The 42,320-nt window shown below is 64.4% G+C and carries 40 protein-coding genes and 1 pseudogene; 18 read left to right on the top strand and 23 right to left on the bottom strand.

What is annotated here, in order from left to right; genetic code table 11:
- Positions 1-206 (bottom strand): annotated as a pseudogene (locus tag CYD53_RS28610) (GTP 3',8-cyclase MoaA); the annotation flags it as partial.
- 187 nt (positions 207-393) lie between these two features.
- Here CYD53_RS28610 and CYD53_RS28605 point away from each other — a divergent pair.
- The 3 genes from CYD53_RS28605 (at position 394) to CYD53_RS28590 (ending at position 3,538) form a co-directional block, all read left to right on the top strand.
- Positions 394-762 (top strand): gamma-butyrobetaine hydroxylase family protein, encoded by a 369-nt coding sequence (locus CYD53_RS28605; RefSeq protein ID WP_103721476.1) that lies wholly within the window; start codon positions 394-396, stop codon positions 760-762.
- Between the two features lie 845 nt (positions 763-1,607).
- Complete coding sequence (locus CYD53_RS28595) at positions 1,608-2,030, top strand: tripartite tricarboxylate transporter TctB family protein (RefSeq protein WP_103721474.1); 423 nt, start codon at positions 1,608-1,610, stop codon at positions 2,028-2,030.
- The gene (locus CYD53_RS28590; RefSeq protein ID WP_103721473.1) at positions 2,030-3,538 is read left to right on the top strand and encodes a tripartite tricarboxylate transporter permease; all 1,509 of its coding nucleotides are present in this window, start codon (positions 2,030-2,032) and stop codon (positions 3,536-3,538) included. Before CYD53_RS28595 ends, CYD53_RS28590 begins: the two co-directional genes overlap by 1 nt.
- 343 nt (positions 3,539-3,881) lie before the next feature.
- Here the strand turns inward: CYD53_RS28590 and CYD53_RS28585 are convergent, their stop codons facing one another.
- From CYD53_RS28585 to CYD53_RS28575, 3 genes are all read right to left on the bottom strand, one after another.
- Positions 3,882-4,463 (bottom strand): L,D-transpeptidase, encoded by a 582-nt coding sequence (locus tag CYD53_RS28585; protein WP_103721472.1) that lies wholly within the window; start codon positions 4,461-4,463, stop codon positions 3,882-3,884.
- A 343-nt stretch (positions 4,464-4,806) separates the two neighbouring features.
- Positions 4,807-5,706: a lytic transglycosylase domain-containing protein gene (locus CYD53_RS28580; RefSeq protein WP_103721471.1), complete on the bottom strand. Its 900-nt coding sequence runs from the start codon at positions 5,704-5,706 to the stop codon at positions 4,807-4,809.
- A 23-nt stretch (positions 5,707-5,729) separates the two neighbouring features.
- Complete coding sequence (locus CYD53_RS28575; RefSeq protein ID WP_103721470.1) at positions 5,730-6,089, bottom strand: RidA family protein; 360 nt, start codon at positions 6,087-6,089, stop codon at positions 5,730-5,732.
- 155 nt (positions 6,090-6,244) lie between these two features.
- On the opposite strand from CYD53_RS28575, the gene CYD53_RS28570 reads away from it, so the two are divergent.
- Positions 6,245-7,705 (top strand): cryptochrome/photolyase family protein, encoded by a 1,461-nt coding sequence (locus CYD53_RS28570; RefSeq protein ID WP_103721469.1) that lies wholly within the window; start codon positions 6,245-6,247, stop codon positions 7,703-7,705.
- 26 nt (positions 7,706-7,731) lie between these two features.
- Here CYD53_RS28570 and CYD53_RS28565 read toward each other — a convergent pair whose 3' ends face one another.
- Positions 7,732-8,052, bottom strand: a complete 321-nt coding sequence (locus tag CYD53_RS28565) for a hypothetical protein (RefSeq protein WP_103721468.1) — start codon at positions 8,050-8,052, stop codon at positions 7,732-7,734.
- Between the two features lie 167 nt (positions 8,053-8,219).
- On the opposite strand from CYD53_RS28565, the gene CYD53_RS28560 reads away from it, so the two are divergent.
- Positions 8,220-8,576 carry a type II toxin-antitoxin system RelE/ParE family toxin gene (locus tag CYD53_RS28560; protein WP_103721467.1) on the top strand — a complete coding sequence of 119 codons (357 nt, stop codon included), beginning with the start codon at positions 8,220-8,222 and terminating at the stop codon, positions 8,574-8,576.
- A gap of 1 nt (position 8,577) precedes the next feature.
- The gene (locus tag CYD53_RS28555) at positions 8,578-8,868 is read left to right on the top strand and encodes a helix-turn-helix domain-containing protein (protein ID WP_103721466.1); all 291 of its coding nucleotides are present in this window, start codon (positions 8,578-8,580) and stop codon (positions 8,866-8,868) included.
- Between the two features lie 28 nt (positions 8,869-8,896).
- On the opposite strand, the gene CYD53_RS28550 is transcribed toward CYD53_RS28555, so the two are convergent.
- Positions 8,897-9,226 carry a hypothetical protein gene (locus tag CYD53_RS28550; protein ID WP_103721465.1) on the bottom strand — a complete coding sequence of 110 codons (330 nt, stop codon included), beginning with the start codon at positions 9,224-9,226 and terminating at the stop codon, positions 8,897-8,899.
- Between the two features lie 172 nt (positions 9,227-9,398).
- On the opposite strand from CYD53_RS28550, the gene CYD53_RS28545 reads away from it, so the two are divergent.
- Positions 9,399-9,644 (top strand): hypothetical protein, encoded by a 246-nt coding sequence (locus CYD53_RS28545; RefSeq protein ID WP_146056032.1) that lies wholly within the window; start codon positions 9,399-9,401, stop codon positions 9,642-9,644.
- 614 nt (positions 9,645-10,258) lie between these two features.
- Here CYD53_RS28545 and CYD53_RS30455 read toward each other — a convergent pair.
- On the bottom strand, positions 10,259-10,996 hold the full coding sequence (locus tag CYD53_RS30455) for a S24 family peptidase (protein WP_181012069.1): 738 nt from the start codon (positions 10,994-10,996) through the stop codon (positions 10,259-10,261).
- A gap of 575 nt (positions 10,997-11,571) precedes the next feature.
- On the opposite strand from CYD53_RS30455, the gene CYD53_RS28535 reads away from it, so the two are divergent.
- From CYD53_RS28535 to CYD53_RS28525, 3 genes are all read left to right on the top strand, one after another.
- Complete coding sequence (locus tag CYD53_RS28535; protein ID WP_146056031.1) at positions 11,572-11,784, top strand: hypothetical protein; 213 nt, start codon at positions 11,572-11,574, stop codon at positions 11,782-11,784.
- 250 nt (positions 11,785-12,034) lie between these two features.
- Positions 12,035-12,913 carry a hypothetical protein gene (locus CYD53_RS28530; RefSeq protein WP_103721462.1) on the top strand — a complete coding sequence of 293 codons (879 nt, stop codon included), beginning with the start codon at positions 12,035-12,037 and terminating at the stop codon, positions 12,911-12,913.
- Positions 12,910-13,449 carry a hypothetical protein gene (locus CYD53_RS28525; protein ID WP_103721461.1) on the top strand — a complete coding sequence of 180 codons (540 nt, stop codon included), beginning with the start codon at positions 12,910-12,912 and terminating at the stop codon, positions 13,447-13,449. The genes CYD53_RS28530 and CYD53_RS28525 overlap by 4 nt, the downstream gene beginning before the upstream one ends.
- A gap of 66 nt (positions 13,450-13,515) precedes the next feature.
- Here CYD53_RS28525 and CYD53_RS28520 read toward each other — a convergent pair whose 3' ends face one another.
- The 7 genes from CYD53_RS28520 to CYD53_RS28490 form a co-directional block, all read right to left on the bottom strand.
- Entirely contained in the window at positions 13,516-15,069 is a 1,554-nt protein-coding gene (locus tag CYD53_RS28520; protein WP_103721480.1) for a type II and III secretion system protein family protein, read from the bottom strand.
- Between the two features lie 240 nt (positions 15,070-15,309).
- Positions 15,310-16,485, bottom strand: coding sequence for a patatin-like phospholipase family protein (locus CYD53_RS28515; RefSeq protein WP_245928474.1), 1,176 nt, complete (start codon positions 16,483-16,485; stop codon positions 15,310-15,312).
- A 72-nt stretch (positions 16,486-16,557) separates the two neighbouring features.
- The gene (locus CYD53_RS28510; RefSeq protein WP_103721460.1) at positions 16,558-17,901 is read right to left on the bottom strand and encodes a sensor histidine kinase; all 1,344 of its coding nucleotides are present in this window, start codon (positions 17,899-17,901) and stop codon (positions 16,558-16,560) included.
- A complete protein-coding gene (locus CYD53_RS28505) occupies positions 17,901-18,737 on the bottom strand; it encodes a DUF3313 domain-containing protein (RefSeq protein WP_181012068.1) in 837 nt (278 codons plus the stop codon). The genes CYD53_RS28510 and CYD53_RS28505 overlap by 1 nt, the downstream gene beginning before the upstream one ends.
- 11 nt (positions 18,738-18,748) lie before the next feature.
- Complete coding sequence (locus CYD53_RS28500; RefSeq protein ID WP_103721458.1) at positions 18,749-19,156, bottom strand: hypothetical protein; 408 nt, start codon at positions 19,154-19,156, stop codon at positions 18,749-18,751.
- Positions 19,157-19,445: 289 nt separating this feature from the next.
- The gene (locus CYD53_RS28495; RefSeq protein WP_103721457.1) at positions 19,446-20,735 is read right to left on the bottom strand and encodes a HAMP domain-containing sensor histidine kinase; all 1,290 of its coding nucleotides are present in this window, start codon (positions 20,733-20,735) and stop codon (positions 19,446-19,448) included.
- 2 nt (positions 20,736-20,737) lie between these two features.
- Positions 20,738-21,424: a response regulator gene (locus CYD53_RS28490; protein WP_103721456.1), complete on the bottom strand. Its 687-nt coding sequence runs from the start codon at positions 21,422-21,424 to the stop codon at positions 20,738-20,740.
- 243 nt (positions 21,425-21,667) lie between these two features.
- On the opposite strand from CYD53_RS28490, the gene CYD53_RS28485 reads away from it, so the two are divergent.
- Positions 21,668-22,735: an efflux RND transporter periplasmic adaptor subunit gene (locus CYD53_RS28485; RefSeq protein WP_103721455.1), complete on the top strand. Its 1,068-nt coding sequence runs from the start codon at positions 21,668-21,670 to the stop codon at positions 22,733-22,735.
- Positions 22,735-25,944, top strand: coding sequence for an efflux RND transporter permease subunit (locus CYD53_RS28480; RefSeq protein ID WP_103721478.1), 3,210 nt, complete (start codon positions 22,735-22,737; stop codon positions 25,942-25,944). Before CYD53_RS28485 ends, CYD53_RS28480 begins: the two co-directional genes overlap by 1 nt.
- A gap of 647 nt (positions 25,945-26,591) precedes the next feature.
- On the opposite strand, the gene CYD53_RS28470 is transcribed toward CYD53_RS28480, so the two are convergent.
- On the bottom strand, positions 26,592-28,316 hold the full coding sequence (locus CYD53_RS28470; RefSeq protein WP_146056030.1) for a hypothetical protein: 1,725 nt from the start codon (positions 28,314-28,316) through the stop codon (positions 26,592-26,594).
- A gap of 240 nt (positions 28,317-28,556) precedes the next feature.
- Between CYD53_RS28470 and CYD53_RS28465 the strand changes: the two genes are divergently transcribed.
- Positions 28,557-30,887, top strand: a complete 2,331-nt coding sequence (locus tag CYD53_RS28465) for a Z1 domain-containing protein (RefSeq protein WP_146056029.1) — start codon at positions 28,557-28,559, stop codon at positions 30,885-30,887.
- Positions 30,888-30,935: 48 nt separating this feature from the next.
- On the opposite strand, the gene CYD53_RS28460 is transcribed toward CYD53_RS28465, so the two are convergent.
- The 5 genes from CYD53_RS28460 to CYD53_RS28440 form a co-directional block, all read right to left on the bottom strand.
- Positions 30,936-31,361 (bottom strand): very short patch repair endonuclease, encoded by a 426-nt coding sequence (locus tag CYD53_RS28460; RefSeq protein WP_103721451.1) that lies wholly within the window; start codon positions 31,359-31,361, stop codon positions 30,936-30,938.
- Entirely contained in the window at positions 31,336-32,085 is a 750-nt protein-coding gene (locus tag CYD53_RS28455; protein ID WP_103721450.1) for a GIY-YIG nuclease family protein, read from the bottom strand. Before CYD53_RS28455 ends, CYD53_RS28460 begins: the two co-directional genes overlap by 26 nt.
- Entirely contained in the window at positions 32,085-32,942 is an 858-nt protein-coding gene (locus tag CYD53_RS28450) for a hypothetical protein (RefSeq protein ID WP_103721449.1), read from the bottom strand. The genes CYD53_RS28455 and CYD53_RS28450 overlap by 1 nt, the downstream gene beginning before the upstream one ends.
- Positions 32,939-34,129, bottom strand: a complete 1,191-nt coding sequence (locus tag CYD53_RS28445) for a DNA cytosine methyltransferase (RefSeq protein ID WP_245928473.1) — start codon at positions 34,127-34,129, stop codon at positions 32,939-32,941. Before CYD53_RS28445 ends, CYD53_RS28450 begins: the two co-directional genes overlap by 4 nt.
- Before the next feature lie 336 nt (positions 34,130-34,465).
- On the bottom strand, positions 34,466-35,215 hold the full coding sequence (locus tag CYD53_RS28440) for a Crp/Fnr family transcriptional regulator (RefSeq protein ID WP_103721448.1): 750 nt from the start codon (positions 35,213-35,215) through the stop codon (positions 34,466-34,468).
- Positions 35,216-35,957: 742 nt separating this feature from the next.
- On the opposite strand from CYD53_RS28440, the gene CYD53_RS28435 reads away from it, so the two are divergent.
- The gene (locus CYD53_RS28435) at positions 35,958-36,206 is read left to right on the top strand and encodes a hypothetical protein (RefSeq protein ID WP_103721447.1); all 249 of its coding nucleotides are present in this window, start codon (positions 35,958-35,960) and stop codon (positions 36,204-36,206) included.
- Positions 36,207-36,657: 451 nt separating this feature from the next.
- On the opposite strand, the gene CYD53_RS28425 is transcribed toward CYD53_RS28435, so the two are convergent.
- The gene (locus tag CYD53_RS28425; RefSeq protein ID WP_103721445.1) at positions 36,658-38,097 is read right to left on the bottom strand and encodes an FAD-binding oxidoreductase; all 1,440 of its coding nucleotides are present in this window, start codon (positions 38,095-38,097) and stop codon (positions 36,658-36,660) included.
- Positions 38,098-38,573: 476 nt separating this feature from the next.
- The gene (locus CYD53_RS28420) at positions 38,574-39,041 is read right to left on the bottom strand and encodes a Ros/MucR family transcriptional regulator (protein ID WP_342751749.1); all 468 of its coding nucleotides are present in this window, start codon (positions 39,039-39,041) and stop codon (positions 38,574-38,576) included.
- Positions 39,042-39,351: 310 nt separating this feature from the next.
- On the opposite strand from CYD53_RS28420, the gene CYD53_RS28415 reads away from it, so the two are divergent.
- Genes CYD53_RS28415 through CYD53_RS28405 form a run of 3 tightly spaced genes read left to right on the top strand, consistent with a single transcriptional unit; the run spans position 39,352 to position 40,816 of the window.
- Positions 39,352-39,696 carry an ArsR/SmtB family transcription factor gene (locus tag CYD53_RS28415; protein WP_103721443.1) on the top strand — a complete coding sequence of 115 codons (345 nt, stop codon included), beginning with the start codon at positions 39,352-39,354 and terminating at the stop codon, positions 39,694-39,696.
- Complete coding sequence (locus CYD53_RS28410; RefSeq protein ID WP_103721442.1) at positions 39,693-40,166, top strand: SRPBCC domain-containing protein; 474 nt, start codon at positions 39,693-39,695, stop codon at positions 40,164-40,166. Before CYD53_RS28415 ends, CYD53_RS28410 begins: the two co-directional genes overlap by 4 nt.
- Positions 40,163-40,816, top strand: a complete 654-nt coding sequence (locus tag CYD53_RS28405) for a glutathione S-transferase family protein (RefSeq protein WP_103721441.1) — start codon at positions 40,163-40,165, stop codon at positions 40,814-40,816. The genes CYD53_RS28410 and CYD53_RS28405 overlap by 4 nt, the downstream gene beginning before the upstream one ends.
- Positions 40,817-40,914: 98 nt before the next feature.
- On the opposite strand, the gene CYD53_RS28400 is transcribed toward CYD53_RS28405, so the two are convergent.
- Entirely contained in the window at positions 40,915-41,871 is a 957-nt protein-coding gene (locus CYD53_RS28400; RefSeq protein ID WP_245928472.1) for a LysR family transcriptional regulator, read from the bottom strand.
- Positions 41,872-42,075: 204 nt separating this feature from the next.
- Between CYD53_RS28400 and CYD53_RS28395 the strand changes: the two genes are divergently transcribed.
- On the top strand, positions 42,076-42,320 hold a 245-nt coding region (locus CYD53_RS28395), incomplete at its 3' end, for an ATP-binding cassette domain-containing protein (RefSeq protein ID WP_146056033.1).

Below are 42,320 nucleotides of genomic sequence, written 5' to 3'. Positions count from 1 at the left end.
ACGAAGGCGGTGGCGAGGCGGTCGATCTCCTCCAGCGTCAGCAGGTCGCGCTTGGGCAGGAAGGTCATGTCCTCGGACATGCAGTAGACGCAGCGGAAATCGCAGCGATCCGTCACCGAGATGCGCAGGTATGAGATGTCGCGGCCGAACGGATCGACCAGCGGCGCACGCGCGAGCGGTTCGATCGCATCGGGCCTGGCGATCACATCGGGCTTGATGTCGTCGAGGAGCACTGCTTCATCCCTGAAGACGGCCAAATTCTGAAAACCACCTTGCTGCACGCGGGCAGGTGCATGGCAGTGGCCGCATCGCTATATCCGGTGAGACATTGGCATTGCGGCTGCCAAGGTCAAGCGCGGCCATCGTCGCAGTCGCCCTGGAGCAAACACAACCATGTCAACATGGCCGACCGAAATCCGCCTCGCCAAGGATCGCCGCACCCTCCATGTCGCCTTCGAGGATGGCGCAGCCTTCGCGCTGCCGGCCGAATTGCTGCGGGTGGAAAGCCCCTCGGCCGAGGTCCAGGGCCATGGCCCCACGCAGAAGAAGACCGTGCCGGGCAAGGCCGAGGTCGAGATCATCGGCGTCGAGCCCGTCGGCCATTACGCCGTCAAGCTCTCCTTCGACGACATGCACGACACCGGCATCTACGCCTGGGACTATCTGCGCGAGCTCGGCGAGCATGGCGAGGCGAAGATGCAGGCCTATCTCGACGCGCTGGCGGAGCAGGGGCTGTCGCGGGAGCGGGTGAAGCGAGGGTAGCGCGCCAGGGAGCCGCTCAGAGTCCGTTTGGAAATCGACTGAGCCCTCATCCTGAGGAGCCGCGAAGCGGCGTCTCGAAGGATGCTCCAGGAGGCTCCTGTGCAAGCTGGAGCATCCTTCGAGACGCGCCTGCGGCGCTCCTCAGGATGAGGGCTGGAGTTTCCAAACGGGCGCTGCGCAATATCTCAAGGTAACGAGCGCAAAGGCAGCACGGCGATGAGGTCGTTCGTGGCGCGCAGCGCCGGATGAGGGGGCGCCGTGCCCTGTCCGGTTAGCGTCATGTTCAGCCAGGCGGAAAGCTCGCGGCGCCCCCTCATCCGTCAGCGCTACGCGCTGCCACCTTCCCCCGCGAGGGGGGAAGGGAAACCGCCCGCGCTCGATTGCCTACCTGCCGAGCCCGGCCTCCTTGATCTGGCCGATGACGCCTCCCGTCACCAGGTCGACGCCGATTCGATACTGGCTCGGCATTCAGCGCTCCTTCGCCAAGCCGGCGGTGAGATCCATCTCCGTCGCAATGCGGCGTGACACAGGCACCAGGCAATCGCGCTTGACGGTGGCGTTGAAGCGGCCATCGGCCGGCTCGTTGCCGACCCTGCTGCCGATGGCCGTGCAGCGGACACGCCGCGAACTCTCAGGGGCCGAGACCTCGCAGGATGGCAGCGTTGCGACAAGCCCAAGCGCCCGCAATCCGGCGGCCTGTCCCGTCAGCCGGTGCGGGCCTGCGGGTCCGCTGCCGCCTCCACGAAACCATGCCCCAAAACCGTGAACAGCGCCGGCGTTCCGCTTGACGGCGGTTCCATGGAAAATAACAATCAAATGAAATAATCCACCTAGGGAGCATAGGCATGGTCAACCAGAATTCCGCGCGAGGGATTTTCCTCGCGGCGGTGGCGCTTTTCTTCATGGCGACTGCGCTGCGCTATCCGCTTGGTGATCTGGCCCATGCCGGCCCCGGGCTCTTCCCGCTCCTGCTGAGCGTCCCGCTGCTCGCCATTGCCTTGCTGATCATCGTGCAGGCGCGCCTGAGCGCTCCGGTGCCGCTCAGCTTCAACCTCAAGAACATCGCCTTGATCATGCTCGGGCTGGTGGCCTTCGTCGTGGGGGCCCAGCTCGTCAACGTCGCCCTGGGGATCGTCCTGATGGTCTTCATCGCGGGCTTTGCGGCGGTGACCTATTCCTGGACGCGCAACCTCAAGATCGCGCTCGGCCTCATCGTCGTGGCCTATGTCTTCGAGCATTTCCTCGGCCTCAATCTGAGGCTCTTCTGATGGAGATCCTGCATAATCTCGCATTCGGCTTCGAGCATGCGCTGACGCCGGCGAACCTGCTCTATTGCGCCATCGGCTGCGTCGTCGGCACGCTGGTCGGGCTGCTGCCGGGGCTCGGGCCCTTGGCGACGATCAGCCTGCTCCTGCCATTGACCTATTCGCTGCCGACCGGTGGCGCGCTGATCATGCTCGCGGGCATCTATTACGGCGCCCAATATGGCGACAGCGTCAGCGCCATCACCATGAAGATCCCTCATGCCAGCAGCATCGTGGCCTGCATCGACGGCTACCAGATGACGCTGAAGGGCAAGACCGGCCTGGCCCTCTTCACCGCCGGCGTCTCGAGCTTCATCGGCGGGACGGTCGCGATCCTCGTGCTGGCGAGCCTTGCGCCGACGCTCGGCCAGGTCGCCCTGCTGTTCGGCCCCACCGATTATTGCGCGCTGATGCTGGTCGGCTTCGTCTGCGTCAGCTTCATCACCACCGGCAGCCTGCTGAACGGGCTGGCGATGTGCCTGCTCGGCGTCCTGCTCGGACAGGTCGGCACCGATCTGGAGACCGGGCTGGAGCGCTTCACCTTCGGGCTGCCCTCGCTCACCGACGGCGTCAGCCTCGTCAGCCTGGCGCTGGGCTGCTTCGGCATCGCCGAGATCACCAAGAACCTCGATGCGCGCGAGGAACGGACGCCCTTCAACGGCAAGATCCACCTGATGCCGACCTGGCCGGAGTTCAAGCGCATCATTCCCAGCGCCCTGCGCGGCAGCGTCGTCGGCTCAATCCTCGGCATCCTGCCGGGCGGCGGCCCGGTGATCGCGCAGTTCGCCGCCTATGCCCTCGACAAGAAGGTCAGCAAATACAAGGACGAGATCGGCTCGGGCGCGATCGAGGGCGTCGCGGGACAGGCGGCGGCCGACGAGGCGGCGGCGCGCACCAGCTTCATCCCCCTGATGAGCATCGGCATCCCCGAGAACGCCGTCATGGCGCTGATGATGGCGGCTTTCATCATCAAGGGGATTCAGCCGGGCCCGAACATGATCGCCAAGCATCCCGACCTGTTCTGGGGCCTCGTCGCCAGCATGTGGGTCGGAAACTGCTTCCTGCTGATCCTGAACGTGCCGCTGGTGCGGTTCTGGCTCTCGGTCTTCAAGATACCCTACAACGTGCTGTTCCCGTCGATCCTGTTCTTCTGTTGCATCGGCACGTTCAGCGTCAACAATAGCCTCAACGACATCCTCACGACGGCGGCGTTCGGCCTGATAGGCTACACCATGATGCGCCTGTCGCTCGATCCGGCGCCGATGATGCTGGGGTTCATCCTGGGGCCTATGCTGGAAGAGTATTTCCGCCGCGCGATGATCATCAGCCGGGGCAGCTTCACCACCTTCTTCACACATCCGATCAGCGCGACGCTGCTCAGCCTCATCGCGCTGTTCTTCGCCCTTCAGCTTTTCCTGGCGTTCCGGGCCAAGCGGGCCGTGGTGGTCGAGGTGCCCGCTGCGTCGGGGTGAGCGCTGGCGGGCTTCAGCGTTAAGCGATGGCGTTGTCCTCCGCCGTCATTCCGGGACATGGCGCAGCCATGGGCCCGGAACCCAGAACCGATGCCCGTCCTTGTGAAGCTTGCCAGCGGCCGGTGCCTTCTCAAGCTGCGGCATCGGTTCTGGGTTCCGGGCTCGATCCTTCGGATCGCCCCGGAATGACGGCGGAGACTGACGCCATCGCTCGGCGCTGAAGGCCGTCAGTTATCAGGAGGCGGCTTCCCGCCGCAATTGCGACAAACGAAAAGGCCGGCGTCACCGCCGGCCTTTTGCTTTGGAAACGGGCTTCGTTGAAGCCTGCCATGTCTCGTGCTGCTCAGCGGGCGACGACGACCCGGGTGCCGACCTTGGCGCGCTCATAGAGGTCGATGACGTCCTCGTTCAGCATGCGGATGCAGCCCGAGGAGACCGCCTGGCCGATCGTCTCCGGCTCGTTCGAGCCGTGGATGCGGTAGAGGGTCGAGCCGAGATACATGGCGCGCGCGCCGAGCGGGTTTTCCGGACCGCCGGGCATGAAGCGCGGCAGGTCGGGGCGGCGCTTCAGCATCTGCGAGGGCGGCGTCCAGCTCGGCCATTCCGCCTTGCGGGTGATGCTCTGCGAGCCGGCCCAGTCGAAGCCGGGGCGGCCGACGCCGACGCCGTAGCGCATCGCCTTGCCGTCGGGCATCACGAAATAAAGCCGACGCTCGGTGGTGTTGATCACGATGGTGCCGGGGCGCTGCTTGCCGTCATAGGAAACGAGCTCGCGCGGGATCGCGGTCGCCTGCGCTTTGGCCGGGTCGGCGCTCTGCATCAGCGGCTGGCGCGTCAGCGGATCGATCTCATAGGCATGGGCGGATGAGGCAGCAGCGAGCAGGCCAAGCCCGGCAAGCGTGGCCATACGGAAGAAACGGTTCATCGGGACCTCGGACGGATGGCAGGGGAGCGCTAGGCTCGAAGTTGACCCAAATGTGTCAACATCTCCTCAATTTTCTGTCAGAGCGTTTCGGTTGGCGCAATTGCGCCATCATCACATCGGTGCGAGGTCAAGGGCTTTGACGCGCGCCGTTGCGCGTGAGCAACAGGCCGCAAGTCGGCTCAGAAGCTTTTCTGATGAGCCCCCTTGAGCCTTCATCCTGAGGAGCGGGCTTCAGCCCGCGTCTCGAAGGATGCTCCAGGAGGCTCCGCAACCTCTGGAACATCCTTCGAGACGCCGCGTGCCGCGGCTCCTCAGGATGAGGGCTGGAATATCCAAACGGCCGTCAGCTCTTCAGCACCACGCAGGCGCCCCGGTTGTCCTGGATGCGCCGGCACAGGGCGGTGGCCTGCGCCCGCGTCGCCGCCGGCAATCTGACTCGGTAGAAGGCGCGCGTGCCGCGGCTGCGCAGCCTCGTGCCGATCACCATCGGGGAGAGATCGGCGATGATGGCGCGATGCCGGGCGCTCGCCCGCTGAAAGGCCGAAAGCGCCCGTGCCTTCGAGAAATTGGCGGCGAGCTGCACGCCCCAGGGCGCGAAGGGCGCCTCCGCGACGGCAAGCGCGCCGCGTCCGGCGCGGATGAGCGCGACGGTGGTGAGGCAGGGCGCCTGGCCGTCCGGGCTCGCCGGCCGGGCGGGGCGGATCTCGCCCTCAGTTGCCGCCCGCGCCTCCTCGGCCCAGGCTTCGGCTGCCGCGCCGGTGACCGAGAGGACGTAGTTCTCGGTCTCGGCGGGCAGGAAGCCGCGGCCGGCGAGCCAGCTCGAGACGCGGGTGGGGCCGCCATTATAGGCTGCCGCCGCCAGCCCCCAATTGCCGAAGCGCTGGCGCAATTCGCTGAGGAAATGCGCCGCCTTGGGCACGGCCTGCTCGGGGTCGAACGGGTCGGCGAGGCCGCGTTCGCGCGCCGTGCCGGGCATGAACTGCGCCACGCCCTGCGCGCCCGCCGGGCTGGTGACGCTCGGGCGGAAGCTCGATTCCTGGAAGATCAGCCGCGTCAGGAAACCGGCGGGCACGGCCTGCGCTGCCGCCGCATCGTCGATCAGCCGACACAGCGCGGCGTCGATGCCCGAGGAGGGCGGCTCCTGCGCCAGGGATTTTTGGGCCAGGACCGGCGAGGCGCCCGGCAGGGCAAGCATCAGGCCGGGCAGGAGCAAACCGGGAAGGAGCCATGGCCGCCTTGTCATGCCGCGCCCGTTCCCGACGCGTCTCAGGCGGAACGCTTGGCCGCGACCGCGGTGATCTCGATCGCATAACCCGGCGAGGCCAGTTCCGCCTGCACCGTTGCCCGCGCCGGGGCGTTGCCGGGCGCGACCCAGGCGTCCCAGACCGCGTTCATCTCGGCGATCGCCTTGATGTTGGTCAGGAAGATCTGGACGCTGAGGATGCGCTCCTTGCCGCTGCCGGCCGCCTCCAGCGTTTCCTCCAGCAAGGCGAGAACCTCCTGCGTCTGCTCCGTGAGCGAGGCGCCTTGCGTCTGCTCCGCGCAATGCCCGGCCAGGAAGACGATGCCGTTGAAGGCGGCGGAATCGCACCAGCGCGGCGTCAGCCCGGTCCGTTCGATGGTCATGTCGTCAGTTCCTTATCCCAGTCGTTTCCGCCGCCTGCTTACCCGCAATGTCGCGCAGCCGACAGGCCCCGATGTCCAGGCATCCACAAACAGGCGTCCACAAAGGGAAGAGCTGCACCTTGCCGGGTGCTACCGCCGCACCCTACTCAAGGGCCATGACAAGAGCTGCCCTGCACTGGTTCCGCGACGATCTCAGGCTCGCCGACAATCCCGCACTCGCCGCCGCGATCGCTCATGGCCCGACCCTGTGCCTCTATATCCTCGACGAGGGCGGCGAGCGCCGTCGGCTTGGTGGCGCCTCGCGATGGTGGCTGGCGCAATCGCTGCGCGCGCTCCAGGCTTCGCTGCGCGAGAAGGGAGCCGAACTCGTGCTGATGCGCGGCGATCCCGCCGAGCTCCTGCCGAAGCTCGTGGCAGCGGCCGGAATCGATCTCGTGACCTGGAGCCGACGCTATGAGGCGGCCGCGATCGCGCTCGATCGCGGTCTGAAGGAGACGCTGGCCGGCGCGGGCGTCACCGTGCGCAGCTTCAACAGCCATCTCCTCAACGAGCCCTGGCAGGTGTCGAGCAAGCAAGGCGAGCCGATGAAGGTGTTCACGCCCTATTGGCGTGCGGCGCGCGCCAGGGGCGAGCCGGCTGCGCCGGAGCCGGCGCCGCAGCGCATTGTGCCCCTGCCGCTCCCGAGCGCTCTCGCGGGAGCCGCGGTCGACCTCGCCGATCTCGGGCTCGAGCCTACCAGGCCGGACTGGGCGGGCGGCTTGCGCACGGAATGGACGCCGGGCGAGGCGGGCGCGGCCGGGCGGCTCGGCGATTTTCTCTCCGGCGCGCTGGCAGGCTATGGCGATGGGCGCAACCGGCCCGATTTCGTCTCGACATCGCGGCTTTCGCCGCATCTGCGCTTCGGCGAGATCGGCCCCCGCCAGATCTGGCATGCCTGCCAGACGGCCTCAGCGGCCGGCATGGCGGCGGGCGGCCCGTCCGACCTGGACAAGTTCCTCTCCGAGATCGGCTGGCGCGAATTCTCCTACCATCTGCTGTTCTACAATCCCGAGCTGGCGACGAAGAACTACAATGCCCGCTTCGACGCTTTTCCCTGGGGCTCGGAGACCGAGGCGCTGAAGCGCTGGCAGCGTGGCCAGACCGGCTATCCGCTGGTCGATGCCGGCATGCGGGAACTCTGGGCGACCGGCTGGATGCATAACCGCGTGCGCATGGTCACCGCCTCCTTCCTGATCAAGCATCTGCTGATCGACTGGCGGCAGGGCGAGGACTGGTTCTGGGATACGCTTGTCGATGCCGATCCGGCCAGCAACGCCGCAAGCTGGCAATGGGTTGCGGGCTCGGGCGCGGATGCGGCGCCGTATTACCGCATCTTCAACCCGGTGACGCAGGGCGAAAAATTCGATCCCCGAGGCGATTATGTGCGCCGCTGGGTGCCCGAGCTTGCACGGCTCGATACTGGTGCGATTCACGCGCCCTGGCAGGCTGATGCCGCGACCCTGCGCGATGCCGGCGTCAGGCTTGGCGAAACCTATCCGCGCCCGGTGATCGACCTGGCCTTTGGGCGCCAGCGCGCGCTCGACGCGCTGGCGACGATCCGCGGCGCTGCGGATTGATCCGCAGGCGCCGCGCTGCGCGCAAGCTACTGGATGATGCCACGCTTCGAGCCGAAGCCCTCGATATAGCAGCCGCATCCCGCGCCAACCGGGGCGGGGCGCGTCTCGCAGGTGCCGCGCGAGGTCACGCAAACCTCGCCGAAGCGGCGCTGGCGATAATAGGGCCGCTCGTCGTCATAGCGCGGCCGCCGGCGCTCATATTCCCAGTCGCGCGGTGGCGGCGGGCGGTCGTAATCGTAGCGCGGCGGGGGCGGGCGGCCATAGGGGTCGTAATACTGCGCCTGGGCGGCGGTTCCCGACAGGGAGGCCAGCCCCGCCAAGGCGACCAACGCAAAAATCTTCGACATGGCGAACTCCCTTCCGGATTGCCGTGACCGGCCGTGAGGCCGAACAAAGGCGCAATCTGCACGCCAGGATATGAACACAGCCTGACGGGCGGGGTTCCGTATGGCGCGCGGGGCTACGCGGCACAAATCTCCCTAGACCAGACTACGGCAATGCCGTATAAGATCGCATGCATAGCGTCTTGCTGACTTCGGTGTTCGAACGACAGGCCAAGGCGGCGGGGCTGGACGATGACGAGATTCAGGAGATCGCCGTCGCCGTCGCGAGCGATCCGCGCGGCGGTGAATTGATGATCGGGACTGGCGGGGCGCGCAAGATGCGCCATGCCGGTCGCGGCGAGGGAAAGAGCGGAGGCTACCGCACGATCCATTATTTCGGCGGTGACGACGTGCCGCTCTTCCTGCTGGCGCTGATCGACAAGGGTGAGCGCGCCAATCTCAGCAAGGCGGAGCGGAACGACCTCGCGAAGGTGCTGCCGAAGATCGCGGAAGCCTACAGAGCTCAGGCGAAGACAGGAGGCCAGTGACATGACGAAGTTCGGCCAGGACTTGATCGAGAGCGCCAACGAGGCGCTGGCGATTGCGCTGGGCAAGGCGAAGCCCGCCCGTACGATCACGGTGGAGACGGTCGACGTGGCTGCGATCCGCAAGCGGCTTGGGCTGTCCCAGGATGCCTTTGCGAAGAAATTCGGCCTCAGCGCCGCGACGCTCCGCGATTGGGAGCAGGGCCGCCGGCAGATGGACCGCACGGCCCAAGCCTTCCTCAAGGTGATCGACCGGGCGCCGGAGGTGGTGGAGAAGGCGCTGAAGGCGGCCTGACCTGCCCTGAAGCCGAACAAGGGGCGTTTCACGCGGCCGCTGCGTTGAGCCGCATGTCATGGGCAAAATCGGCGGCGTCTGCGGCGCTGCAATCTTCGCGCTCCGCGATGTGGTTCTGATAGGCCTTGCGGATGCGGGACTGGCCCCTGGGTCGTGCGAGATCGCCGGCGACCCACTCGCTCACGCCCATGACCAGCCAGGGCATGGTCTGGCTGCGCTTGCCGGCGATGATGTCGATGACGGTGAAGTCGATGCCGTCCTGCGTCTCGATCTCGATCAGGTCGATGCCGCCGATGCAGACATCGCCATGATCGAAATCGCAATCCTCGAACGGGAATGTCGCGGCGCTGGCGCTCATCCGGGTCTCTCCTGGGATGGAGAGAGGATGCAAAATGTATCGAATCATGTCAATACATATCGTATCGTAGCCGCTGCGATTTATTTTGAGGAGGCAGCCGATTTTCGACTCGACTTCAGGTTGCCGGGCTGGCTTAAATGAGAACATTAGGGGAACAAAAGAAGGTTCGGCCATGAGCAGCGTTTGCCGGGAGATGTCGCGAGATAAGCCCGGCCTGGCCGATTTTGCCGCTCTCTATATCCGCTGCGACGATTGCGGCAACGAGAAGCGTATGACGCCGCAAGTGCTGGCCCGCTTCGTCGATCGCGGCATCCATTGCGCCGACGAGCTCAGGCCGAAACTGACCTGCTCGGTCTGCCGGGCAGGCGGCGGGATCGGCAAGAACGTCGCGCTCATTCCGGCGTTCCGGTGGGGGTAGGGCGCATTCGAGCGATGTGGGTGCGGTTCTCGCATGGAGATAGCGCGTCAGAGCAAGGAGCTGAGGCTTGCTGTCTTGGTCGAGAAACGCGCCGTCGTCCCGGACAAGCGGCGAAGCCGCGCCGCTCCGGGATCCATCGTAGAGCATTGTTCTCGGGGCTCTGCGCTTCGCTCTGCCCGAGAATGACGGGCGCGCTTCCCTTCTCCCCTCGCGGGAGAAGGTGGCTCGGCGCAGCCGAGACGGATGAGGGGGCGCTGTGAGTTCACCATTTAGCAGAGTGCGACGCCAGCCGGACAGGGCACGGCGCCCCCTCATCCGGCGCTGCGCGCCACCTTCTCCCGCCAGGGGAGAAGGGAAGAGCGAGCCCTGCCGTCACGCTCGGGCGTGGGCCTGAGAAACTCACAACCAGAGTGCTCTGATTTGCGAGATGGTCGGGCCAAGCCCGACCATGACGCGCTTCGGATCCCGGGGCTGCGCGGAGTTTATCCTTGGGCCGATCGAAGATCGGACCCGAGGGCTACGCCCGGGATGACGGCGTGTTTCAAAGCAAAGAAGCAAAAACGCTCAGCCTCATCGCCCCGCGACGCAGCACATGAAGCTGAGGCTGCGCTCCCTCACTCGCCCCTGAGTTCCCGTTCCGGGATCACACGCAGGATCTGCTTGATCGCGCTGGCGTCGAATTCGAGCCGGCCGGCGGGGTTGAACTGCTCGACCGTGACCCTGCCGGAATTCATCGAGACCAGGCGCTTGATGAAGGATTTGCCGGGGCGGCCTTCCTCGGCCGGCTTCAACTCGATGACGACATAGTCGCGGATGGCGGGCTTGCGCTTCTCGACATAGACGCGCTCGCCATCCTCATATTTGGGCGCCATGCTGTCATTGGAGACGCGCAGCGCGAAGACGTCCTTGCGGTCCAGGATGCCGATCGGCCGCTTGACCATGTCGATCACCTGGCCGTTCATCTCGAAGGCGTCGTCATCGCTGGCAAAGCCGCCGACCGTGATGCCGAGTTCCTGGATGTCGCTGGGTCCATGGGTTTTCGGGAGCGCGGCCTGGCCCTCGAAGACCGCATTGGGCTCGGCCAGATAGCCGCGCGGCGAGGCGGGTCTTGGCGCGACGGCAGGGCCGTCGCCGCCGCTGGGCGCCTCGCCGTCGCCGAACAGGATCCAGCCCGCCTTGACGCGGAAGGCGCTGGCATATTTCTCCGCCACGGGCTGCTTGATGCCGCGCCCGCCATTCTCATGGGCCCGGTAGGTGACCTCGTTCCAGCCGAAGGCCTGGGCGGCCTCCGTCGGGGTGGGGAAGCCTCTCAGCTCCCGGGCGCTTCGCAGGCGATCGGCGGGTGTGTCCATGGCTCCTGTATCGCACGCTTCACGATACGTTTCATCTTGACCGATACGATACAATATGTATCGTAGATGTCCATGATGAACCCCTTCGACGATGTCTTCGAGGCGTTTGGCGGCCCCGCCCGGCTTGGGCGTCCGCCCGCGCTGCGCGCCGCCTCCTGTCAATCCACCGTTCACCAATCCGCCGACCGGACGGCGTGTGTCTCGGGTGTCCTCCCCCCGATGATGCGAAGCGAAGGCCGGCCCTTGCAGGGGCCGCCCGCATCCCAGGCTTTCTCCTCGCGCTCGTCCCGGCGCGCAACTGGCGGGGCGGCCCGTGACAGCCGCCCCGCACCTCTTGGCAACCTCCTCAGCCCTCATCCTGAGGAGCCATTCCGTTGGGAATGGCGTCTCGAAGGATGCTCCAGGAGGCTCCCGAACCATCTGGAACATCCTTCGAGACGCCGCTGCGCGGCTCCTCAGGATGAGGGCTGGAGTGTCCTAACGGGCTCCCGCAAGCGCACGATCGCGCTGGACGGGATCGCATGGCCGGGAGCGCCCGGCGCGGCTCGATCCGGCGCAACGCTGAGGACCGGGCCATGACCGCCAGCATCATCTCCTTCAAGGACGCCTCGACCCGGCTCTCCCGCCAGGCCCAGCTCAGGCGCGAGCAAGAACGGCGTGAGCAGGAGCTGATCGAGGCGGCGGAGGCCGAGCTCGACAAGGCGCCCGTCCAGTCCGAGCGGTTGATCATCCGCTCGCTCGCCCGTCTCCGCGAGCGGGACGCAGCTCGTGATCGGGACGCGCCATGAAGCCCGCTCTCCAGGCGCTGCGCCGTCTCAAGCCCGGGCAAATCAATGCGACCGCGAGCCCTCATCCTGAGGAGCCATTCCGTTGGGAATGGCGTCTCGAAGGATGCTCCAGGAGGCTCCCGAACCATCTGGAGCATCCTTCGAGACGCCGCTGCGTGGCTCCTCAGGATGAGGGCTCACCTTTCCAGACGGGCGCCCACACTGACAGCCCGCCCCGGAATGACGGCTGCCGCACAGGCGAGGCTTTCCGATGAGCCGCTGGTATCGCGCCTATGCCGGCACGGTGAAGGACGACAAGCTCGCCGAGGTCGCGGTCATCGCCGCCTGCTCGCGCTCTGTTGCGATCGCGGTCTGGCACGCGCTCCTTGAAAGCGCGGCCGAGACCGATGATGGCGGGCGCTTCGAGACGACGCCGCGCCGCGTCGCCGCCGCCCTGTGCGAGCCGGCCGGCACGATCGCGGCGACCTTCGCCGCGATGGCCGAGATCGGCATGATCACGGGCGATGCGGTGAGCGCCTGGAAAACCCGCCAATATGAGAGCGACAGGAGCACGGAGCGCTCGCGCAGGCACCGTGAAGCCAAGCACCGGGACGTGATGCGCAACGGCCAGGCTGCGTTGCCGGGACGTTGCGCAACGCTCCCAGAGTCAGAGGCAGAGTCAGAAACACAAGACGAATCCGCTGGCGCGGCATCGTCTGCGCCGCGCGCGCCGGATCTCGCTCTGGATGAGGCGCAACGGCGCTGCTGCGAGGCTGCGGGCTCGCAGAGGCTGGGGTCCTTCGCGCCGATCGCGGAATGGCTGCATCGCGGGGCCGATCTCGAGCGCGACATCCTCCCGGTCATCCGGGCCCGCCCGGCGTCGGGCGGCAGGGTCAGCTCGTGGAAGTTCTATGGCCCGATCATCGCCGAGGCGCTGCTGAAACGCAGCCCGGCCCCAGTGAGCCAGGGGCCGCCAAAAGTCTTCGTCGTCAAGGGAACGGCGGAATGGCGCGAGCGCGTGGCGGCCGGCCACAAGCCGGGAATGACGACGCAGCACCCCAGGACCAAGGCCGAGGGCTGGTATTTCCCGGCCCCTGAACAGCAGGGCCAGGCAGCAAAAGACATGGCAGAAAAGGACAAGGCAGCATGAGCAGGCCCGGCAAGAAGCGCGCAATGGTCTTGCGCGAGCCCAATGGGCGCCCGCAGCGCCCGAGCGCCACTGAGCGGCAGGCGGCGCGCCTCAAGCGGGAGCAGGGCGAGCGGGCGACGGTGCTCGCCCAGCCGCACCGCAGGGGCAATCATGACCAGCTCTGCGCCTCGCCGCTCGGCCGGCATGTGCTCGATTGTCGCCTGCGCCGCGAGCTTTACGATGCGGGCGAGGAATATGCCGAGACGACGCGGCGCTGGCGGGCGGCCAAGGGCGTGCCGGTCGGTCTCATCGTCGTCGGGGTGGGCTCGGGGCGGGAGTTGTCGGATGAGGTGATCCTGCGCCTCCAGTCGCGCCTCAACGCCATGCGCAAGGCCGTCATCGACGGGGCGGGGGAGGCGACGCTCCAGGCGCTCGACCGCGTCGCCCTCGACCATGAGACCATTCCCGGCGCGATCGGCTTCCGCGTCACGGCCGGGCTGCTCATCCTCGCCGAATATCTCGGGCTGGTCCCCAGGAATGCTCATCCCTATCGATGAGGCGGCAGGGTCGCCATCATGCGCGTCCCGAGGATCGCGGCCAGGACGCCGTCGGGAATGAAGGACTCAATCGCGGATGAAGCCGACCCGACCCTTATAGCTCTGGGGCGGCGGCGTGCCTGTTCCCCCATAGAGCTTGTTCAATCGCCCCAGCAATACGGCTTGGGCGTCGTGGGCTTCGACGAAGCCGTCATCGGGCCGCTGCACTTGGTCCGGGTCCATCGCCCTGGCGATATAGGGCGTGGCTGTGATCATCAGCTCGGTCTCCTCGCGCTGATAGTCGCGCGAACGGAACAGCGCCCCGATGATCGGCACGTTCATCAGGCCGGGAAATCCGTTGATGGTCTGTTTGGTGACGCGCTGGAGCAGGCCTGCCGTTGCGATCGTGCCTCCCGATGGCAGTTCGACGGTGGTGTCCGACTTGCGCACGCGGAAAGCCGGCGCATTGACGGATTCGCTGTCCGAGCTGCTCGTGTTGCTGAGACGGAGCTGGTTCTCGTAGTCGAGTTCGGTGACCTCCGTGGCGATCCGCATGCTGATCTTGTTGCCGGACAGGACTATCGGCGTGAAATTGAGCGCGACGCCGATCGGCTTGTAGCTCACGCCCAGCGTGCACTTGCCGTTGTCGCATGTGTACCCGGTCGGGATCGGGACCTCGCCGCCGGCGGTGAATTTCGCGCTTTCGCCCGAGATCGCCGTCACCGTGGGCTCGGCGAGGACCCGCGACAGGCCGGCGCGTTCGAGCGCGCGCATGGTCACATTCGTCGAATTGCCGATGCCGGCCGAAATGGATGTGCTCGACAGCTGCTGTGGCAGTTGCGAAAACGGGTTGTCGATCGTGGGGGAGACGGAGACATTCCCGATCTTCCATTGCCCGCTGAGATTGATCCCCAGCTGCTTGATCGCCTTGCGCGAGACCTCGGCGACGACGACACGCACCATCACCTGATCGCGATCGCGGATCGACAATGAGTTGATCACCGCGCCCTTCGACTTGTCGGCCGCAGAGCCGCCCAGGAAGGTTGTGGCGATGTCGGCCGCTTGCGTGGCCTCGGAGGCGTTTGCAACCTCGCCGACCAGCAGGATCGATCCTCCGGCGGACTTCACCTCGATCCGCGCCTTGGGCAGGACGGTCCGCAAGCTCTGGCGCAGCTCGTCGAGATCACGCCCCACGTCGATCTCCAGCCCGGAAATCTGCTTGCCATCGGCGTCGATCGCAAAGATCGATGTCGCGCCGGCGCTGATGCCGATCACGAAGAGCCGGCGCGCCGACCGGACCACTGCATTGGCCACTTTCGGATCGGCGACGAAGACCTCCCGCGCATCGCGCGGCAGCTCGACGATGATCGATCGGCCGACGGACAAGGGCACCTTGCGAGAGACCATATGCTCGCTCCCGCCCACCGTGATGACCGGCGAGGGGATCGTCGTCTGCGCGGATGCAGGCGCTGCGGCCAGCCAGATGAGCGCCGTGGCCAACCTGAGGAGCGCCGCGCCCGGCCATCGTCTCGGCCAGGCGCGCTTTCGACCGGCCCCGCGCGCACGCGGCAAGGCGTGGCGTCCTTCGATCGCGCGATTGGTGGTCAGGTTGCGGCGCCATGGAGATTCGAGCTTAGGCATCTGCAGCTCCATTGTATAGCATATCAATCTTCGGTCGTGATGCCATTACTATGGATAATATTCTATTAATGTTTTGTATTGGCAATTTTCTGCGGTGTAATGAATTGTTTCTGGTCGCAGAATATCAGTATTTATACATAAATATTATTTTTGAATCTCAAGAGACGATCTCGGAATAGGCGAATGAAGTCGATCACCCCTCGCGGGTGGACGTATGAAGCGTCACGTCGAGCCGCTGTCTCACGACCCGCCAAAGGGCGGGGTGCTTTTCCAAAGCTTGCCGGACAGGCTCTCCTCGTAGCCGAGCTTGAAGATCGTCTGCATGTAGTCCTGGTTGAAGGCGTCGGTGGGGTTATAGGGAACCGCCTTGTCGATCGCCGCGAGGTGAAAGCGGATGCCCGCGCGCTTGGAGAAGCCATAGGTCGCGTTGATGGCGCTTCGCGTCTGCGCCTTGATCATGGTCGACAGGGCCCGGCTGCCCACGGAAAATGTGGAGTTCGAGACGACGTCGAACTCCGGGATCAGCGCGTTGTTGATGATCACATACAGGTCGGCCTTGCCCAGACCGGGCAATCGGCCTGGCCTGGGCGAGAGAAGCACGCTGTCGGGGATGGTAAAGACCTGGTTTGCCGTCGCGCCGTCCGAATGCAGCTCCTGGAAGCTCCCGGAGCCTGCCTGGACATCGAGCAGAACCGGCGGGAAGGCTGCAGGAATGCTCGCTGACGCGACCAGCACGTCCTGGAACAGCTTCAGCGCGCCGGGCTGCCCGCTGCTGGCGATACGCCCCATGTCCCAGACGACGGGCCTTTGTGCGTCCATGTTTGTGGTGACCACGATCAACCGGCGGCCTTTCCTGTGCTCGGCCGCGACGGCCGTGAGCAGTTCGCGCGTGGCGTATTGCTCGACCATGCGGCGCAACGGCCCGGCCTCCAGCAGGCCCGAGCCCAGCAAACCCGAGGGCAACCACTTCATCTGGTAGAGCTTGCTGGTGATGCCGCTCGTGTAGATGTGGATGAGGGTCTCGTCATAGCCGGGCCCCAGAAAGGCAAAGGGCGCGATCAACGCCCCCGTGCTGACCCCGCTCACCAGGTCGAAACGCGGGCGCTTTCCCGAGGCCGTCCACCCGGCCAGCACGCCCGCCCCGAAAGCGCCGCCGGAGCCGCCGCCCGATAGCGCCAGATATGTGAGCGAGCTTGTCTTCCGGGGGGACGGGCCCAGCCTCTGGCGGGCGAAATCGGCGAGGCTGCCGTCTCCCCAGACGCGGACATCGGGAAAGCCTGGCACCTGGGCGATCGCCTGCTCCTGCAAGGTGAAGGGGGTGCGCGGCGCCGAGGCGCAGCCGGCCAGGGCGAGGAACGCCAGGCCCAGCGCGCTGCGCGTCAGTGGCCACGCCCTCGACATCTGCAAGGCAATCATGTCGTCTCCATCGCCGGGAACTCGGGCTGAGCTCTCATGCCGCGGCCTCGGCGTCGTGAAGCGCCGCGGGGGTCAGCGTTCGCAGGGCACGGTTATGGTCGCAGTCAGGCCGAACGGCTTTGCGTCGGACAATTCGAGCCGGCCGTCATGGACCTCGGCGATCATTTTCACGATCGCCAGGCCGAGCCCGAAACCGTTCGGCGCGCCGTCATGCTTCTCTGCCGCCTTCGCGGTGTCGAAGGGGGCGAGCGCACGCTTCTTGTCGGCGTCGGATAAGCCGGGCCCGTCGTCGACGACCTGGATGGCCACCTTGCCGTCGGCCGCGAGGCCGGCGCTCAGGCGCACTGTCGGGGCGTAACGCGTGGCGTTGTCCACCAGGTTGTTCAAGGCGCGTTCGATCAGGTCAGGATCGCAATGCAGTTTCAGGTGGTTCGGTCCGGCATAGGCGACGTCGAAGCCCATATCGGCGAACTCGTCGCTGACCGTCCGCAGGAGCGCCACCAGATCGACCGAGCAAAGCTTCGGGAGGGGGCGACCATGCTTCAGATAGTCCAATGAGGCGTGAAGCATCACGTCCATCGATTTGAGGTTCGCCAGATTGCGTCGCCTCAGCTCGACATCCTCGATTTCCTCCGCCAGCAGGCGCAGGCGCGTGACCGGCAGGCGCAGGTCATGATTGATCGCGCCTATGACGACGGCGCGCTCGCGCATCAGGGCGGCGGTCCTGTCAGCCATCCCGTTGAGTTGCGCGGTCAGGTCGCGGATCTCGCAGGGTCCCGTCTCGGGCAGCCTGACCCAGTTCCGGCGCGCATCGAAGCCGGCGAAAGCACTCGCGATCCGGCGCAGCGGATTTCGGATCTGCGTCACGACCCAGGTCGCCGCTGCAAGCGATGCGATCACGAGCGAGCAGAGGAGCCAGAGAAACGGGCCGGACGAGGATGAGAGCGCCTCAGCCGGAACAGGCACCGAGAGGAGCCCGCCATCGGGCAGCGAGACCAGAAGCCTGGAGCCGTTGTGTCCGGCAGTGGCTGGAGCCTCCCCGCTCCTTTGCCTCAAGAGCGCGAAGCTTACGCCGCCCTGCTGCGCCTGGTTCAGTTGAGCGATCGTATTTTCGTCGCCGCGAGGCTCCTGCGGATCGAGCAGGATCGTGCCGGGCAGGATCCGCTCCGCAAGCGCCCGCGCCTTGGCCCGGCTTTCGAAGGTTGAGCTCGTCAGCGCATCGACGAGGGCCGCGACCCGGCCCTCGAAGGGGCTGGCGGGGCTTTGCAGGAGGCGATCGAACGCCCCCAGGCGAATGACCGCGATCAGGAGCGCGAAAGCCAGGAGCAGCGCGATCATGGCTGTCGCGATCAACTGCCCGAGGACCGAGAACGGCAGATGCCGCCAGCGCGTCGCTGTCTCCTGCCTGACGTCCATCACGGTCGCGCCGCGCCGGAATCGGTCCAGTTGGGCGGCAGCCCCACCATCCCAGCGACCAGGCCACCAACGCCCGGGTTGCGTCCGTAGCGGGCGCAAGCGACCTCCTTCGGAGATGCTCCCAGGAATTCACCGACACCGCGCACGCTCGGCACGGACAGCGAAAGCTTGATCGGATCGTCCCCGGTCACGAGAAGGCGCGCGAAGTCGGCGCCGAATTCGCTCGCCAGCGCATAGGCGTCCGCCTCGTTCGAGGCGCGCGGGCGCGTGGTCATCGAGTCGGCGCCGCGCGCCCAGGTCAGAGCGGCCTGCTGAGAGCCTTGGGCCATCGCCTCGGCTTCGACCGCGAGGCTGCCAAGGCCGATCGGGATGCGCGGCACGCTGATCGGCAAGCCGGTCGCCGCGCCAGCAACCGAGCCGCCGATGCTGGCTGCGCTCGAAATGCTGGCCATCGTGACATTGGTCGGCGCGACTGCCGTGACATGGGCCTGGACGACGAGGTCGGCCTCGCGAGGGGAGCGCACGATCCGAAACCGCTCGCTGAGCCCTGCGCAGAGCGAGCGGTCGATGCTGTTGCTCACCAGACGCCGCTGCTCCGGGGAGAACCCGGCCACTTGCGCGCTGTCGGCAAAGCTTGCGGGCATGATGGCGACCGTCTTCGCCGCCAGCACGTGCGGCTTGTCGACCCGGAAGCTTGCATGGGTCAGCATGCCGTCGCTGCGTTGCTGGCCGTCATAGCTCGAGAGCAGGCCGCTGCGTGTCAGCGAGGAATCGGCGCAGCCCCCGATCAGAAGCGCTGCGCCAACCATTACGCTTGCGGTCGTCGGCTTGCGCATGATCGTGCTCATCAGCGTGCCAACCGCAGGTCTTCCGCCTTCCCGCTATAACCCAGCAAGCCACCGGCGATCTTGCGGAAGCGAAGGCAAGGGGTGCCCGCGAAGCGCAGCTCCATGCAAATCTCCTGGCCATTCACGGACCAGCTGATCGGCATCGTCACAGGTCCCTCGAAGGAACCCGTGCCGTCCGGAGCGAAGGTGAGGCGAGCGTTGCGCCCATCCTTCACGGCAGCCCAGGGGCGGCCATCGGAGAGGAGCTTTGCCGCCTGCTCTACCGGAAGGAATTCCTGGGCGACGATCGGCGTCGCGTTAGCGATGGGCGCCAGCAGTGCGGCCAGGCGGGAGGACATCTGCAAGGACAGGACCAAGCGGCGCACTGCCTGCCGGTGCATGTCAGGTGGTTGGAACCCAAAGGCCATGTGGCGAATCTTCTGAACCGTGATCGTGAGTTCACGGCTTAGCGATTCCGGCGTTAATGGCAGTAAAGCCTGTGTAAAGTTACGTAAACACCAGAGATCGAGCTCGCTGGCGCGCCAAAACTCCCGATCATCTGCGTGAGCCCGCCTGGAAATTCCAGCCCTCATCCTTCAAGACGCCGTTCCCTGCGGATCGGCTTCTCGGGATGGGGCTCGCGGCATGTCCGCACCGTCTCCGGGCGCGGCCTCCGGGGCTGGTCTCCACGCCATGCGCCGTCGAGATCGACCCGGATCAGGCTTGATCCTCTGCCGGGCTGTACGCCATTGCCTTGCGGGGAAGCTCGAGGGTGACGGTGAGCCCGCCCGCGTCGGGCAGCGACGCGTAGACGCGTCCGCCATGGCGCTCGATCGCCTGCCTGGCGATGGCCAGGCCCAGGCCGTAACCGTCGCTCGATACCGCGTCGTCGCCGCGGGAGAACGGTTGGAAGATCCGCTCGAGCTCGTCTCGCCTGACGCCGGGTCCCTGATCCGTGACCGAGAGCTTGAGGCGCTCGCCCGCGGTCTCGCAGAGCACGGTTATACGCGTATGCGCGGCCGTGTATTTGATCGCGTTGCGGACGACGTTCTCGAGCGCCCTGTAGATCAATTCTCCCTCGACCTCGGCGTTGAAGCTGCCCTCGACGCTTGCCGTGATCGAGACCCCGCGGGCCTGGGCCTCGAACGCCGCATCGCTCAGGATGTCGTTCAGGAGCTCGATGACATCCAGCGTCTGCGCCTTCAAGGGAAGGTCCGATCTGCCCGTCAGCCGCGCCAGGGTCAGCACTTCGCCCACCAGCGCATCCAGCCGTTCGACCTCCCGGTCCATCCGGCCCAGCATGGCGTCAAGCTTCGTCGGGCTCTGGCGCAGGACGCCCACAGCGGCTTGCAGACGCGACAATGGCGAGCGCAATTCATGCGACACGTCATGGAAGAGCCGCTGCTGTGCGTCCTGAAGCTGCTGCAGCCTTGCGGCGCTGGCGTCGAAATCATGCGCGAGCGCGGTGACCTCGTCTCTTCGGCCCGCCATCTTGTCGCCGATGCGGACATCGAAGCGGCCATGGGCGAGCGCGCTCAGCCCGTCGCGAAGGTGCACGACCGGGCGGATGAGATACCGGGCGAGCGCCGCCGCCGATATCGTGCTCGAGATGAATATGGCGATCCACGGCATCAGCAGAGCCAGATAGTCGAGAACGACATTGGCTTTGCCCAAGACGGAGATGCGGTAGCAGATCCCGTCCTTCAGGATGAGGCGTGTCTCCGCCCCGCGCTCCTCCGCGCAGGCCCCGGAACCCGTCGCCCTTGACATCGTCAGGCCGAGCGGCGCCGTGTCCTCGCTTGTCCGGGCGAAGCGCTGGGCGGCATCCTCGCCATCCCGCGCGAGCACCTTGGCAGCCAGGTCCATGGCGAATTCCTGCTGCCGAAGCTCCAGTTCCCGGGAAAAGGGAACCGCCTGAAACAGGTAGACGATCAGGATGATGACCGCGACGGAGCTCGCCAGCGTCAGCCAGATGATCGCGAAAAATTTCCAGAAGAGCCGGGGCATGGTCAATCCACGAGCAGTTGGTAGCCCTGGCCGCGAACGGACTGGATCCAGGATTGTCCATCCTCCCGCAGCCCGAGCTTCTGGCGCACGCTGCTGATATGGACGTCGATGCGACGATCGAACGGCGTCAGCGGCTTGCCGAAGGCGCGTTTCGAGATGTCCTGCTTTTGCACGAGCTGGCCGGCGCTGCGGGCGAGCACTTCGAGCAGGCTGAACTCCGTCCCGGTGAGATCCAGAGGCTGCCCGCGCCATTCGACCGTTCGGTTGCCCGGGTGGATCACGAGTTGCCCCGCCCTGAGCGTATCGGTCGACGCGCTGCCGGCGGATTGGCCGGCGCGACGCAGGATCGCCCGCAGCCTGGCTGCGAGCTCGCCCGGCGAGCAGGGCTTGGCCACATAGTCGTCGGCGCCGAGATTCAGGCCCGATATCCGGTCGATGTCGTCGCCGCGCGCCGTCAGCATCAGGACGGGGATCTGGCTGAGCTTCCTGATCCTCTGCAGGACTTCGATGCCGTTCATGCGCGGCATCATGATGTCGAGCACGATGATGTCGACCGCGTTGCCGGCGGCGGCGGCAATGGCGGCCCGGCCGTCCGTGTCCGTCGTGACATCATAACCTTCTTCAGTCAGGTATTCCTGCAGAAGCATCGTCAACTCGACATCGTCGTCGACGAGGAGAACCTTGCTCATTGACCGAGTCCACCGCTCATTTCGGCGAGCCATACCGCAGAAACGCGGATGCGCGACCGAGTTTTACCTAAATTAACACGGACTTGACCGCGTTTAACATTCATTCGGCTACTCGCGGAAACGACAGCATCGGCCGCAGGATTCGAGCCCTCGCAGGATCGCCCGGGTGAAGCCTCCGTCGAGCCGGCATGGGGCGAGGCGAGGGCGCCGGTGGCCGGAACCGCAAGGAACGAAGCGTTGAGAATGTCGGCCGACCTGCTCGTCGCCACCCTTGTCGGGGCGGCGCTTCTCCTGTCCTTGCGCATTGCCGCGGCAGGCCAGCCCGAGGCGCCGGCCCTGACCGTCACCCTGGCGATGCCGGCCCATCGCGATTGGCCGGAGACCGTTCCGGCGAGCGGCTGGCTGAAGCCATGGCAGGAGGCGATCATCGCCTCCGAGACGAGCGGCCTGCGCATCACCGACGTGCTGGTCGAGGTCGGATCGGTCGTGAAAAAGGGGCAGGTCCTCGCCCGGCTGTCCCAGGACAGCGTGCTGGCGAGCCTGCGAAAGCAGGAGGCGGCCGTCAAGACGGCCCAGGCGACCCTGGCGAAGGCCAAGGCAAATGCCGAGCGGGCCCGCAAGCTGCGCTCGTCCGGAGCCCTGTCCGACGAGAAGATCGCCGAATACATGGCCGATGAGCAGACCGCGGCAGCCGGCGTCGAATCCGAGGAGGCGGCGCTCGACAGCGAAAGGATCAAGCTCGAGCAGACGATCATCACCGCTGCCGATGACGGCCTCGTGACCTCGCGCTCGGCTGAGCTCGGCGCGGTCATCTCCGCCGGCACCGAACTGTTCCGCCTGGTGCGCCAGCAGCGCGTCGAATGGCAGGCGGAGGTTTCGGCGCACTATCTCCCGCGCATTTCGGAAGGGCTGAGCGTCACGATCGATCGGGCCGATGAGGGCCCCGTTCAAGGCCGGGTCAGGCTGGTGGGGCCTTCTGTCAGCACCAATACCGGCCGAACGATCGTCTATGTCGCGCTGCCCGCCGATCTGCGCCCGCGCATCGGCCTTTACGTCACGGGCAGCATCGAGCTCCAGACCACCTCGGCCCTCACGGTTCCCGAGACCGCGATCATCTTCCGTGACGGCATCAACTACGTCTTCACGGCCGGTGAGGACAGGCGGGCGCGCAGGGTGCGGGTGGAAACGGGGCGCCGCAGCAAGGGTGAAGTCGAGATCCTGTCCGGCCTGGACGCGTCGTCACGCGTCGTGATGTCGGGGGGGCCGTTCCTCTCCGACAACGCGCTCGTCAGGATCGTCGGAGCCGAATGATGAATTTCTCGGCATGGTCGATTCGCAAGCCCGTACCGGCGATCTTGCTCTTCGTGATGCTCACCTTTGGCGGCCTGCTGGCTTTCAAGCATCTCGCTGTCCAGAATTTTCCGGATATGGACCTGCCGACCATCAACATCGCCGCCTCGCTCGATGGCGCGGCGCCGGCGCAGCTGGAGACGGAGGTCGCCCGCATCATCGAGGACAAGCTCGCCTCGCTGAGCCGCCTCGACCACATCACGACGACGATCACGGCCGGATCGGTCTCGATCAAGGTCTCCTTCAAGCTGGAGAAGGACAGCAGCGACGCCTTGAACGAGGTCCGCAACGCCGTGGACAGCGCCAAGGCCGATCTGCCCTCGCAGCTGGAGACGCCGAGCGTCACCAAGGTCACCGTGCAAAGCTCCGCCCTGGTCACTTATGCGCTGCGCTCGACCCGGCTCAACGAGACCGAGCTGTCCTGGTTCGTCGACAACGACCTGGCCAAGGCCTTGCTCTCGGTGCCGGGGGTGGGGCAGGTCGGCCGCGTGGGCGGGATCGACCGTGAGGTCCATATCGATCTCGATCCAGCGACGATGGCCTCGCTCGGGGTCACGGCGGCCACGGTTACCTCGCAGCTGAAATCCGTCCAGGCGGACACCTCCGGTGGGCTCGGCGAGATCGGCGGCAGCCGCCAGACCCTGCGCACGCTCGGCGCCGTGGTCTCGATCGAGGCCCTGAAGGGGCTGCGCATTCCCTTGGCCAACGGCCAGCAGATCCGCCTCGACGAGGTGGCCACCGTCACGGACAGCTTCGCGGATCGCTCCTCGCTGGCCTATCGCGATGGCCAGCCGGTGATCGGGGTCGAGATCAAGCGCTCGAACGGCTTCTCGGACACCGGCGTCGTGGCCGCTGTCAGGACGGTGATGGAGCGCTTCGCGGCCGCCCATCCCAATGTGCAGATCGAAGAGGCCTACAGCACGGTCGGGCCGATCGTCGAGAACTACGACGGCTCGATGCAGATGCTGTTCGAGGGAGCGATCCTGGCGGTCATCGTCGTCTGGCTGTTTCTGCGGGACTGGCGCGCCACGGTCCTGGCGGCGGTGGCCCTGCCGCTGTCGGTGATACCGACCTTCCTCGTGATGTATCTCGCCGGCTTCAGCCTCAACATCGTCACGCTGCTGGCGCTCTCGCTCGTCGTCGGCATTCTCGTCGACGACGCCATTGTCGAGATCGAGAACATCGCCCGCCATCTTCAGATGGGCAAGGCGCCGATGGACGCCGCGCTCGAAGCCGCCGACGAGATTGGGCTGGCCGTCATCGCCACCACCTTCACGCTGGTCGCGGTGTTCCTGCCGACCGCGTTCATGAGCGGCATACCGGGGCTGATCTTCCGCCAGTTCGGCGTCACCGCGGCTGTCGCCGTCCTGGTCTCGCTCGTCGTCGCGCGCCTGCTGACGCCGATGATGGCCGCCTATTTCATGAAAGCCCAGCCGAGCGAGCAGACAGACGGGCGCGTCATGCGCCTCTACATGGCCGCCGCCAAGGCTGCCCTGAACCACAGGAAGACGACGGTCCTCGTCACCGCCATCGTCATCGCGCTCTCGCTGTCGACCATTCCGTTCCTGAAATCGGGCTTTCTGCCTGCGTCCGACGACGCGCGGACGCAGGTCACGCTGACCCTGCAGCCGGGCTCCACCATCGCGCAGATGGATGCGACCACCAGGAAGGCCGCCGAGATCATCGCCGGGCTGCGCGACGTGACGCATGTCTTCGCCACAATCGGCTCAGCCTCCGCGGGCGGCGGTCCGGAGACCAGCACCACCAAGAACGTCGCGACCGCCACGCTCGTCGTCAGCCTGAGCGCCATCAATGCCCGCGACCGCAAGCAGTCGCAGATCGAAAACGAGATCCGCCTCGCCCTCTCCGCTCTGCCGGGCGTGCGGATTGCGGTGGGCGGCGGAGGCAACGGCACCAAGCTCGACATCACGCTCGCCAGCGACGATGCCGTCACGCTGGATGAAACCGGCGCGGCGCTCGAGGAGCAGCTGCGCACGCTGCGCGGCATCGGCGCGGTGACGTCGAGCGCGGCGCGGCAGGCTCCCGAGATTCAGATCACCCCCGATTTCGCGCGGGCCGCCGCGCTCGGGGTGACCTCCAGCGCCATTGCCGAGGCCGTGCGCGTGGCGACGAATGGCGAGTATTCCGCCGCTCTGCCGAAGCTCAACCTGCCGCAGCGGCAGATCCCCATTGTGGTGCGCCTCGCCTCCGAGACGCGCACGCGGCTCGACGCCATCCGGAATGTCAGGGTGGCGGGGGCCAATGGCAATGTCGATCTCGGCTCGATCGCCGGGATCCGGATCGGCGGCAGCCCGTCCCAGATCGACCGCATCGACCGCATGCGCAACGTCACCCTGTCGATCGAGCTCAACGGCCGCATTCTGGGGGATGTCAACGGCGAGGCGCAGGCGCTGCCGGCGCTGCGGCAGTTGCCGGCGGGCGTCACCCTCGTCGAGCAGGGTGAGCTTCAGCGCACCTCGGAGCTGTTCCAGAGCTTCAGCCTGGCCATGGCGATCGGCGTGTTCTGCATCTATGCGGTCCTCGTCCTGCTCTTCCATGACTTCCTGCAGCCGCTCACCCTGCTGATGGCGCTGCCGCTTTCGCTGGGAGGCGCATTGCTGCCGCTCGTGCTGACCGGAACCAGCTTCTCGATGTCGGTCGTCATCGGGCTGCTCATGCTGATGGGCGTGGTGACGAAGAATTCGATCCTGCTGATCGAATACGCCATCATGTCGCGCGCCCAGGGCATGGCCAGGTTCGAGGCGCTCATCGATGCCTGCCACAAGCGCGCGCGCCCCATCGTCATGACCACCATCGCCATGGGGGCGGGCATGCTGCCGGTCGCCTTCAGCCTGACGGGCGGCGATTCCAGCTTCCGCCAGCCCATGGCGATCGTGGTCATCGGCGGCGTGATCACCTCGACCATCCTCAGCCTGCTCGTCATTCCCGTCATCTTCACCTTTGTCGACGATCTGCTCCCGGCGCTCAGGCGGCTCCTGCCTGGAACCGGGTCACGCCGCGAGACCACCGACCGGCGGGCCGAGGCCCCCGGCACGCGAGGCGACGACGCCCTTGAGCCCGGCCGGCAGGGCAGGGGCGAGCCCGCCCCGGCAGAGGCGCGCGCAAGCCGCATCGTGACGCTGGGGCGCCGGTTTGACGGGCGTCGATAACGAGGAGTTCGGACGATCCGGTCGTCGGCGATTTGATGGCGTCATCATCATCAAGCCGCATCCTGCATGGGCGGGGAGGCCGGGCCCGAGCGGCGGTGCGACGAAGGCCTCGCCATCTATGACGCGATGGGCCTGGAAGCCGCGTTCGAGGTCGCCGGCATTGTTGAGGTCGCGGGGGCCGGGAGCGGGGCTTGGGCGGGGGCGGGCGAAGCGGCGCGCTGGTCATGCGCGCCGGGCTTCTGGGGCTGATCGCTCGGGATGCTCGCCCGTATCGATGAGAGGAGGGCGCTCAGGCATCTCCGTTCGGCATCCCGGTGCCGCCGACGCGCCTGTCGCAGGGCTGGTGCGACGCCCACTCGATAGGTTCGCGGCCATGGCCGGCATGTCTGCAAGGATGACGGCTGCGCCGCGGCTCCTTCGAGGTCTCATTAGCACAGATTGCGGCAACGAAGGGCTCGATCATGCCGGCTCCTGGCCCTTTGCCGACGTCGTGGGGAGTCTGCTTTTGGGCGGCTGGTTGGCGCGCAGGCCGTCGGGCAAGAGATAAAGCTAGCTTAGGAAGATCGAATGCTTCCGGCCGCAGCATTCCATGCGAATAAGACTACAAACCTTGCTGGCGCGGCAGGTGTGTTGGCTCAGACCGCGGATTATTCCGCCTGCTCGATCGTGAAGAGCAGGCCGCCCACGCGCCATTCACTCGGGGGCTCTGGGAGGTAGTGTTCCTCTTCAGGAACGCTCAGACCTCTCAACTCGGCAATTAGGTCATCCATCCCGTGGGCAGGACCTTCCTTCTCCCGCAAGCGTTCGGCCGCTGTGGCTAGCTGAGGCCAATTGGAGAAGGCTACATCGTCACCATCGACGATTAGCCGAAGCGAATGCGCGAAGTGGCGCGTCAACACCAGCAGGCTGACTGTTGGCCTCGTCATAGAGGGCGGGAGCCGAAGCGTCGCCCGCAGCTCGGATGTGCTCGCAGCGGCGAGCCACGAGCGCACCTTACGGAGCCAGTCACTGACCTGCTGGTTCAGCCGCCCGGTCCGGGCCTGCATTGTGGCCAAGTCTGCGCCGTACGGGTCCTGATGCTTCAGCTGGATGAGCACCACGCGATCGGTCGACTGCTCGACAATCACCATATCGAGATCGGTCAGGTCTTTCCCGCCCCGCCTTAGCTTGATGTTGCCTCGATACTCAAGATCAGGAAGTACAGACCGGAGAGTCCCCTCGACGGCTCGCTGCATCACACCTTCGCGCGACCGTTGAGCCCGGTCGTAGTCCTTCGGGAAGCTGTGCTGAAGCGAGTTGAGAAGGAACAGCATGACCTCATCGCTAGTCGCACCGGCCAGGGGTCTAATGACATGGTCATCGGAGCATTGGATCAAGGGTGGTAAAGGCGCGCCGGGCCGATCCAGCAGCGCCAAGTTGCGCCGGCTCACGGAGAGCACGTCGAAGATGATCCGAACGCCTTCGTCCGTCACCGGCACATGGTGCTCGTGCTGCTCGCCAAATTGGTTGATGAAATCTCGAAGGCCCTCGAGAAAGCCAGTCGTCGCGACTGACACGGTGAGGACGTCCTCGATCCGGATCGAGGACTGCTTCTCCATCAGTGCCCGGACGAACGCGCGGTGCTTCATTCCCACAGACACTATGAACATCGCCGCCAATTTATAGTGCTGGAAGGTCATGCCGCCGAACACTGTGGAGAAATGGAAGGTATCGAAGCCCTTGGAGAGCTGGATCTCGCTATAGGCGTGCCCGAAGAAATAAAGGTCGAGCACGGGGTCGGCCTCATAGCCGATGAAGTGAGTATGGAACGGATAAACGAGTTCGGTGAGCAACGACCTTACCTCCGCGCCTATCTGGGCATCTACGAGCGCCTCGTAACCTCTCGCAAACATCTCTCGATGCTGCTCGACATAATGTCGGTCCAGCTCACGCTCATGAAGCTCAAGATCGGTCAGCTTGGAGGGCAGGACGATGCGGAACCGGTCGCTCAGCCTCTCTATCCGGCCCGACTTCGCTCGTAGGCTCTGCGCCACCCGTCGGCCGTGCTCAATGGCTCCTGCCTTGCTGATCAAGGATAGAACCGGCAGAGAATACGTCATATTGCGTTGAAACGTCAGTGTGGGTGCCTCGAACCGTGGGTGCGCCTGCATAGCCAGCTTGATGATGCGAATCACGCCGATGCGCATGACGTACTCCCGCTCGTGATCTGCATCTCCTATCTCATCGCCTCGACCCACTCGCTCAAAGTTGAGGTCGAGCTCGTTGATCGCGACCCGCATCAGTAGGCCCAGGCCGTCGGTGGCGATATTGGCCGCGAGGTCCGCCTCCTCACGGTTGAGGCAATCGTAGAACTCCCGCAGATCGTCAGCCATTAGGTGCATGCCTCTCCATCGAACATTGTGCTGAGCGCGTGCATCTGCCGACTCCGTTATGCGTGATCGTCCGGAGATCGAGTTTCGGACGCAAGTGATGCAGAGCTAGCCCAATCTGGCGACACAAGTCGCTTCGTAAAGTTTGGCCACAGATAATCCCGCACGATGTCACAGTTGTTGACATTGCCGGTGTGAGTGATCTACACGTATGTGACAATCATACACAGAGGTGTCTTCGCCATGGAGTACGATCTGGTCGGCATCAGCGAAATTGCGACGATGGCGGGCGTTAGCGCGCAGGCCGTCGCTAATTGGCGGGTCCGCTCGTCCGATTTTCCGCAGCCCCTCAAGGAGCTGGCGTCCGGTCCCGTCTTTCGGCGTACTCAGATTCGCGCTTGGCTCAAGCGCAACAATCGTAAACTGGGCACCCTCAAAGAATCATCATCCTATTACTCGCGGCTCAAGAGCTTCCGGAACGACGACGAGGCTCTCTCGACCTGCATCGAGGAGATCGTCGTTGAACTTGAGAGCGCGTCCACCAGCGGGGAAAAGCCGGGAATGCTTTTGGGTAGGATACAGTCGGGCAAGACGCGCGGATTCGTAGGCGTCATCGCCAAAGCCTTCGATCGTGGCTTCGACATAGCAATCGTCCTGACTAAGGGCACTAAGACGCTGTCGGCTCAGACCGTCCGTCGCCTCGAAAGCGACTTTGCGGAATTCATTGCGGACGATGAGTTTTTGGTGGTTGACATCATGAACCTGCCGGGAACGCTACGTCGTAGCGAGCTGCGTCGGAAGGTGGTTATCGTTGCCAAGAAGCAGGCGCGGAATCTCGACAAGTTGATCGAATTCATTGAAGCGCACGAGGACCTGCAGAAACGCAGGGTACTACTCATTGACGATGAGGCCGACCTTGCCAGCGTTCGCTTCGTCCGCAAGGCAGGTAACCCTGGTGTGAATCAGGGCACTATCGCGGATCAGATTGATCAACTCAGAGACATGGCCACGGGCATAGCCTTCCTGCAGGTTACGGCCACTCCGTACTCGCTTTACCTTCAGCCCGAGGACTACGACGCGGCGAACACCAACTACGTATTCAAGCCGAAGCGTCCGGCGTTCACCAAGCTGCTGCCCATTCATTCCGGCTACGTCGGTGGCGACGATTATTTCGGCTCCTTCGAGGGGGACGATCCTCGGTCCAAGCTAATCGTCGAGGTCGCAGAACAGGAGCAGGAGGCTCTTCGTCGCTCCGACAAGCGCCGCATCAGTGCAAGCAACGTCCTCGAGACGGACAACCTCACCGGTCTGCGCCGTGCCATTATCACCTTTGTCGTCGCGGTCGGCGTGCGCCGCTGGCAGCAGCGCGAGGGCGGGGAGCGCGCGAAAAAATACGCGATGGTGATCCACAACGATATCGCTCGCGCTGCGCACGCCTGGCAAGACCAGGTGATCGACTGGATATTTCGCGCCATTGTGGACGCCGCCGAGAACGATCCGGCGCAACTGCGCCCCCTCTTCGACGCCGCCTATGACGACCTGGAGGCATCGGTATTTGCCGATAAGGGCAAAATGCCGCCGCGAGATGAGGCCTTCGACGCCTTCATCGACGCCCTCCAGAGCGACGACGTCGCGGTGGAGAAGGTCAACTCGGACACCGACGTCATGGCCTTGCTGGACGCTAATGCGGAACTGAAGCTGCGCACACCCTACAACATTTGGGTGGGCGGCAATATCCTTGACCGCGGCATCACGATCCCGAACCTGATCTCGTTTTACTACGGGCGCAATCCGAAGACGATGCAGGCTGACACCGTGCTGCAGCACTCCCGCATGTACGGCAACCGCGATCGTCGTGATCTCGCTGTCACCCGGTTTTACACATCGCGGGCAGTCTACGATCGGCTCTACACCATCAACGCCCTCGAGGGTTCGCTCCGCAACGCTTTCCAGACCGGCGCTCATGATGCCGGCGTGGTGTTCATTCAGGCGGATGCCTCCCGCCGCGTGCGCCCCTGCGCGCCTAATAAAGTGCTGCTAAGCGACGTCGTCGCCGTCTCGCCCAGCGACATGCTTTTGCCCAGCGATTTCCAGACCAAGGGCGGCTCGACGATGGCCAAAATCCAGGCCGAGCTCGATTGCCTGATCAAACCAGAGTGGCGTGACACCGAGAGTTACGTCACCGTTGACCGCAAAACCGCCATTGCCATCGTCGATGTCATCGAAAAGAGCATGGAATTCGATACGGTGGAGTTCGAGTGGGACGCCATGCGCGGCTTGATCGATTACTATGCCGATGTGGCGCAGGGTGGAGACGGCAAGATATTGATCTACGCCGAGACCGGTAGAAAGCTGTCGCGGGCCGGTTCGGGCGACAAGTCGGGGCGTTCGATCCTCGGCACGGCCCTACGCAGGAAGGTGCTCGACGAACCTCGCTCCAAGCCGGCGCTAATCCTGCTCCAACAGGAAGGTGGCCGGGAGCTGGGCTGGACCGCACACAAGTTCTGGTGGCCGCTCTTCGCTGCTCCGACCGACGCCGAACCCTGCGTTTTCGCAACAAAGGTGGCAAGCTGAGTGTTGAATAAATAGCTTGGCGTTGAAGGAAGCAGGCGTCGCGCCGTGCTACATGAGGAACGACTGCAGCTTTTCTTCTAAAGCATCACGCCTGGTTTTTGGGGTTTCACACTCCCACACTGTCAGCACCTGCCATCCTGCACTCTCAAGCGCCTGCAGGTTGCCGCAGTCGCGCTTGACGTTGCGTCCGATCTTAGCGCGCCAATAGTCTGCGTTAGCCTTCGGTTGCCGGGCGCCCCGAAGGCAGCCGTGCCCATGCCAAAAGCAGCCGTTGACGAAGACGATCTTGCGCCGGCCGGGAAAGACCAGATCGGGATTGCCAGGCAGTTCCTTACGGTGCAAGCGGTATCGATAGCCCATCCCGTGTACTAACCGGCGCACGATCATCTCGGGCGTCGTGTCCTTGGACCTGACGGCTCGCATGATCTGGCTGCGGGTAGGACCACCCCTAACCGCCTTCGACTTCGTCGTCATTCTCCGGCCCGACCTCGACTTCGCTCTCGCCACCCAAGCTCTCGAAGCGACGCTCGGCAAGCCAGCGCAGCCGCTTGGTTTGTGTCACTAGTACCCGTCGCAGTCCCATTTTAACCTCGCGCTCGGAGATGACCTGCGCCAGCTTCGACATAATCATAGCTCGGCGGGCTAGGCGGGTATCCGGATGGCTGCGCAATTCTCGGATGGTATCTGATACGATGCTGCCTCGCACGGATGGCGGTTCATTGATTGCCACTGTGGGGCGTGGTGGGTCTTTCTCATTGAGTATCGCTTTGAATTTACTCTCGCTGCGCAGCCGCGTGAAAACCATATGCTCAAGGGCGTCGAGAGTAGCTTTCGCCATTTTAAAATCAGGGTGTTTCTTGTTCACCCCTTCGAAGTGCGGCAAGGGCCAGACCTCGATCTCGGCTACTTCGAAGGGGTCGAGCACAGACATTGCGACGGCGTCAGTACGCTGATTCGTCATGTGCCTTCCGACCCGTCCGCTCAACTTCTCCTTGGTCTGCCCGACGTAGATGGGCTCGCCGTCGTAGTCGTAGAACGCGTAGACGCCCCACGTGTAGCTGCCGACCTTCTTCTTGATGCCGCTAGGATCATCATAGTCCGTCTCATGGAAGAAGGAACGTATCCCCTTGCGTAGCTCGTCGGTCTCCAATGGCGGCCGCTTGACTGCGTCATCCACCGCGCTTGGTTTCTTCGCCACTAGCCCCTCCGGATCGGCATCATCTCCGATTCGACTTGGACTATACCCGCGCGGGTAATGGTCGTCTTGCGCCAGGTTTCGCTACCGGCGAGCTGGATCTCAAAATCTACGAAGTTTAACTCGTCGTCCCGGCCGCGGAAGCAGTTGTGAAAAGCTTGTAGCAGCGTCACGTCGGCGACCTGCTGCGCCATTACCTTCGTCACCGCACCGCCAGGCACGATAGCTGGAAACATGTAAATGCAAGGTGGTGGGACGCGGAAAGGCCCGACGTCGGTGAGTCTAGATTCGACTTCGCTCATGATCTTGGGGCATGGCCGCCCCAGTGTGGCGCAAACCATGTCCCACACGATCACTCCATCGACCTGCTGGTCGCGGGCTATTATCTCCGCCGACAGCCTGGTGTGAATGCCCGACCAAGCGTTGCGCCGTGGATCGCCGGCGGCGTTGGTCATGATGCTCCAAATGATGAATTCGTCGGCAGACACAGGGCGCTCGAACAGCGTGACGTTGTTCCCATCCATGCCTCCGGTCAGCGCTATGACAGCGTTCCGGCCTCGTGGTAGGCGCACCCAATAGTCGCTGCGCTCCGCTGCCTCGCTCAAATCCCAGCCCTCGATCAGGCCGGCGTCCTCCATGTGGTTCAGGACGTGCTGCACAAACTCGCGCTTCGGACGCATCGTCGCTGAGTACTGACCGCGGATGCGCTCAATTGCGCCCCTGAAAAGCCCGGAGTTGTAGAACTCCTTCTCGTCCAGTCCATGTTCGCCGAGCAGGTGAGACTGAGTTTTGAGGACCTCTGCGAACTTTTCGATCTGGTCACGTAGATCAGCGTTTTGTTCGCAGGGGATGACGCTCATGCCGCAGCGAAGTCCTTGGACCTGAAGCGCTTGAGAAGCGGCTCGATGATGTACCGGGCCAAATGGCTCACCACCGGCACAACAACGCCATCGCCGGTGAGGTGGTAGGCCTCGTTGTAGTTCTTTGGCAGCACGTAATCCTCATCCAACCCCATCAGCCGCGCGGTCTCGCGGGAGGAGATCAGGCGTGAGCGGATGCGATTTTCGTCAACCACGACGATCACCTGGCGCGACGAGCCGCCGGCCGGGGTGCGGAGGCAGCCGGCCAAATCGTCGAAGCGCACCTCGGCTCGCTGGTGCTTCGTTCCGTCCTCGACGCGCGTTCGCTTGTAAACGGTGCCGACCATACGACGCCCGGCGCGCTTGGCGGCTTCAACCTTCGCCAGATTGATCGGCGACATTTGGCCGAGTAGCTTCGTTGTCTCGGCAGCTGTGTGCCAGTGCACGCTTTTCGGCTCGTCCTCGATCAGGTCCGCGAATACCGTGTTGCGATGCCGCGGTGTGGGCATATTCCACCACAACCACTTTGCCTTGGCATCGTCGTTGATCCGGTCGTATGCCGCCTGCAGGCCGCGCGTGTGGAAGGGCTCAATTGGTCCCGGGGACACCATGGCTTCCTCGACCTCGACATCATCGCGGACACCGACGACGAACAGACGTGGACGGGAATGCGGCACGAACAGAGCGGCGTCAATTACTAGAGCGCCGTAGCGGTAGCCGGTTTCGGCAAAAGTCTGGCAGATCGCCTCGAAATCCTTCCCGCTGTGGCTGGTCAGCGTACCGGTGACGTTCTCGAGTGCGACTACGCGAGGGGCGCGGCCCTCAGCGATCAGAAGCTTCACGATGTCCCAGAACGGATAAAACGTCCCGGAGCGCTCGCCCCGGAGCCCAGCGCCGCCGCCGGCCAGCGACAGGTCTTGGCACGGGAAGGATGCCCATGCGAGATCAGCAACGCCCGGCAACTCGCTCACCGCGACCTTGCGGATGTCGCCGACCTTAAGGACGGTCTGCCCGTCCTTGTCCCAGTTGGACTGGTAAGCCGCACCCTTCTTAAAGTCGAAATCGTTTGAGAAAACGCATTCCCAATCGTGGCCGAGGCCGGCGCGAGCCATCCCCCCACCAGCGAAAAATTCGTAGAAGGTGGGTTTGGCAGAGTCGGTCATTTGGCCCTTGCCGCCTATCAGCATGCCTGGATGTCGTTTACGGTTCGTTCTTATTTTAGCATTCTTCGTGTGGATTGATAGTGAGGAAGCGAAGGTTTCGCACGGCAATCCTCTCGCGTTAGATATTCACGATCCTGCGCCTGACTCTAGGAAGCGCTCTCGCGATTCATGCGCATGCCGATGCCGAGCCGCCGGACATGCCGCGGGCGTATTGGGCGGTCTCTGGCCGGCGCTTGACCATCTGCTTGGGGGCGGGCGATCACCCGGCCGGGCTTGCGGGGCGCGAGCAGGTCGGTGCCCGTCCTCGCGCTGTCGCCCGGATTTCGCGGGACGGCAGAGTTGGTGCCCGCACCCATACCCTCACACAGCCGCCGCTTCCGCCTCAGACAGGTGCAGATACCTGGCGTCGAAATCTCCGGTTTCCTGGAGCTTCTCCCAGTCATGGACCGTCAGGGCCTTGCCTGCAATCGAGATCATGCCGTCCGTCTTGAGCACTTTCAGCACCCGGTTGATGTGAACGGTCGATGTGCCCTGGGCGTCGGCAAGCTCGGTCTGGGTGAAGGCAAAGGGGATGGTCATGCCGTCATTGGCGCCGATCAGGCGGTAGCGGACAAAGATCTCGCAGAGGAAATGGGCAACCCTGGTCAGCGCCGGCCGGCGCCCGATATTGCAGATCCATTCGCGGAAGATCGAGCCGTCGATCAGCCCCTCTCGCGCCAGGATATTGGCCATGCGCGGGCTGCTCATCATCAGGTGATGGATGGCGCTGTGGGGGATGAGGCCGATACGGCTTGGCGTGAGCGTCGCAAGATTATGGTCCATCGTCTTCAGATGGAAACTTTGCAGATCGGGAAGGTCCCCGGGGATGTGAACCGAGACGATCTGCCGGCCGCCGTCGCCGACGATCTTGAATCGGCAGCTCACCCCGTCGAGGATCAGGCAGGATTGGCTGGGGCGGTCGCCCTCGCGCACGATTTCCCAGCCGGCCTTGACCTCCCGCACCGTGAAGGGCAGGGCGCGAATGATCTCGGCCTCCTTGTCGGTGAGATGGACCACCGCCCTGAGCCTGACCACGAGGGGGGCGAGCGCGTCCGTCGATCGATAAGCCAAAGCCGCCTCCTGCACGCAGGAGGAACGGTCCCCGCATTACCGTTGGCAAAGCCTAGTGAGAAAAGGAATTGGATGCCCTTATATAAGATGCTGTATGACAATAACATATGTTAATGAAATTAGATACTTTTGTTATTCTGACCGCATCGTACCGATATTTGGATTAAACGACCCTGCTCTGCGATCTCCGGGTGCGAATTTTGCTCCGGTACTGGCCGATTCGCGGTTTTTCTGTCGAAAGCCTCCTCGAATCCGCTGTCCTGCTCATCCTGATATCCATGGGATGGCTCGTCGCGACGCTTTCACAGGGGCGTGGGCCGTCGAAGGGGCTCGCCCAACCGCGCCCGTTCGACGCTGTCGCCGCATCACGCCAGGCTGTCTCATCGACTTCGGACAGGTCGAGATCGTCCTCGCCGTGCCCTGCAGCCTGAACATAGGTGCCAGGACGGCGCGCCGCAGCAAATCAAGTGGCGCGTTAACAAAAGTTGGTGCGCGCCAGCGTAAACCGCCTAGCTTTGACCCAGAGGAATGTCGTCTCAGCTATTTCGACGGAGGAGCGGATGCTGTTTTCGTCTTTCGGGGACCCTGCCGATACCAGGCGGGCTCATGGCGCCTGCCCCAGGACGGCCGCCCATTCCGTCGCATTCCGTGACAGGCAGATGGCGCGCGCCGCGCCGGCGCTGCAGCGGGTTGAGCGTGCCAGGTCCGGGATGGGCGCGCGCCCATGATGGATGATCCTGGAATGATACGCTCGGCGCTGTCGCGCGCCTTCACGATCGACGGCATGACCGTGCGGGTCGAGATCTACCGGCCGGAGGGAAGCGACGCCTGGGTCCTCGAATTGCTGGATGGACAGGGCTGCGCGATCATGTGGGAGGAAACCTTCGCGACCGACCAGGCAGCCTTCGAGGAGTTTGTCGAAGGCGTCAGGGTGCTGGGTCTGGCGCGCCTGATCGATCTGCCGGCCGATGAAACCAGGTCGCTGCACTAGTGGATTGATCGGGACAAAAGAGTCCGGGTTGGGATTCCGCGCGGCGCGGCGTCGTGCGAGTCTGCGGGATGCGTACTGGCGTTGTCGTCCATCTGAGCCCAACAGATCGTAAGCGACTGCGGTCGATGGTCGACGACCGCAACAGCCTGCGCATAACCGGCTACAGTCGTTTGGCAATCGGCCGGACCAAGACCGGATGTCTAGCCGGTCTCTTGCCAATGTCTCGTTTCAGGCAGCTCCCCAACGCGCGCACGGCCGACGGGTGGGAGTGCGAGCGCAAAGGTCAACTTGTTTGAGAAGCAGCAATTCGATCAAGTGCCAGCTCCAGATAGGCGCCGGACCGGGGGAAAGGCGGACGCTGGCCACGGAAAGGCAATGCGCCGCACCTGTGAAAACTGGCCCGACGCCATTCGAGCTCCTTTCCGCCTTTCCGTGAGTCAGTTGGCCGGACTTATGCCGCCTGCGAACTCGTTGTCGGCGCCACATTCTGATTCATGCGAAACAGATTCGACGGATCGTAGCGTCGTTTCAGCTTTGCAAGGCGATGATAGTTGTCTCCGTAAGCCTCTTGGACGCGATCCACCTCATCGCCGGGCATGAAATTGATATAGGCCGTCCCGGCGGAATATGGCTTCGCAGCGTCGAAGAGTTCGCGAGCCCAACCGATGCAGGTCCGGTCCATGCCCGGCTCGCGCCACCGCGCATGAACGTTCATGACAAAATGGGAGCTGCGCTGTGGAAACGCTGTTGCGTCGGCGGCGACGCGACCTGCCGCCCCGCCGACATGCCCTATGAAAATCTCGCATTCCGGGTCTGGAAGGTGGCGGACCGCACCCGTCAGGATACCGACCGCCGCATCCGAGAGCTCCGTAAAGTCGTGGCTTTTCCAGTAGTTGCGGGCGCCAGGCGTGAGCAACGGATCGAATGCCTGTTGCCACGCCGTGAAAGGCGCAGGGCCGACCACATCCGCGATCGGCGTTCCGAACGAGCGCAACCTCATGGTCGCCCTTTCGCCCTCGGCGAGGTCGCCACAGTAGCACATGGCGAGGATCAGCACTTCCTTGCCATGCCACTCGACCGGCAGGAACGGTAGAGGAGGGGCCTGCCGCATCACGGCCCAGCATGTCAGCTCATCGGGAGCGACTTCAAGCGCTTGGCGGTAAGCCTTCAGGACCGTCTCGGCTTCGCTGAGCGGGTGCACGACCAGGCCCGCCAGGACTTGCGGGCCGACCTTGTGCAGCCGGAACTCGAATTTTGTTGCGACCCCGAAATTGCCGCCTCCGCCGCGCAGCGCCCAGAACAGGTCCGGATTTTCCGACTCGCTTGCCCTCCGGAGCTCGCCATCGGCCGTAACCACCTCGACCGATACAAGATTGTCCAGGGTGAGGCCAAACTTCCGCGTGATCCAGCCGAAGCCACCACCCAGCGTCAACCCGGCAATGCCAGTGGTCGAATTGATACCCGTCGGCACCGCTAATCCGAATGCCTGCGTTTCCTTGTCCACATCGGCAAGGGTTGCACCAGGTTCGACCCAGGCCCGTTGCGCTGCCTCATCGACGTGGATCGATTTCATCGGCGAAAGATCAATCATCACGCCACCATCGCAGACGGCGTTTCCGGCAATGCCATGACCGCCCCCACGCACCGAGACGAGTAAGCCGTTCTCGCGAACAAATCGGACCGCGCTGACGACATCCGCAGCGGCCGCACAGCTTATGATCAAGCCGGGCCGACGATCGACCATACCGTTCCAGATCGCGCGCGCCTCATCATAGCTCGCGTCACTCGAGTCCAGGATGCTACCGCGAAGCTGCGAGGCAAGCGCTTCGATGACCGGAGCAGCGATGGTCTTCGTTCCGGCCGTCAGTGTCGTGAGGCGTTGGACAGGCATGATGGTTCCTCCCGGAGGGGGTTGAGGTTTCGCCCTAGCAACGGAAAATTGCCCCACCTCACGGCTCCGCTCAGTGAGCCAGGTCACATAATAAGGAGCTCTGACGCTTGGCTGGATACACTGATCAATGATCGGACTTTTGGAGCGTCAGACAACAGGGATGCAGAGAGAGCGTTTCGTCTGTTCAATCGAGCTTCAGCAATGGGGGCGAGAACGGAAGTCATGCGACTCCAACGCCAATGTCTGTTTGCAGGCGATGGGCCAGAGTCGGCTTATGGCGCAACTCGCCCGGACGAGCGACCGACGTTTTTGGCCCACCCGCGACCTTTCGAGTGTCTGCAAATGGGCAGGGCCGCGCCGCTCTCCCTCGAGCCGTGAGGACGGTCTCGGGTGGGTACCAAGCGTCCGATTCAATCCGCTAGGGCGTTTTCGAGCGAGGTGGGCACCGGCTCGCGTCAAGACAACGCGGACATGCTCTAGTAATCCGGCTGCACATATTGGCGCTGCCGGGCTGGCCGCAGCTCTTGCAGGCGAGCCGTGCCAGGCGCGGTGCGCTTCTCCCTCCTGGCCGAAGCGGCTGCTGCCTTCCGGCCAATGCCCATCGCCTTGGCAATTGCAGAGCGTGATTTGGCATAGGCCGGGGCCATCATCGGGTAATCGACCGGCAGGTCCCATTTCGCGCGATATTCCGCGGGGGACATGTTGTACCTCGCACTCAGATGACGTTTCAGCGATCGGAAACCCAGGCCGTCTTCCAGGCAGATGATCTTGTCATCGGTGATCGAATTCCAGATCGATACGGCCGGGACGCGCAGGGCAGGCGGCGCCTCGGCTTCGATCCTCAGCTTCGCCAACGCGGAATGGACGCTGGCGATCAGCGCGGGCATGTCCGTCACCGGGACCTTGTTCCCGGTCACATAGGCGCGGACGATATCGGACGACATCTTGACGAGAGACATGGCGGATTCTGGCATCGGAGCCTCCGGCACGGCGCTTGGAGATGGGACTGAAACGCCGCCCGAATCGCCGTTAGGGGGTTAAGCAGGCTTTTAAATAATGTCTTTTGTTTGGTTACAATCCTATCAAATGATATAGATCAATTGTGCTGCGAGGCCGCGCCGAGCCTGTAAACGTTACGGCACAGGGCCTTCCCCTTGGGCGGCGGGCCGCCTCGACACAGCTTTCAGACCGCGATGGCGTCCCGGAACCGCGGCCCGGTTGACTCCGGCTGTTTTCGCGTCAACACTTAAGCAAATGCTACAGTATCAGCCCAAGCCGCTCGACCTCGCCTTCCAGGCCCTGTCCGATCCCGGACGCCGCGCCATGGTCGAGCGGCTCTGTCTTGGCCCGGCCTCGGTCAGCGAGCTGGCCAAGCCCTTGCCGATGACCCTGTCGGCCGTGGTCCAGCACCTGAAGGTTCTGGAGGAGGCCGGGCTGGTGAAGAGCCAGAAGCTGGGCCGCGTGCGCACCTGCAGCCTGGAGCTCAAGGCGATGACCGAGGTCGAAGGCTGGATCGCCGAGCGCAAGCGCTTCTGGGAACAGCAATACGATCAACTCGAGGCCTATCTGGCCCAAACCGCTGCCAAGGAGGACCCATGACCGTCACCAACGCCACTTTCACCATCGAGCGCGTGCTGAACGCCTCGCCGGCGCGGGTTTTTGCCGCCTATGGCAGCCTCGAGGCCAAGAGCACATGGTTCAGGGCGCCCACGGACATCGAAACCCTGAACCGCGACTTCGACTTCCGCGTCGGCGGCAAGGAACGCTTCCACGCCCGCTGGCCCAGCGGCATGACCACCGATTTCCAGGCGACCTATCACGACATCGTCGAGAACGAGCGGATCATCCTCGTCTACGACATGTTCCACAACGGCGATAAGCTCTCGGTGTCGCTGCTGACGCTCGAACTCAGGGGCGAGGGCGACAGGACCCGGCTGGTCCACACCGAGCAGGGCTCCTATCTGACCGGCGGCATGGAGGCGGTGCGGGGGCGCGAGCACGGCACGACCTGGCATATCGACAACCTGGTCGCGGTGCTCGAGGGGCGCGAACCGAGGGCCTTCTCATGACGCTCGAACTCTTCGCCCATCCGTTCTCGTCCTACTGCCAGAAGGCGCTCATCGCCTTCTACGAAAACGAGGTGCCCTTCACCTACCGGATGCTGGAGGATGCCGGCGTGAGCGAGGAGCTCGCCTCGCTATGGCCGATGAAGCGCTTCCCGATCCTGCGCGAAGACGGCCGCGTCGTGCTGGAGGCCTCGATCGTCATCGAATATCTGGAGCTGCATCATCCCGGGCCGGTGAAGCTGATCCCCGCGGACCCCGAGCTTGCCCTCCAGGCGCGCATGCTCGACCGCTTCTTCGACAATTACGTCATGACGCCCCAGGGCAAGTTCGTCTTCGACGCGCTGCGCCCGCCCGAAAGCCGCGACCCTTACGGCGTCGAGGAGGCGCGCAAGATGCTGGACACCAGCTATGCCTGGCTCGACCAGCGCATGCAGGGGCGCAATTGGGCGGTGGGCGAGACCTTCACGCTGGCCGACTGCGCCGCAGCGCCGTCGCTGTTCTATGCCGACTGGACCTATCGAATCCCTGCGCATTACGGCCATCTCCTGGCCTATCGCGCACGCCTGCTGCAACGGCCGTCCTTCGCCCGTGCGGTGGATGAGGCGCGGCGCTTCCGCCACTACTTCCCGCTCGGCGCCCCGGATCGGGACTAGGCTCGGCCGCCTGCATCAACATCGCGACTGGCCTCGGCGCGCCGCCGCCCCTGTCTGCAACGGGGCGGCAGCCTGTTGCGCCCGCGGTCATCGAACCGTCAATGGATAGGGTCTGCCCCATCGCGCTGATAGGACAACTGCAGAAATCTCATCTCCGGATATTTTCGATCCAGAGCAGTGACGTCTCGCCGTTGCTCGGCGATGATCCACTCCCGGATCGCAATCGCGCTCTTGGTCAGCTTTTGATCTTGAGGCGAAGCAAGGACACATAGCCGATCGCCCTGCGTCAAACTGGAGGATGCGGGCAGCAAGGCTCCTGATCTCAACGCGGCGGACACGACGCTCAGCCAGCCGAAAGCGATGCCTTGCCCGGCCATGGCGGCCTGCATGACGACAGCGTAGTCGGAGAACGTCAGTTTCCTGATCTGCCCCCTGCCACGACGCAGGACGTCGGGATGCAGTCCCAGCCAATCGCAGGGATTGTCGGTGAGCTGGATGATCGTATCGACGTCGTCATAGGCGTCAGGCTCGGTCGGCAGCATGTAGGAGGGGCTGCAAACCGGCAACATCACCTCGTGCGACACGAACTCTTCGGGCGATATGGCGGCATCCTGCTCGACATAGCGCATGCCGAAATCGACATGCTCGACGGGGCCGCGCAAGGATCCGCTGGTCATCTGAAAGCGCAGCTCGATGTCGGGAAACTCGTTCTGGAAGCGCCGCATGCGCGGGATCATCCAGTGAGTGGTGAAGGCTGACGACACTGAAATCGTCACCGTGTCCTTCCTGGCCTTCAGTCGCTCGACCTCCTTCAGGCCGGTCTCGATGATGCCGAAGCCATCCTTGACCCGCCGGAACAGCACTTCGCCCTCTTCGGTCAGGACAGCGCCGCGGCGGCCGCGCTGAAACAGCCGAACTCCGAGATAGGCCTCGAGCTGTCCCAGCATCCGGCTGACGGCGGGTTGCGTCACGTTCAACGCTTCGGCCGCTCCGGTGAAGCTGCCGCTGCTGGCGGCGGCTTCAAACACGAAGAGCGCGTTGCTGGAGGACAGCATGCGGCGAAGATCAGACATAACGCCAGATTATGGAAACCCCAAGAATTCCGCAATTGCGGAAACTGGCTGCCAGGACCTTAAATCGCGACGACACAACTGGTTGCCGATGCGCCGAAACGGCCATCCGGCCATCACATCGCAGATCCCGGCGTCGATGCGCGCTTTGGACTGTATTCGCTCGCCTGGAGAATCCTCATCGTGCATATGAGCGGCGAGCGCGTCGAAATCCGGTCCGCGAGCAAGATCTACGGATCGGTGCGGGCGCTCGACGACGTGTCGCTCGATGTCGCGCCGCATGAATTCGTCTCGTTGCTCGGCCCTTCCGGCTCGGGCAAGACCACCTTGCTCGGCATTCTCGGCGGCTTCATCCAGCCTTCGGGCGGGTCGATCCATTTCGGCGGGCGCGACGTCACCTTCACCCCGCCGCACAAGCGCGACATCGGCATCGT

It is taken from the genome of Allobosea psychrotolerans (assembly GCF_002917105.1).
GTDB lineage: Bacteria > Pseudomonadota > Alphaproteobacteria > Rhizobiales > Beijerinckiaceae > Allobosea > Allobosea psychrotolerans.
This window is presented reverse-complemented; position numbering and strand designations above follow the sequence as displayed.

What these genes read in the sequence shown, in the direction of transcription:
- CYD53_RS28605 (WP_103721476.1), top strand. Translation starts at nt 394, where the DNA reads ATGTCAACATGGCCGACCGAAATCCGCCTCGCCAAGGATCGCCGCACC.
- CYD53_RS28595 (WP_103721474.1), top strand. Translation starts at nt 1,608, where the DNA reads ATGGTCAACCAGAATTCCGCGCGAGGGATTTTCCTCGCGGCGGTGGCG.
- CYD53_RS28590 (WP_103721473.1), top strand. Translation starts at nt 2,030, where the DNA reads ATGGAGATCCTGCATAATCTCGCATTCGGCTTCGAGCATGCGCTGACG.
- CYD53_RS28585 (WP_103721472.1), bottom strand. Translation starts at nt 4,463, where the DNA reads ATGAACCGTTTCTTCCGTATGGCCACGCTTGCCGGGCTTGGCCTGCTC.
- CYD53_RS28580 (WP_103721471.1), bottom strand. Translation starts at nt 5,706, where the DNA reads ATGACAAGGCGGCCATGGCTCCTTCCCGGTTTGCTCCTGCCCGGCCTG.
- CYD53_RS28575 (WP_103721470.1), bottom strand. Translation starts at nt 6,089, where the DNA reads ATGACCATCGAACGGACCGGGCTGACGCCGCGCTGGTGCGATTCCGCC.
- CYD53_RS28570 (WP_103721469.1), top strand. Translation starts at nt 6,245, where the DNA reads ATGACAAGAGCTGCCCTGCACTGGTTCCGCGACGATCTCAGGCTCGCC.
- CYD53_RS28565 (WP_103721468.1), bottom strand. Translation starts at nt 8,052, where the DNA reads ATGTCGAAGATTTTTGCGTTGGTCGCCTTGGCGGGGCTGGCCTCCCTG.
- CYD53_RS28560 (WP_103721467.1), top strand. Translation starts at nt 8,220, where the DNA reads ATGCATAGCGTCTTGCTGACTTCGGTGTTCGAACGACAGGCCAAGGCG.
- CYD53_RS28555 (WP_103721466.1), top strand. Translation starts at nt 8,578, where the DNA reads ATGACGAAGTTCGGCCAGGACTTGATCGAGAGCGCCAACGAGGCGCTG.
- CYD53_RS28550 (WP_103721465.1), bottom strand. Translation starts at nt 9,226, where the DNA reads ATGAGCGCCAGCGCCGCGACATTCCCGTTCGAGGATTGCGATTTCGAT.
- CYD53_RS28545 (WP_146056032.1), top strand. Translation starts at nt 9,399, where the DNA reads ATGAGCAGCGTTTGCCGGGAGATGTCGCGAGATAAGCCCGGCCTGGCC.
- CYD53_RS30455 (WP_181012069.1), bottom strand. Translation starts at nt 10,996, where the DNA reads ATGGACACACCCGCCGATCGCCTGCGAAGCGCCCGGGAGCTGAGAGGC.
- CYD53_RS28535 (WP_146056031.1), top strand. Translation starts at nt 11,572, where the DNA reads ATGACCGCCAGCATCATCTCCTTCAAGGACGCCTCGACCCGGCTCTCC.
- CYD53_RS28530 (WP_103721462.1), top strand. Translation starts at nt 12,035, where the DNA reads ATGAGCCGCTGGTATCGCGCCTATGCCGGCACGGTGAAGGACGACAAG.
- CYD53_RS28525 (WP_103721461.1), top strand. Translation starts at nt 12,910, where the DNA reads ATGAGCAGGCCCGGCAAGAAGCGCGCAATGGTCTTGCGCGAGCCCAAT.
- CYD53_RS28520 (WP_103721480.1), bottom strand. Translation starts at nt 15,069, where the DNA reads ATGCCTAAGCTCGAATCTCCATGGCGCCGCAACCTGACCACCAATCGC.
- CYD53_RS28515 (WP_245928474.1), bottom strand. Translation starts at nt 16,485, where the DNA reads ATGATTGCCTTGCAGATGTCGAGGGCGTGGCCACTGACGCGCAGCGCG.
- CYD53_RS28510 (WP_103721460.1), bottom strand. Translation starts at nt 17,901, where the DNA reads ATGGACGTCAGGCAGGAGACAGCGACGCGCTGGCGGCATCTGCCGTTC.
- CYD53_RS28505 (WP_181012068.1), bottom strand. Translation starts at nt 18,737, where the DNA reads ATGCGCAAGCCGACGACCGCAAGCGTAATGGTTGGCGCAGCGCTTCTG.
- CYD53_RS28500 (WP_103721458.1), bottom strand. Translation starts at nt 19,156, where the DNA reads ATGGCCTTTGGGTTCCAACCACCTGACATGCACCGGCAGGCAGTGCGC.
- CYD53_RS28495 (WP_103721457.1), bottom strand. Translation starts at nt 20,735, where the DNA reads ATGCCCCGGCTCTTCTGGAAATTTTTCGCGATCATCTGGCTGACGCTG.
- CYD53_RS28490 (WP_103721456.1), bottom strand. Translation starts at nt 21,424, where the DNA reads ATGAGCAAGGTTCTCCTCGTCGACGACGATGTCGAGTTGACGATGCTT.
- CYD53_RS28485 (WP_103721455.1), top strand. Translation starts at nt 21,668, where the DNA reads ATGTCGGCCGACCTGCTCGTCGCCACCCTTGTCGGGGCGGCGCTTCTC.
- CYD53_RS28480 (WP_103721478.1), top strand. Translation starts at nt 22,735, where the DNA reads ATGAATTTCTCGGCATGGTCGATTCGCAAGCCCGTACCGGCGATCTTG.
- CYD53_RS28470 (WP_146056030.1), bottom strand. Translation starts at nt 28,316, where the DNA reads ATGGCTGACGATCTGCGGGAGTTCTACGATTGCCTCAACCGTGAGGAG.
- CYD53_RS28465 (WP_146056029.1), top strand. Translation starts at nt 28,557, where the DNA reads ATGGAGTACGATCTGGTCGGCATCAGCGAAATTGCGACGATGGCGGGC.
- CYD53_RS28460 (WP_103721451.1), bottom strand. Translation starts at nt 31,361, where the DNA reads ATGACGACGAAGTCGAAGGCGGTTAGGGGTGGTCCTACCCGCAGCCAG.
- CYD53_RS28450 (WP_103721449.1), bottom strand. Translation starts at nt 32,942, where the DNA reads ATGAGCGTCATCCCCTGCGAACAAAACGCTGATCTACGTGACCAGATC.
- CYD53_RS28445 (WP_245928473.1), bottom strand. Translation starts at nt 34,129, where the DNA reads ATGCTGATAGGCGGCAAGGGCCAAATGACCGACTCTGCCAAACCCACC.
- CYD53_RS28435 (WP_103721447.1), top strand. Translation starts at nt 35,958, where the DNA reads ATGATACGCTCGGCGCTGTCGCGCGCCTTCACGATCGACGGCATGACC.
- CYD53_RS28425 (WP_103721445.1), bottom strand. Translation starts at nt 38,097, where the DNA reads ATGCCTGTCCAACGCCTCACGACACTGACGGCCGGAACGAAGACCATC.
- CYD53_RS28420 (WP_342751749.1), bottom strand. Translation starts at nt 39,041, where the DNA reads ATGTCGTCCGATATCGTCCGCGCCTATGTGACCGGGAACAAGGTCCCG.
- CYD53_RS28415 (WP_103721443.1), top strand. Translation starts at nt 39,352, where the DNA reads ATGCTACAGTATCAGCCCAAGCCGCTCGACCTCGCCTTCCAGGCCCTG.
- CYD53_RS28410 (WP_103721442.1), top strand. Translation starts at nt 39,693, where the DNA reads ATGACCGTCACCAACGCCACTTTCACCATCGAGCGCGTGCTGAACGCC.
- CYD53_RS28405 (WP_103721441.1), top strand. Translation starts at nt 40,163, where the DNA reads ATGACGCTCGAACTCTTCGCCCATCCGTTCTCGTCCTACTGCCAGAAG.
- CYD53_RS28400 (WP_245928472.1), bottom strand. Translation starts at nt 41,871, where the DNA reads ATGCTGTCCTCCAGCAACGCGCTCTTCGTGTTTGAAGCCGCCGCCAGC.